At 68.3% G+C, this 56614-nt stretch carries 50 protein-coding genes and 2 tRNA genes (2 of these 52 running past the window's edge); 25 read left to right on the forward strand and 27 right to left on the reverse strand.

All coding sequences use genetic code 11. The features are described from left to right. From E2169_RS00270 to E2169_RS00315, 10 genes are all read left to right on the forward strand, one after another. On the forward strand, positions 1 to 1259 hold the 3' portion of the coding sequence (locus E2169_RS00270) for an ABC1 kinase family protein (RefSeq protein ID WP_132985413.1). 424 nt of this gene lie to the left of the window's left edge; 1259 of the gene's 1683 nt are visible here — the last part of the coding sequence; its start codon lies off the left edge, out of view; it ends in the stop codon at positions 1257 to 1259. 33 nt (positions 1260 to 1292) lie between these two features. Further along, a complete protein-coding gene (gene lexA / locus E2169_RS00275; protein WP_132984629.1) occupies positions 1293 to 1973 on the forward strand; it encodes a transcriptional repressor LexA in 681 nt (226 codons plus the stop codon). Positions 1974 to 2174: 201 nt separating this feature from the next. Beyond that, on the forward strand, positions 2175 to 3254 hold the full coding sequence (gene recA / locus E2169_RS00280; protein ID WP_132984630.1) for a recombinase RecA: 1080 nt from the start codon (positions 2175 to 2177) through the stop codon (positions 3252 to 3254). A gap of 2 nt (positions 3255 to 3256) precedes the next feature. Next, on the forward strand, positions 3257 to 3820 hold the full coding sequence (locus E2169_RS00285) for a regulatory protein RecX (protein ID WP_132984631.1): 564 nt from the start codon (positions 3257 to 3259) through the stop codon (positions 3818 to 3820). A gap of 95 nt (positions 3821 to 3915) precedes the next feature. Beyond that, complete coding sequence (alaS, locus tag E2169_RS00290; protein ID WP_132984632.1) at positions 3916 to 6573, forward strand: alanine--tRNA ligase; 2658 nt, start codon at positions 3916 to 3918, stop codon at positions 6571 to 6573. 150 nt (positions 6574 to 6723) lie between these two features. Then, entirely contained in the window at positions 6724 to 6930 is a 207-nt protein-coding gene (csrA, locus tag E2169_RS00295; RefSeq protein ID WP_132984633.1) for a carbon storage regulator CsrA, read from the forward strand. Positions 6931 to 7014: 84 nt separating this feature from the next. Continuing rightward, positions 7015 to 7107: transfer RNA gene (locus tag E2169_RS00300), tRNA-Ser, on the forward strand. Between the two features lie 64 nt (positions 7108 to 7171). After that, positions 7172 to 7248 (forward strand) — tRNA-Arg (locus E2169_RS00305). A gap of 140 nt (positions 7249 to 7388) precedes the next feature. Beyond that, positions 7389 to 8675, forward strand: coding sequence for an acyltransferase family protein (locus E2169_RS00310; RefSeq protein WP_132984634.1), 1287 nt, complete (start codon positions 7389 to 7391; stop codon positions 8673 to 8675). A 50-nt stretch (positions 8676 to 8725) separates the two neighbouring features. Then, positions 8726 to 10387 carry a right-handed parallel beta-helix repeat-containing protein gene (locus tag E2169_RS00315; protein ID WP_165942273.1) on the forward strand — a complete coding sequence of 554 codons (1662 nt, stop codon included), beginning with the start codon at positions 8726 to 8728 and terminating at the stop codon, positions 10385 to 10387. Positions 10388 to 10434: 47 nt separating this feature from the next. Here the strand turns inward: E2169_RS00315 and E2169_RS00320 are convergent, their stop codons facing one another. Further along, the gene (locus E2169_RS00320; protein WP_132984636.1) at positions 10435 to 11142 is read right to left on the reverse strand and encodes a class I SAM-dependent methyltransferase; all 708 of its coding nucleotides are present in this window, start codon (positions 11140 to 11142) and stop codon (positions 10435 to 10437) included. Positions 11143 to 11459: 317 nt separating this feature from the next. On the opposite strand from E2169_RS00320, the gene E2169_RS00325 reads away from it, so the two are divergent. The 3 genes from E2169_RS00325 to E2169_RS00330 all read left to right on the forward strand — a co-directional run bounded on the left by E2169_RS00325 (position 11460) and on the right by E2169_RS00330 (position 16221). Next, on the forward strand, positions 11460 to 12566 hold the full coding sequence (locus E2169_RS00325) for a glycosyltransferase family 4 protein (RefSeq protein WP_165942274.1): 1107 nt from the start codon (positions 11460 to 11462) through the stop codon (positions 12564 to 12566). A 176-nt stretch (positions 12567 to 12742) separates the two neighbouring features. Then, positions 12743 to 14443, forward strand: a complete 1701-nt coding sequence (locus E2169_RS14145; protein ID WP_165942275.1) for a hypothetical protein — start codon at positions 12743 to 12745, stop codon at positions 14441 to 14443. Beyond that, on the forward strand, positions 14425 to 16221 hold the full coding sequence (locus tag E2169_RS00330; protein WP_165942276.1) for an FG-GAP repeat domain-containing protein: 1797 nt from the start codon (positions 14425 to 14427) through the stop codon (positions 16219 to 16221). The genes E2169_RS14145 and E2169_RS00330 overlap by 19 nt, the downstream gene beginning before the upstream one ends. 25 nt (positions 16222 to 16246) lie before the next feature. On the opposite strand, the gene E2169_RS00335 is transcribed toward E2169_RS00330, so the two are convergent. After that, a complete protein-coding gene (locus tag E2169_RS00335) occupies positions 16247 to 17392 on the reverse strand; it encodes a hypothetical protein (RefSeq protein WP_132984639.1) in 1146 nt (381 codons plus the stop codon). Between the two features lie 165 nt (positions 17393 to 17557). Here E2169_RS00335 and E2169_RS00340 point away from each other — a divergent pair, with 165 nt between their 5' ends. After that, entirely contained in the window at positions 17558 to 18682 is a 1125-nt protein-coding gene (locus E2169_RS00340) for a glycosyltransferase family 2 protein (RefSeq protein WP_132984640.1), read from the forward strand. 34 nt (positions 18683 to 18716) lie between these two features. Here the strand turns inward: E2169_RS00340 and E2169_RS00345 are convergent, their stop codons facing one another. From E2169_RS00345 to E2169_RS00395, 11 genes are read right to left on the reverse strand one after another with little or no spacing between them, the layout of a single operon-like run. Then, on the reverse strand, positions 18717 to 19718 hold the full coding sequence (locus E2169_RS00345; RefSeq protein WP_132984641.1) for a glycosyltransferase family 2 protein: 1002 nt from the start codon (positions 19716 to 19718) through the stop codon (positions 18717 to 18719). Between the two features lie 28 nt (positions 19719 to 19746). After that, positions 19747 to 20526 carry a polysaccharide deacetylase family protein gene (locus tag E2169_RS00350; protein WP_132984642.1) on the reverse strand — a complete coding sequence of 260 codons (780 nt, stop codon included), beginning with the start codon at positions 20524 to 20526 and terminating at the stop codon, positions 19747 to 19749. A gap of 58 nt (positions 20527 to 20584) precedes the next feature. Beyond that, entirely contained in the window at positions 20585 to 21796 is a 1212-nt protein-coding gene (locus tag E2169_RS00355) for a hypothetical protein (RefSeq protein ID WP_207918335.1), read from the reverse strand. Next, positions 21793 to 23007, reverse strand: a complete 1215-nt coding sequence (locus E2169_RS00360; RefSeq protein WP_132984643.1) for a glycosyltransferase family 4 protein — start codon at positions 23005 to 23007, stop codon at positions 21793 to 21795. Before E2169_RS00360 ends, E2169_RS00355 begins: the two co-directional genes overlap by 4 nt. After that, a complete protein-coding gene (locus E2169_RS00365) occupies positions 23004 to 23645 on the reverse strand; it encodes a polysaccharide deacetylase family protein (RefSeq protein ID WP_132984644.1) in 642 nt (213 codons plus the stop codon). Before E2169_RS00365 ends, E2169_RS00360 begins: the two co-directional genes overlap by 4 nt. A gap of 8 nt (positions 23646 to 23653) precedes the next feature. Next, the gene (locus E2169_RS00370) at positions 23654 to 24814 is read right to left on the reverse strand and encodes a glycosyltransferase family 4 protein (RefSeq protein ID WP_132984645.1); all 1161 of its coding nucleotides are present in this window, start codon (positions 24812 to 24814) and stop codon (positions 23654 to 23656) included. Then, the gene (locus E2169_RS00375) at positions 24811 to 25932 is read right to left on the reverse strand and encodes a glycosyltransferase (protein ID WP_132984646.1); all 1122 of its coding nucleotides are present in this window, start codon (positions 25930 to 25932) and stop codon (positions 24811 to 24813) included. The genes E2169_RS00370 and E2169_RS00375 overlap by 4 nt, the downstream gene beginning before the upstream one ends. Then, positions 25929 to 27284 (reverse strand): phenylacetate--CoA ligase family protein, encoded by a 1356-nt coding sequence (locus E2169_RS00380; RefSeq protein WP_132984647.1) that lies wholly within the window; start codon positions 27282 to 27284, stop codon positions 25929 to 25931. The genes E2169_RS00375 and E2169_RS00380 overlap by 4 nt, the downstream gene beginning before the upstream one ends. Beyond that, a complete protein-coding gene (locus E2169_RS00385; RefSeq protein WP_165942277.1) occupies positions 27281 to 28831 on the reverse strand; it encodes an oligosaccharide flippase family protein in 1551 nt (516 codons plus the stop codon). The genes E2169_RS00380 and E2169_RS00385 overlap by 4 nt, the downstream gene beginning before the upstream one ends. Next, complete coding sequence (locus E2169_RS00390) at positions 28828 to 30105, reverse strand: O-antigen ligase family protein (protein WP_132984649.1); 1278 nt, start codon at positions 30103 to 30105, stop codon at positions 28828 to 28830. The genes E2169_RS00385 and E2169_RS00390 overlap by 4 nt, the downstream gene beginning before the upstream one ends. Further along, entirely contained in the window at positions 30102 to 31193 is a 1092-nt protein-coding gene (locus E2169_RS00395; RefSeq protein WP_132984650.1) for a polysaccharide deacetylase family protein, read from the reverse strand. The genes E2169_RS00390 and E2169_RS00395 overlap by 4 nt, the downstream gene beginning before the upstream one ends. A 148-nt stretch (positions 31194 to 31341) precedes the next feature. Between E2169_RS00395 and E2169_RS00400 the strand changes: the two genes are divergently transcribed. Genes E2169_RS00400 through asnB form a run of 3 tightly spaced genes read left to right on the forward strand, consistent with a single transcriptional unit; the run spans position 31342 to position 34653 of the window. Beyond that, the gene (locus tag E2169_RS00400) at positions 31342 to 32052 is read left to right on the forward strand and encodes a J domain-containing protein (RefSeq protein WP_132984651.1); all 711 of its coding nucleotides are present in this window, start codon (positions 31342 to 31344) and stop codon (positions 32050 to 32052) included. Positions 32053 to 32056: 4 nt separating this feature from the next. Next, on the forward strand, positions 32057 to 32668 hold the full coding sequence (locus E2169_RS00405) for a class I SAM-dependent methyltransferase (RefSeq protein ID WP_132984652.1): 612 nt from the start codon (positions 32057 to 32059) through the stop codon (positions 32666 to 32668). 44 nt (positions 32669 to 32712) lie between these two features. Then, entirely contained in the window at positions 32713 to 34653 is a 1941-nt protein-coding gene (gene asnB, locus E2169_RS00410; protein ID WP_132984653.1) for an asparagine synthase (glutamine-hydrolyzing), read from the forward strand. Between the two features lies 1 nt (position 34654). On the opposite strand, the gene E2169_RS00415 is transcribed toward asnB, so the two are convergent. Further along, positions 34655 to 35896, reverse strand: a complete 1242-nt coding sequence (locus E2169_RS00415) for a PQQ-dependent sugar dehydrogenase (protein WP_207918336.1) — start codon at positions 35894 to 35896, stop codon at positions 34655 to 34657. Between the two features lie 33 nt (positions 35897 to 35929). Between E2169_RS00415 and E2169_RS00420 the strand changes: the two genes are divergently transcribed. The 5 genes from E2169_RS00420 to E2169_RS00440 all read left to right on the forward strand — a co-directional run bounded on the left by E2169_RS00420 (position 35930) and on the right by E2169_RS00440 (position 41051). Continuing rightward, positions 35930 to 36178 (forward strand): acyl carrier protein, encoded by a 249-nt coding sequence (locus E2169_RS00420; protein ID WP_132984654.1) that lies wholly within the window; start codon positions 35930 to 35932, stop codon positions 36176 to 36178. Positions 36179 to 36192: 14 nt separating this feature from the next. Continuing rightward, positions 36193 to 37689: a class I adenylate-forming enzyme family protein gene (locus E2169_RS00425; protein WP_132984655.1), complete on the forward strand. Its 1497-nt coding sequence runs from the start codon at positions 36193 to 36195 to the stop codon at positions 37687 to 37689. Continuing rightward, complete coding sequence (gene nadE, locus E2169_RS00430) at positions 37689 to 38675, forward strand: NAD(+) synthase (protein WP_207918337.1); 987 nt, start codon at positions 37689 to 37691, stop codon at positions 38673 to 38675. The genes E2169_RS00425 and nadE overlap by 1 nt, the downstream gene beginning before the upstream one ends. A gap of 3 nt (positions 38676 to 38678) precedes the next feature. Beyond that, entirely contained in the window at positions 38679 to 39710 is a 1032-nt protein-coding gene (locus E2169_RS00435) for a hypothetical protein (RefSeq protein ID WP_132984657.1), read from the forward strand. A 69-nt stretch (positions 39711 to 39779) separates the two neighbouring features. Beyond that, positions 39780 to 41051: a PQQ-dependent sugar dehydrogenase gene (locus tag E2169_RS00440; RefSeq protein WP_165942278.1), complete on the forward strand. Its 1272-nt coding sequence runs from the start codon at positions 39780 to 39782 to the stop codon at positions 41049 to 41051. Between the two features lie 14 nt (positions 41052 to 41065). Here E2169_RS00440 and E2169_RS00445 read toward each other — a convergent pair whose 3' ends face one another. Further along, positions 41066 to 42091, reverse strand: coding sequence for a polysaccharide deacetylase family protein (locus tag E2169_RS00445; protein WP_165942279.1), 1026 nt, complete (start codon positions 42089 to 42091; stop codon positions 41066 to 41068). On the opposite strand from E2169_RS00445, the gene E2169_RS00450 reads away from it, so the two are divergent. Continuing rightward, positions 42090 to 43004, forward strand: coding sequence for a glycosyltransferase (locus E2169_RS00450; protein ID WP_132984660.1), 915 nt, complete (start codon positions 42090 to 42092; stop codon positions 43002 to 43004). The genes E2169_RS00445 and E2169_RS00450 overlap by 2 nt on opposite strands. 25 nt (positions 43005 to 43029) lie before the next feature. Here E2169_RS00450 and E2169_RS00455 read toward each other — a convergent pair whose 3' ends face one another. The 6 genes from E2169_RS00455 to E2169_RS00480 form a co-directional block, all read right to left on the reverse strand. After that, positions 43030 to 44505, reverse strand: a complete 1476-nt coding sequence (locus E2169_RS00455; protein WP_229659145.1) for a TIGR03013 family XrtA/PEP-CTERM system glycosyltransferase — start codon at positions 44503 to 44505, stop codon at positions 43030 to 43032. Between the two features lie 218 nt (positions 44506 to 44723). Next, the gene (locus E2169_RS00460) at positions 44724 to 47012 is read right to left on the reverse strand and encodes an HzsA-related protein (protein ID WP_132984661.1); all 2289 of its coding nucleotides are present in this window, start codon (positions 47010 to 47012) and stop codon (positions 44724 to 44726) included. 281 nt (positions 47013 to 47293) lie between these two features. After that, positions 47294 to 48595 (reverse strand): porin family protein, encoded by a 1302-nt coding sequence (locus E2169_RS00465; protein WP_132984662.1) that lies wholly within the window; start codon positions 48593 to 48595, stop codon positions 47294 to 47296. Between the two features lie 26 nt (positions 48596 to 48621). After that, a complete protein-coding gene (locus E2169_RS00470; protein WP_132984663.1) occupies positions 48622 to 49362 on the reverse strand; it encodes a P-loop NTPase family protein in 741 nt (246 codons plus the stop codon). A gap of 41 nt (positions 49363 to 49403) precedes the next feature. Continuing rightward, positions 49404 to 50993, reverse strand: coding sequence for an XrtA system polysaccharide chain length determinant (locus tag E2169_RS00475; protein WP_132984664.1), 1590 nt, complete (start codon positions 50991 to 50993; stop codon positions 49404 to 49406). Continuing rightward, positions 50993 to 51604, reverse strand: coding sequence for an XrtA/PEP-CTERM system exopolysaccharide export protein (locus tag E2169_RS00480; protein WP_132984665.1), 612 nt, complete (start codon positions 51602 to 51604; stop codon positions 50993 to 50995). The genes E2169_RS00475 and E2169_RS00480 overlap by 1 nt, the downstream gene beginning before the upstream one ends. Before the next feature lie 133 nt (positions 51605 to 51737). Here E2169_RS00480 and galE point away from each other — a divergent pair, with 133 nt between their 5' ends. Next, entirely contained in the window at positions 51738 to 52796 is a 1059-nt protein-coding gene (gene galE / locus E2169_RS00485; RefSeq protein ID WP_132984666.1) for a UDP-glucose 4-epimerase GalE, read from the forward strand. Here the strand turns inward: galE and E2169_RS00490 are convergent. Continuing rightward, complete coding sequence (locus tag E2169_RS00490; protein WP_132984667.1) at positions 52786 to 53655, reverse strand: alpha/beta hydrolase family protein; 870 nt, start codon at positions 53653 to 53655, stop codon at positions 52786 to 52788. The genes galE and E2169_RS00490 overlap by 11 nt on opposite strands. After that, positions 53652 to 54455 (reverse strand): bifunctional hydroxymethylpyrimidine kinase/phosphomethylpyrimidine kinase, encoded by an 804-nt coding sequence (thiD, locus tag E2169_RS00495; RefSeq protein ID WP_132984668.1) that lies wholly within the window; start codon positions 54453 to 54455, stop codon positions 53652 to 53654. The genes E2169_RS00490 and thiD overlap by 4 nt, the downstream gene beginning before the upstream one ends. A gap of 161 nt (positions 54456 to 54616) precedes the next feature. Between thiD and E2169_RS00500 the strand changes: the two genes are divergently transcribed. After that, positions 54617 to 54913, forward strand: coding sequence for a helix-turn-helix domain-containing protein (locus E2169_RS00500; RefSeq protein WP_132984669.1), 297 nt, complete (start codon positions 54617 to 54619; stop codon positions 54911 to 54913). Positions 54914 to 54950: 37 nt separating this feature from the next. Here the strand turns inward: E2169_RS00500 and E2169_RS00505 are convergent, their stop codons facing one another. The 4 genes in view from E2169_RS00505 to E2169_RS00520 are tightly spaced (at most 5 nt apart) and all read right to left on the reverse strand, a layout consistent with a single transcriptional unit that may run on beyond the window. Further along, the gene (locus tag E2169_RS00505) at positions 54951 to 55220 is read right to left on the reverse strand and encodes a hypothetical protein (protein WP_132984670.1); all 270 of its coding nucleotides are present in this window, start codon (positions 55218 to 55220) and stop codon (positions 54951 to 54953) included. Continuing rightward, positions 55220 to 55573, reverse strand: coding sequence for a Mor transcription activator family protein (locus tag E2169_RS00510; protein WP_165942280.1), 354 nt, complete (start codon positions 55571 to 55573; stop codon positions 55220 to 55222). Before E2169_RS00510 ends, E2169_RS00505 begins: the two co-directional genes overlap by 1 nt. A 5-nt stretch (positions 55574 to 55578) precedes the next feature. Beyond that, on the reverse strand, positions 55579 to 56049 hold the full coding sequence (locus E2169_RS00515) for a regulatory protein GemA (protein ID WP_132984672.1): 471 nt from the start codon (positions 56047 to 56049) through the stop codon (positions 55579 to 55581). Between the two features lie 4 nt (positions 56050 to 56053). After that, positions 56054 to 56614, reverse strand: the 3' portion of a protein-coding gene (locus tag E2169_RS00520; protein WP_132984673.1) for a recombination-associated protein RdgC. Its footprint extends 345 nt past the window's final position; the window shows 561 of its 906 coding nt (coding positions 346-906); the start codon falls outside the window, past its right edge — the gene reads right to left on this strand; its stop codon occupies positions 56054 to 56056.

The raw sequence follows: 56614 nt of genomic DNA on the forward strand, positions 1-56614 counted from the left end.
AGGCGCACCGTGCCTGGCTGCACGACGGCACGGCGGTGATCCTGAAGGTGCGCCGCCCGGGCATCGTCGACGTGGTCGAGGCCGACCTGCGGCTGATGGTGCGGCTTGCGGAGGCGGTGGAATCGCAGCTGCCCGACCTGCGCCGCTATCGCCCGGTGGAGGTGGTGCGGCAGTTCCGCGACTCGCTGCGGCGCGAGCTCGACTTCGCGGCGGAGTGCCGCAGCGCCGAGCGGATTGCCGCCAACTTCGCCGATGACCCGGGCGTGGTGGTGCCGCGGGTGCATTGGCAGTGGACATCGGAGCGGCTCAACGTCCAGGACTTCATCGACGGCATTCCCGCCGGCGACCTTGCGGCGGTGGATGCCGCGGGCCTGGACCGCGTGGCGCTTGCGCGCGCCGGCACCGGCATCGTGCTCAAGATGGTGCTCGAGGACGGCCTGTTCCATGCCGATCCGCACCCGGGCAACCTCTTCTTCCTGCGCGACGGTCGCATCGCGGTCATCGACTTCGGCATGGTCGGCCACCTCGGCGAGCGCCGGCGGCTGGAGATGGCACGCCTGCTGCACGGCATGGTGGTGCAGGACGCCGAGGCGGTCGCCGACATCCTGCTGGACTGGAGCATCGGCGGCGAGGTCGACGAGGAGCGCCTGGAGGCGGACACGGCGGTGGTGGTCGACCGCTACCGCGGCGTGCCGCTGAAGGACCTGCGCATGGGCACCATGCTGTCCGACGCCGCCGGCCTGCTGCGCAGCCACGGCCTGGTGCTGCCGCCGGACCTGGCGCTGGTGATCAAGACCTTCCTGACCCTGGAGGGCTTCGGTCGCCAGCTCGATCCCGACTTCGAGATGAGCACCGAGGCGCGGCCCTGGCTGGAGCGGGTGATGCGGCGCCGCTTCGCACCCTCGGCGCTGGCCCGGCGCGGACGGCGCGGCCTGGCGGGAATGCTCGAGCTCGGTACCGAACTGCCTCGCGACCTGCGCCGGTTGATACGCGCCGCGCGCGGCGGCCGGCTGGGCGCGCGCATCGATATCCCCACGCTGGAGACCTTCGGCGACCAGGTCGACCGCGCGGCCAGCCGGCTGACCATGGGCGTGATCACCGCAGCGCTGATCATCGGCTCGTCGATCGTGATGAACAGCGTCGGTGGCGGCACCGGCAACCGCTGGCTCATGGCCCTGGGCGTGGGCGGCTTCGTCGGCGCGGCGGCGGTGGGGGTGTGGATCGTCTATTCGATCTGGAAAGGCGCACACAGGCGTTGATTCCCGCCGGAGTTAGTAGTATTACTACTAACCATGGATCTCACCGATACCCAGCAGGCCGTCCTCGCGCTGATCGCCGAGCGCATCGCGGAGGAGGGCATGCCGCCGTCGCAGGCGGAGATTGCCCGCGCCTTCGGCTTCAGCAGCGTGCGCGCCGCGCAGTACCACCTGGAGGCGCTGGAGGCCGCGGGCGCCATCGAGCGGGTGCCGGGGCGGGCGCGCGGGATCCGGGTGCTGCGTGCACCGGCGGTGCCGCAGGCGGTGCTGGAGTTTCCGCAGGCGCGGGCCGCGGCTGCAGCCGCCATGGCCGGATCTCCCCGGACGCCCGACGTGCTGGAACTCCCGGTGCTCGGGCAGGTCGCCGCCGGCGTGCCGATCGGCGCCGACATCGGCAGCGAGCAGATGGTGCTGATGGACCGCGCGTTCTTTTCCCCGGCGCCGGACTACCTGCTGCGCGTGCGCGGGGATTCGATGCGCGACGAGGGCATCTTCGACGGCGACCTGATCGGCGTGCACCGCACCGCCGACGCGCGCTCGGGGCAGATCGTCATCGCCCGCATCGACGACGAGGTCACCGTCAAGCTGCTGAAGCTGGGCAAGGACCGCATCCGCCTGCTGCCGCGCAATCCGGACTACGCGCCGATCGAGGTCGCGCCCGGGCAGGATTTCGCCATCGAGGGTCTTTACTGCGGACTGGTGAGGCCGAACCGGTGATGGCCGGCTCCTCCGGGTCCGGGGCCGCCCGCAGGCCGAAGCCGGTGCGCGGGATTTCCCCACCGGCGCCCGCGGCCTGGACCGCTGACGCGCGCGTGCCGTCGCCATTAATTTCAAATGCCCGCCGCGAAGTCGCAGCCCCTGCGACCCCCGGCGGACACACTGCACACATTCCCGGATACACGAGCTGAGGACACCACGATGGACGAGAACAAGAAGCGCGCGCTTGCAGCGGCCCTGGGCCAGATCGAGAAGCAGTACGGCAAGGGTTCGGTGATGCGCATGGGCGACCGCGTCGCCGAAGTGGTCCCGGTGATTCCCACCGGTTCGCTGCAGCTCGACATCGCGCTCGGCATCGGCGGCCTTCCGCGCGGCCGCGTGATCGAGATCTACGGCCCGGAATCCTCGGGCAAGACCACGCTCACCCTGCAGACCATCGCCGAATGCCAGAAGCTCGGCGGCGTCGCGGCGTTCATCGACGCCGAGCACGCGCTCGATCCCACCTATGCGCAGAAGCTCGGCGTCAACGTCGACGACCTGCTGGTATCGCAGCCCGACACCGGCGAGCAGGCGCTGGAGATCGCCGACATGCTGGTGCGCTCCAACGCCGTCGACATGGTGGTGATCGACTCGGTCGCCGCGCTTACCCCGCGGGCCGAGATCGAGGGCGAGATGGGCGACCAGCTGCCGGGCCTGCAGGCCCGGCTGATGAGCCAGGCGCTGCGCAAGCTCACCGGCAACATCAAGCGCAGCAACTGCATGGTGTTCTTCATCAACCAGCTGCGCATGAAGATCGGCATCATGATGCCGGGCCAGAGTCCGGAAGTGACCACCGGCGGCAACGCGCTCAAGTTCTATGCCTCGGTGCGCCTGGACATCCGCCGCATCGGCGCGATCAAGAAGGGCGACGAGATCATCGGCAACCAGACCCGCATCAAGGTGGTCAAGAACAAGATGGCGCCGCCGTTCAAGCAGGTCATCACCGAGATCCTCTACGGCGAGGGCATCAGCCGCGAGGGCGAGGTGATCGACATGGCCGTGGAGGCCAAGATCATCGAGAAGGCCGGCGCCTGGTACAGCTACGGCGAGGAGCGCATCGGCCAGGGCAAGGAGAACGCCCGCCAGTACCTCAAGGAGAACGTCGCGGTGGCCCAGCGCATCGAAGCCGAACTGCGCGCGAAGATGGCGCCGGTCGTTGTCGCGCCCGTGGACAAGGCCGGGGACGAGGCTGTCGATGCCCCGGCCAAGGGTGGCAAGGCCGCGAAGGACGCCAAGGCCTGAGCATGGCGCGGCGGCGTACCGGCAGCGCCGGGCCTGGGCAGGGTTCCGGCGAGGGATCCCCGGAGCCCGCAGGGCAGGGCGCTGGAGGCCAGCGCAGGCGGCGGCCGGAGCTGACGCCTGCGCAGCGCGCGATGGGGCTCCTGGTGCGCCGCGAGCACTCGCGGAAGGAGCTCGCGCGCAAGCTCGAGGCGCGCGGCGTGGACGAGGCGGAGGCCGAAGCCACGGTCGCGCGCATGGCCGAGGCCGGTTGGCAGGACGATGACCGCTTCGCCGTCGGCCTGGCGCGGATGCGCTCGCATGCGGGCTATGGTCCGCTGCGCATTCGTGCGGAGCTGTCCACCCACGGGCTTGGCGACGACGCGATCCGGGCCGCGTTCGAGGCCCTTGCCGAGGCGGGCGACGACGACTGGCTGGCCGTGGCGCGCGACCTGGTGCGCCGACGGCATGGTCCGGGCGTGGCTGACGACCTGGCGTTGCGCCGCAAGGCCGCGGACTTCCTGTTCCGGCGCGGCTTCGGCGGGGACACCGTCCGGGCCGCCACGGCCTTCGATATCGACGAAGGCTGACGGGCCGCGGCATAAGTGATTCGGGCCAGTCGCGTCCTGCTAACCTAGTGGAATCCGGGCGTAGCGCCCGGCACCCACTATTCAATCAAGCCCCGATGCCAGCCCCCGAACAGACCCCCACGCGGCCCACCACGGCCGATATCCGCCGCGACTTCCTCGATTTCTTCAGCAGCCGTGGCCACACCATCGTGCCCTCGGCGTCGCTGGTGCCCGGCAACGACCCCACGCTGCTGTTCACCAACTCGGGCATGGTCCAGTTCAAGGACGTGTTCCTTGGCGCCGAGAAGCCCGGCTACGTGCGCGCCGCCGACGTGCAGCGCTGCCTGCGGGCCGGTGGCAAGCACAACGACCTCGACCAGGTCGGCTACACCGCGCGCCATCACACCTTCTTCGAGATGCTGGGCAACTGGTCGTTCGGCGACTACTTCAAGCGCGACGCCATCGCCTGGGCCTGGGAGCTGCTGACCGGCGTGTGGAAGATTCCCGCCGAGCGCCTTGTGGTCACCGTTTACCACACCGACGACGAGGCCCACGGCATCTGGCGCGACGTGATCGGCGTGCCGGAAGACCGCATCATCCGCATCGGCGACAACAAGGGCGCGCCCTTCGCCTCCGACAACTTCTGGCAGATGGCCGACACCGGCCCCTGCGGGCCCTGCACCGAGATCTTCTACGACCACGGCGCGCATATCCCCGGCGGCCCCCCGGGCTCGCCCGAGGAGGACGGCGACCGCTTCATCGAGATCTGGAACCTGGTGTTCATGCAGTTCGACCGCCAGCCCGACGGTCGCCTCGACCCGCTGCCGGCGCCCTGCGTGGACACCGGCATGGGCCTGGAGCGTCTGGCGGCGGTGCTGCAGGGCGTGCACGGCAACTACGAGATCGACCTGTTCCAGGCGCTGATCCGCGAGGCGGCGGTGCTGACTGCGACCGAGGACCTGGGCAACAAGTCGCTGCGCGTGATCGCCGACCATGTCCGCGCCTGCAGCTTCCTCATCGTCGATGGCGTGCTGCCGTCCAACGAGGGCCGTGGCTACGTGCTGCGCCGGATCATCCGCCGCGCCCTGCGCCACGGCTGGATGCTGGGCGTGCGCAAGCCGTTCTTCCACAGCCTGGTCGCGACCCTGGACGCGCTGATGGGCGATGCCTATCCGGAGCTGCGCGCGCAGCGCGCCCTGGTCGAGCGTGCGCTGCTGGCCGAGGAGGAGCGCTTCGCCGAAACGCTCGACAGCGGCATGCGCATGTTCGACGAGGTGGCTTCGCGCAGCGTCGGCACGATCCCCGGTGCCGACGCGTTCCGCCTGTACGACACCTACGGCTTCCCGCTCGACCTGACCGCCGACATGGCGCGCGAGCGCGGCATGGAGGTCGACACGGCCGGCTTCGACGCCGCGATGGAGCAGCAGCGCGAGACCGCGCGCGCGGCCGGCAAGTTCGGCGGCGGCACCACGCTGCCGGCGGAGCTGGTCGCCCGGATGGAGCCGACCGGCTTCCTCGGCTACGACAGCCTGCAGGCCGGTGGACTCGAGGTCGTGGCGCTGCTGCGCGACGGCCGCCCGGTGCAGCGCGTCGAAACGGGCGAAGAGGCGATCGTGTTCCTCGACCGCACGCCGTTCTACGCCGAGTCCGGCGGCCAGGTGGGCGACACCGGCGAGCTCGACGGGAAGGGCGTGTCCTTCGTGGTGGAAGACACGCGCAAGTTCGCCGGCCAGTTCCACGGCCACATCGGCCGCCAGCGCGCCGGCGCCCTGGCGGTGGGCGACCATGTGCTGGCCAGCGTCGACGGCAAGCGTCGCGCCACCACGGTGCTCAACCACAGTGCCACCCACCTGCTGCACGGAGCGCTCCGGGAGCGTCTCGGCACGCACGTGGCCCAGAAGGGCTCGCTGGTCGCGCCCGACCGCCTGCGCTTCGACTTCTCGCACTTCGAACCGATCAGTGCCGAAGCGCTGCGCGGCATCGAACTCCAGGTCAACGATGAAGTCCGCGCCGACCACGGCGTCGAAACCCGCGAGATGGCGATGCAGGAGGCGATCGACGCCGGCGCCATCGCGCTGTTCGGCGAGAAGTACGGCGAGCGCGTGCGGGTGGTGAAGATGGGTGGCTCGGTCGAACTCTGTGGCGGCACCCACGTCGGCCGCACCGGCGAGATCGGCCTGTTCAAGCTGGTGTCCGAAGGCGGCGTGTCCGCCGGGGTGCGTCGCGTCGAAGCGCTGACCGGGCGCGCCGCGCTGGACCATGTCGCGGCGGAAGAAGCGCGCCTGTCCGAAGCGGCACGCCTGCTGGGCGGCACCACGGCCGAGGTCACCGACAAGCTGCGTGCGCTGCTCGACCGCCAGAAGAAGCTCGAGCGCGAACTCGAGGCGATGAAGGCGCGCGCCGCAAGCAGCGCCACCGCGGACCTGTCCGCGGGCGCGGTCGACGTGGACGGGATCAAGGTGCTGGCGGCCCGCATCGAGGGCCTCGACGCCCGGGCGCTGCGCGACGCACTGGACCGCTTCAAGCAGCAGCTCGGCGATGCCGTGGTGCTGCTGGCCGGTGCCAGCGATGGACGGGCGGCCCTGGTCGCTGGCGTCAGCGGCTCGGCGCTGGGCCGGGTCAAGGCCGGCGAACTGCTGTCCCATGTCGCCTCGCAGGTCGGCGGCAAGGGCGGCGGCCGGCCGGACATGGCCCAGGGTGGTGGCGAGGACGGCCCCGCGCTGGAGGCCGCCCTGGCAGCCGTGCCGGCATGGATCGCCGCACGCCTGGCCTGAACCTGGCCGGTGTCCGTTACTTTTTGCATACACACCGCAGCCCGGTGGCTCGCTATCATGGTTCACTTGTGTGAACCATCACGGAAGGCCGCCGGACGGGAGCCTTCCACGCGCGACCGGGCGCAAGACCCGGCCCCAGGAGTTCCTTAAATGTTGATTTTGACCAGGCGGGTTGGCGAGACGCTCATGATCGGAGACTCGGTCACCGTGACCGTGCTCGGCGTCAAGGGCAACCAGGTGCGTGTCGGCATCACCGCGCCCAAGGATGTCTCGGTCCATCGCGAGGAGATTTACCAGCGCATCCAGCGCAACGAGCCGGCGACGCCTGCCAGCGACGGCAACGGCGACGAGGACTAGCGTCAAAGGGTTTGCCGGCTGCAGGTCGAGCCGGTATTCTTACGCACCGCGTCGGCCTTCCAGTCCGCGGGAACCGCATCACCCGGAGAGTTGCCCGAGTGGCTGAAGGGGCTCCCCTGCTAAGGGAGTATAGGGTTTATAGCTCTATCGAGGGTTCGAATCCCTCACTCTCCGCCAGTTTCAAGGCGGAACAGGATTGACGGGGCATGGCAGCCCCTGCATAATTCCGCTTCTGCGCAACGCGCCCGTAGCTCAGCTGGATAGAGCACCAGGCTACGAACTTGGGGGTCGGAGGTTCGAATCCTTCCGGGCGCACCATAAGAAAAGCATAAGGGTCAACGGGTTAGCGCTCGTTGGCCCTTTTGCATTCCAGGGCACGGCCCCGTCGCTGCTCATCGACGTCCCCATCCGCCCGCGAACCCCGTTGTTCATCACGGACAAACCTCGGGAGTCGGCCAGTGGTGGCAGCGACTGCGGCGGACACTGTTCGCGTGGTGCCCGGCACGCCGCATGCACTGCTGCACGCGCCGGAAAGCGGAATCGACTTCCGGGGGAAGATCGTCGAGCTCGAGGGGCTGCGGGGTCTCGCGATCCTGATGGTCACGATCCACCACTTCTGGCCCAGGACCGGCGGCTTCTTTGAAGAATGGTCCCCGGTGGCCCATCTGGGATGGATCGGTGTCGACCTGTTCTTCGTCATCAGCGGCTTCCTGATCGGCGGGATCCTGCTGGACACCAGGAGCGACGGGAAGTACTTCTCCAACTTCTATGCGCGCCGCGTGCTGCGGATCTTTCCGCTCTACTACGCACTGCTGCTGTTGCTCTTCATCGTGGTGCCGGTCGGGCAGATGGTCATCCACGGCCTCGGGTACCTCGAGACAGGGTTCATCCAGGAGTCGGGCAGCCCGCTCTGGTACTTCCTGTTTGCGGGGAACATCCGGGAAGCCATCACCGGAACCGAGCCGGCCTATTTCCTGGCGCCGCTGTGGTCGATTTCCATCGAGGAGCAGTTCTACCTGCTGTGCCCGCTCCTGATCCGCCACCTGGACACCATCCAGCTCAAGCGCGTGCTGATCGGGTTCATGGTGCTTTCGCCGCTGTTCCGGCTGGCGATGCTCCTGGCATTCCCGGACAACGAGCGGATCCAGTACCTGGCGACGATCTCCAGGCTCGACAACCTGAGTGTCGGGGTCTGGCTGGCCCTTCTGTTGCGCTCCGGCGGAAGGCTGCCGGCGCACCTGCTGTCGATCGCCCTGCCGGCACTCACAGCACTGGGGCTGGTCATCTTCGCCAGCGGCGGATTCGACAGGCACACGTTCTTCTGCAGGGTCTTTGGCTACAGCTTCCTGGCGCTGTACTTCCTGGTCGCGGTGTCGGGGGCGCTGCGGTACAGGGGAAGCCGCGCATCCGCATTCCTCAGGATGCGCTGGCTGGTGTATCTCGGAGGCCTCTGCTACGGGCTGTACATCCTGCAGCGGCCCGCGGAGGTCGCGCTGACCAAGGCGCTCACGCTGGTGTCGATCGACCTGGACAGCTACGGCCTGCCGTCGCTGCTTGCGAAAACCCTGTTCGCGGTGCTGGTCAGCCATCTCAGCTTCCGGCTGCTTGAATCGCCGATCAACCGGCTCAAGTCCAGGTTTGCGTCAATGCGCCACCCGCTGGCGGGGGGCGGCCAGCCCGTTCATATTCCTCCGACGTCGCGGACCGCGGCCGTTCCCGCGGATGCCGGGGCCGGGTCGCGCTAGACTGGCCGATGCCCGGAATCCCCCCTTTGTCCGGTACACGAGGCCCTGTCATGCATCCATCCCGCCTGCTGTCCGCATCGCTCCTGTTCCTCTTACCCCTGCCGCTGCTTGCGGCCACCTACACGGTCGGGCCAACCGGCCGGCAGTACACGCAGCTGACCACCCTGGTGGATAGCGTCGACCTCGAGCCAGGCGACGTCGTGCTGGTCGACGGCGGCACGACCTACAGCGGCAACGTCATCGTTCGCAGCAGTGACCGGGGCGCGCCCGGGAATCCGGTGACCTTCCGCTGGAACCGGTCGACGGGTTCTACGCGGCCGGTCCTGCAGGGCGGGTCCCACACCATCAAGTTCCAACAGTCCAACCACGTCGTGTTCGAGGGTTTCGACGTCAGGGGCGGCACCTCGTCCTGCATCTTCAGCGAGGCGCATGACGTCACTGTGCGCGACAGCATCGTGCGCGATTGCCCTTCGCACGGCATCCTCGGCGCCGACAACAACTCGGGCTCGTTCACGCTGGAATACAGCGAGATCTACAACTCCGGCGCCGGCACGCACAGGCACCCGATCTACATGCAGTCGGATCAGGTCGCCTACCCCGACTCGGTGTTCCTGATGCGCTTCAACTACGTGCACAGCGGCAACGGCGGCAGCCTGCTGAAGAACCGGCACGAACGCGCGCTGATCTACTACAACTGGTTCGAGGGCTCCGCCTATCAGGAGCTGGAGCTGATCGGCCCTGACTGCGAAACGCAGCAGTCCGGCTGGTCGCCCGGGCTGCGGCGCGAGGACGTCGACCTGGTCGGCAACGTCATCATCCACACCTCGAGCTGGCGCAATGCGATCCGCACCGGCGGAGACCTCAACGGCCGCAGCCAGGGGAGGCTGAGGATGGTCAACAACACGATCCTGTTCACCCGGTCGGGCATCGCCAACGCGGTACTCGTGCAGCTGGGCCAGGAATCGGTGGAACTGCACAACAACGTGATCTACCAGACCGGTGCCGGTGCGGCGCCCAACATCATGCGCGTGCACGCGGCCTCGGAAGTGGAGACGCCTTACTGTGCACCGACCAGCAAGGAACCCTGGTCCAGCGGCCGCAAGGTCGCCGGTTCGAACAACTGGGTGCAGACCTCGGCGACCCTGGTTCCAGCCGAACTCACCAGCACCTACCGCGGCGCGGATCCGCTGCTGGCGAACATCGCGCAGTTCCAGCTGCGTCCGCTCGCCAACAGCCCCCTGGTGTCGGCGGGCAATCCATCGCCGGCTGCGCCTCCGGGCTTCCCGTTCCCGTCGCCGCTGCTGCTGCCGCAGTTCGATGCGCCCCAGCGGGCCAAGATGGCCATCGGCGCGGAAGTGGTGCGCGCGCCCGGCACGCGGATCGAGATCGGTGCGCTTGAGAGCACCACGGGCGGCGGGGCACCTACCCCCAGGAATGGCGCCGCGCCGCTGATCCCGCCGACCAACCTGGGTTCCGCGGCTCCGGCACAGGCGGCTTCGGACGCAGTGGCCAGCCCCAGCCCGTCGTTGCCGCCGGCCGGTCCGGTGGATGCCGTGAGGATGGACAGTCCAGGGGTCGGCCAGCCTGCGACAAGGAGTCCGGGCCTGCAGAACGGGACCGTGCGGATCACTCCCCCGATCGTGAAGCTCTGGTGGAAGCTGAGTCGCTGGTTCGATGACCTGTCCACGCGGGAGGCTTCAGCGGTTCGCTGAAACCGTGGGATGGACGGCTGCAGAACGGCGCGCAGTGACGCGTGCCGTCAGTCTCTGCGCTGCGCAAGAAACAGGGGGTAGGGGGCGACATCCGCGATGCCCAGCGTCATGCCTCCGACTTCACACATGCTATTGAGCAGGTCGACTATGTTCCTCCGGGCTTCGAACGGCGGATCGTAGAAAGCGCTTCGACGCACGATCTCGAAGCCGTGCCGTTCGAGCAGGGCCGCGGTGTCCGCCGCATCGTGATGGCGGAGCCCCTGGGAAGCAGGGCCGTGGGGCGTGCGCTGTCCGGTCAGACGTCGCCACGCTCGTGGCAGGAACGGCGTCGTCCTGGTGGCGACGATCAGCCTGCCATTCGGGCGGAGCACGCGCCGGACTTCGGCCATGTACGCGTTGTCGTCGGGTACGAACGGCAGCACCACGATCGACAGCACGATGTCGAAGCTGGCGTCGGGAAAGTCGAGCCCGTCGGCGCGGCACAGGTCGAACGGGATCGGCGCGTACTCGCTGCGCGCGAAGTCGACGCGGCGCGGTTCGACATCGACCGCATGGATGTCGGGATGCGTTTTCGATGCCTGGCAGGTGATGTCGCCCCAGCCGAAGCCGTAGTCCAGCACGCGTCCGGGTGGCAGCCCGCGAAGCAGCGCCAGCACGGCGTTGTGGCGCCTGCGCTGATGGGGGTCCAGCGGTGAGTTGCGGCGGAAGTGCGCCGGAACGTCGGCGAATCCGTCGTAGGCCTGGTCAGGCGTCATGCATGCTCCTTGTCCGGTCGGTCGCTTGGCCCGGGCGGCGGCATCTTGCGTCAGGCGACGGTCGCAAGTCCCGACCGGGGGCCATCCATATACACGTGATCGAAAGCGCAATGCGGCCGTCGCACGATGGGTCGGGCCGGTTGCGGCATCGTTTCGCGTTTGAATATGCAGGGGGCATGCCGGAACTTCCTTCGTGAACGAATCGACACAACAAGGCCGTCCTGCCCCTGTATGACATGCGCCTCCTTCCGGTCTCCCCCTGTCCCTGTTCCCACACTGCCGGCCCTGATGGGCAGGCGGTGCAGGCGGTCGACACCATGAAGGTCCTGCACCTGACCCTCTCCTACCACAACGGTGGCAGGCGAGAGGCGATCGCAGCCTTGGCGCACGGGCTGCAGGAGCTGGGCGTCCGCAGTCACCTGGGATGCCTGGACGAATTCGGTTCCGGGCCTGACGAGCGTGCGTTGTTCGACGGCAACCTCTGTTTGGCCCGCAGGAGTCTGTTCGACCTCGTGGCGCGTCGGCGGCTGGCAAGCTACTGCCGCCAGCACGCCATCGACGTGGTGCATACGCACGACGCGGCCAGCGAGGCGATGGCCGCGCTGGCGATGCCATGGGGGCCCCCCGCGATGCTGATGACCTTCCACCGGACGCGCGACATCGAGACCGCGCGCTTCCGCGACCGCATGCGCAATGCCCTGGTGAGCCTGCGCGTGGGCGCGGTGGTGGCCGCGTCGGAGGAACGGCGACAGCATTATATCGACCGCAACTATTTCAGCGCGGGCAAGGTGTCGTGCGTCCCGCTCGGCATCGACCTGGACCGCTTCAGGCCCGATCCTGCCGCGCGCGCGCGTAGCAGGCGGCTCGCGGGCGTGGACGAGGGAACCCTGTTGGTCGGCGTCGTTGGTCATTTCGGGCCAGAGAAGGGCGTCGATCTCGCGATCGGTGCGTTCCAGACATTCCTGAGACGCAACCCGGCGCGGGACGCAAGGCTGCTGGTGCTTGGCCGCGGCAACGCCCGCCAGGAATCGGGCATACGGTCGCTGATCGCTCCGGAGTTTTCCGATCGCATCGGCGTGCTGGGCTTCCAGACCGATCTCGAGCACTGGTTCCCGGCATTCGACGTCCTGCTCCACGGCGCGCGAAACGAGGCGTTCGGACTGGTGTTGGCCGAAGCGCAGGCCTGCGGGGTGCCGGTGGCGGCTGCGCGGGTCGGTGGAATACCCGAAGTGGTGATCGACCAGCGGACCGGGTGCCTGGCGCCGGTAGCATCGGTCGAGGCGCTGACCGAGGTCCTGGAGGACGTGGTGGCCAACGAGGACCGGCGGCTGGAACTCGCCAGCCAGGCGGTCGTGCATGCGCGCCAACAGTTCAGCCAGCGGCGCTACGCCCAGGACTATCTGCAGATATACCTGCGCCTTTAGCCGCCCGCAGCGGCCCGCGCTGGTCTGGTTGCGTCGCTGGCGCCCGGGGGCACCTGTCTGGTTCTTGATCGTCGAATGTGACCAATTTCACAAATTGCCGTGGTTGCAGCGGCTAGTGTCAACTCCACCCTTATAATTGTGCGCCGGGGGGACCGGTTCCTGTAGCTGCACTGCCCGTGGCCGCTTCGGCGCGCGACGGCGGGAGACGCGCGTACCTCATGGGGTCGTTCCACCACTATCCACGCGTCACTGTTGCCGTTCCGCGGGCCCTGTGGCTGTGCGCGCTCGTCGTGCTGCCTGGATTTGCGGGCGGCTGCCAGGCTGCCTTGCCAGTGGTGATTGAAGAGACGTCGGTGACGGCCGGGGCATCGCCCCGGCCGGCTTTACCCCGCACCATTGCGTTGATGCCCAACGCCGAGCTTGGCGTCCGGGAACTGGTCAGCCTGGGAATCCCCTTCGCGCCTGGCGAGCTGACCGATGCCGCATCACTGCGCATCGTCGACGGCGAAGGCGTGGAAGTGCCCGCGTTCGTGAAGCCGACGCTGCGCTGGCACTGGCTGGACGACAGCGTCCGCGCAGTCAAGGTGCAGTTCTTCGCTGATCCGCGACAGGCTTACGGATTCGACACCGGCCAGCCGCGCACGAAGTCGATCGGCGAAGAACCGTATGACCGCGGCACGCGACCCGGCAAGATGGATGCGCCGGTTCCGCGCGTGATCGCCACGCTTGATCCGCAGTGGCTGGTCCATTCGCAGATCGCAGGCCCCCAGTTGGCGTACGACGGCAAGCGGGCCTACGACCGCTATGTCGACCGCCAATGGCAGTGGGCAAGGGATATCGCCTATTCCGGGAGCCACGGCTTCCTGTTCGATCGTCCGTCGGTGATCGGTCTGCAGTACGTGCGCAACGGACGGCCCGAGTTTTTCGCCGAGTTCTACAACTCGGCGACGTTCTACCTGTCGAAGATCAAGACCGGGGGGCGTGGTGGTGGCTGGCCCGACTGCACCGGGGGCTGGGAGTTCGACGGCGTCAACGCCTGCGACACCAAGTACAGCTACCTGACGCCGCACCTGCTGCTGGTAGCGCTGGCGGGTGACGACACCCGGATCGACGGCGCGATCGCGCAGCACATGGTCGACAACCAGGTGAAGGGCGGCTGGTCGGCGCCGCTGGGGCCATACAAGGGCGCGGGCCAGGCGTGGACCGAGAGGCACACCGGCCTGGCGCTGGAGCACCTGGTTTCGGCCTACGAACTCACTGGTTCCCCGGCAACGAAACAGCACATCGACGATCTGCTGGGCTGGCTGTTCGACCACCAGCAGACGCCACCCGACGGCGATCCGGTCACCGGCGCCTGGACCCATTCCTGGCAGGCGCACGAGGGCAGCGACTACGACCCGGCGACGGACGTCCGCGGTGCCTCGCCGTGGATGGGCGCGAACATCGTCGGTGGGCTCTGGCGCGCATGGCTGGTGACCCGGGACGAGCGCATCCCGGTGATGTTGCGCGATTTCGGCCGCTACCTCGACCAGCACGGTTTTGCACCGGACGAACTGGCAGGCAGCTGGCGTTCGCGATGCAACGCCGGCGGCATCGTCGGCTGGTACTTCTCTTCCGGAACCGCGCCGGTCGAGAAGGTCGTCGACATCCAGAACAACGAAGGCTACGGGTCCGATGCACACAATCCCGAGCTGATGATGGCGATCGCCGCGGCGCGTCATTTCGAAACGGATCCGGAGTGGCGTCGAAAGTTGTCGCTGCGTGCGGATCAGTTGTCCAGGTATCTCAACCCCGACTGCGCCGCGGTGTCACATACCGCGCGTGCATTCAATTGGCAAAATCGAAACCCGGAGTTCACATGGTTGCTTGCGCATTGAAACAGCGTCACCTCTTATTGATCGCGGCCCCGCTGCTGCTTGGCGTCATGGGCGCCAGTACGGATGCGAGGGCCGCGGGACCACTGACCTTCACCAACGAAGCGTCCCAGCGGATCGATACGCTGCACGACTCGAACTATCGCTTTGACGCGCTGTTCGTCGACTTCAACAGCGACGGTTGCCCAGATACGTTCATCGTGTCGCATAGCGACTGGGGTGCGACTTCGCAGCTTTGGAACAACAGTTGCGACGGCAGCGGCACGTTCCGTCACGTCCCGAACAGCGAGGCCAGGTACTACCTCGAAGGGCAGCCCTTGATCTCCGGCTGGGTCACGCGGTTGGACTTCAACGGCGACGGCAAGCAGGATTTCTGGGGCCGCCATGGCTCTGCGCTGGGAGCCCGCTACCGGAACGGATCGACCGCCGGTGCCTTCATGCCCCGTTTCGCCGCCAAGGAGAGCGGCTGCGAGGGCTACTGCGCGTTCGCGGACATCACCGGCAGCGGCAACCTCGAGGTCATCACCAACAGCCGGCAGGTATTGAACATCGCGACACTGACGCAACTGCGTCCGGCGTCCGGCAGCCCCGCGCTCCAGGTGGTCGGAGACGTCACCGGCAACGGCTGGCCCGATATCGTGCAGCCGGCAAACGGCGGATACTGGCGCAATGACCGGGGCACGTTGACGTGGGTGGAGGTACCGGCCTTCACTGGCGGCAGCTTCATGCAGATCCTGCTCGCGGACTTCGACAATGACGGCCACCTCGACCTGTTCCACCTCGATGGCCCGCAGTTCGGCAACAGCACCCGGGCGATGCTTTACCGCAACAACGGGTCGGGCGGATTCATCAACGTGTCGTCCGCTTCGGGTCTGTCCGCGATCGCCGCCAGCGACTACGGCAACATCATCGCCGCGGACTTCGACAACGATGGCCTGCAGGACCTGATGGTCGCGGGCGTTGGCGATTCCGTCCGGATCTACCGCAACACCGGCAACATGACGTTCACCGAGTCCACCACTACCAACTTCGGCCAGGCGTCGGGAGACGCGGCGGGCGGATGGCAGTCGGGCAAGCCGCGCGCGGACGTCGCCGACTTCGACAACGACGGCCGGCTCGACATCGTCAAGACCCAGTTCCAGAGCAACATCGGGCTGTGGCGCAACACGACCGACACCGACGGCAATCGCTGGATGAAGGTGCGCGTGCGTGGCGGCGGCGGCAACAGCGACGGCGTCGGCGCCAATGTGCGCTGGTACCGCCCTGGTACGAGCCAGTTGGTGTCGCACATGCATGTGGCGGTCGGTGAACAGCACCCCCAGACCCACCTGCATACCGGGCTTTCCGGCCAGCGGACGGTCGACCTGGAGGTCCGCTTCCCGAACGGTGGGCCTGTCCATCGTTTTTCCAACGTCGCGAGCAACCAGGAAGTCATCGTCTATCGCAACGGCTGCATGTTGACCGGGTGGCGCCCAGGCAAGGGTTGGCCGCTGCAGCCGCCGACGAACTGCGTCTCCGCCCCGTCTCCTGTGCCGGTCAACGGCGCGCAGCCGCTCGTTCCGCCGACCGCGCCGCAGCCAGGTGTCAGCGCGGCTGCCAAGGTCCCGGCCGCCGCGACGGTGACCGGTACTGCCACTGCCACTGCAGGGACACCACCATTGGAACCCGCCCACGGGAGTGGGATCGCAGCCGAGCGCGTGGTGCGCATCACGCCGAAGGCGGTGGTGTGGTGGCGCGATTTCCAGCGCTGGCTGCGAATCGTTCTTCGCGAGCCCGGATAGCCCGGGCCTCGGGGTCGGCGACGCGTCAGCCCGACGCCTTTCGCTTCAGCCTCCTGATGGTGCCGCCGAGCCAGAGTTCGTCGATCTGCTTCAGCAACTGCCGCTCGCGGTATCGCCGCAGCCGTCTGCCCAGTTCCCGGCACGCGGAGGCATTGCCCATCGCCCGCGCCAGCCGCAGGTTGTCTTCCCAGTCCACGTAGTGCGTGGGGCTGTTGATCGGGGCGAGATCGAGCTCCGCGAAGTCGGTCAGTGGCTCGAAGTTGCGGCTGCGCAGTCCGGCCAGCGTGAGCGCCATCCGGAAGCGGAGGCATTTCTCGCATTTGCCGCAGTTGAGTCCCTGGTCCTGCCAGCAGACGCGGATGCGCTGCAGCAGGAAATCATCCCTGGCGACTTCCAGCAGTTTCTCGTGGCGGCGCGACTCGCAGCCGATATGCTCGATACGCACCCGATCCGATGAGCACAGTGGATCCGTGAGCGGGTGGGAGCCCGTGGGACCCAGGTCGTCGTAGGCGGCACTTGAACTGATGTACGTCACAGGCATGCCGAGCACGTTGGCCAGGCTGCCCAGTCCGCAGCCCTGGGCCACGCCCCAGCCGATGTCCGAGCGCGATACCTTGCGGATGAAGAACCGCACGTTGCTTTCGATCGCCACCAGCCTCTTGCCGTAGGCTTCCGCGATCTCGAGGTTGCTCTCCAGGCATTGCCGATAGAGCTCGTCCTCGTCGAGCTGCATGTCGATGCCGCGGACATAGATCAGCGTATCGACCGAGGCGCCGTACTTCTGCAGGCTGTGGCAGGCATCCAGGCCCCCGGAGAAGAGCAGTCCCCGCCCCCGTTCGACTGCGGGAGGTTCGCCGGGCCGGATGTCGACGCGGATGTCCACTTTCTTGAACGCCGGGTACCAGACGGCGTAGATGTCCTGCAGCCGGTCGATGTTGTCCAGGAGCTCCCTGGAGGCGGCGAGGCCGTCGGGGATGACGATGTCCCGTCCCTGCGCCATCGCCGGCACCAGCATCGCGCACAGGAACGGTTCGGCGCCGTCCGCCAGCTCGCGGCTGGCATCCGTCCTGTAGTAAAGCTCGACGCCATCCACATGCCCTGAAAGAACCGTTCCGGAAGCGTCCCGCTTCAGTGTGTGTCCTTCAAGAGTCAGCGGTTCGGTTGGGTGCATGGCGTGGCCTGATCTCGTCCTGAAGCACATGGTGTGATGCCAGGAGAACGGATTCCCCGACCTTGACCGGCCGTTCGTCCGGTGCGGCGGTTGCGGGCGTCGTCGCGGGTCCGCTTTCCGGGGCGGCTCGCGTTTACATCAGCAGCGGGTAGAGCGCGGAGTTCCATGATTGCCATCGTCGTGTTCTGGGTCGTCGCCTTGCTGCTTGGCTACACCTATGTCGGCTATCCCGCGCTGGTCCTTGCGCTGGCGCGTGTGAGGCCAAGGCCCGTCCTGCGCGGCGACACGCAGCCGGCGGTGACCGTGGTGATGACGGTGCACAACGGTGCCGGCGAGCTGGCCGCCAAGCTCGACAACCTGTCGTCGCTCGACTATCCGCGCGGGCGGCTGGACATCGTCGTGGCCTGCGATGGCTGCAGCGATGCATCGGCCGCGATCGCCCGCGCTTACGTCGGGCGAGCGGTGACGGTGCTCGAGTACGCCGAACGCCGCGGCAAGGCGGCCTGCCTCAACGACGCGGTGGCGGCCGCGACCGGCGAACTGCTGCTGATGGTGGACGTCCGCCAGCGCGTGGAAGCCGACGCGCTGCGACGACTGGTGTCCTGCCTCGACGATCCGACCGTCGGCGTCGCGGCCGGGGAACTGCGCTTCGAGAATCCGGAAACGGGCTTCGCGGCCAGCGTCGATGCGTACTGGAAGTACGAGAAGGTGATCCGGCTGGCCGAAAGCGCCAGCGGCTCGGCGATCGGGGTCAGCGGCGCGCTCTACGCGGTGCGTCGCCGGCTGTTCCCGATGGTGCCGGCAGGAACAGTGCTGGACGACGTATTCGTGCCGATGCAGGTGCTGCGCGCGGGACACCGCGTGGTGATGGAGGAGGGAGCTGTGGCCTGGGACCGGCCTTCGCACGACAGTACCCAGGAGCGAGGGCGGAAGTTGCGTACGCTTGCCGGCAACTTCCAGCTGGTTTCGCTGGCGCCGTGGTTGCTGGTGCCCGGCGTCAATCCGGCCTGGCTGCGTTTCGTCAGCCACAAGCTGCTGCGTCTGCTGTCGCCGTGGCTGCTGCTGGCGTTCGCGGTCGCCAGTGCTTCGCTGGCTGGCCGCCATGGGATCTACCAGCTGGCCGCCGCGGGTCTGGCGCTGTTCGCCATGCTGGTGGTGCTGGCGCGCATCGTCCCGCCGATGGCAAGGCTGCTGCCGGTGCGGGTCGCATCTGCGTTCGCGCACATGAACGTATACGCCGCGCAGGCGTTCTTCACTTGGATCGGGAACCGCAGGCTGCATCTGTGGTGAGGCGCGTCGATCCGCGCCGGGCCGGCGCGCCGGCTCAACGCAGGTCGTGGCTGTGCTGGGGCGGGACGCCCGTGGCCAGCAGCGGGCGCGACGCGGCATCGGGATCTGGCAGCGGATCCCAGTCCCTGCAGAACAGCTTCTTCGCGACCTGGGTGGCGCGGTTGGCGATGCCGATCGGGGCACCGAGCCAGCGCGCGACCAGGAACGCCTTGCGCCGCACGACCCAGTTGTACATCGACTGTTCGGAATAGAAGTTGTAACCCCAGCGCCGCTCGAACAGGCGCGACGACGGGGCGGTCAGTTTCCGGCCCCAGCGGTAGAAGAAGAAGCGCATGTCCGACAGCGCCATCCGCGTGCCGAGGTTGTCGAAATGGATCACCGACTTCGGTTCGACCACCATGGTCCTGTCCATCGCTGCGACCTGCAACGAGATGTCGAGGTGTTCGCGGATCACCATCGATGGCAGTTCGATGCGCTTGAACACGTCGCCGTCGAACAGCACGCAGTGCAGCTCGAAGGTGCCGGTCCCGGAACGCTCGTTCGGGAGGTCGGGCACGTCCGTGCGGCGGAAATGCTTGTGCTCGATGAGGTAGGGCGTACCCTCGACGTCGACCACGCGCAGTTCGCCGGTGTAGAGGTGGTTGCGCAGCGGTGCGCCACGGTCGACGCCTTCGCGCTCGAGGATCAGCGGCGTGACCACGGCATGGCCATCGGCCATGGCGTCGAGCAGCGGCGGCAGCCAGCCTTCGGTGACGCGCGAGTCGTTGTCCAGCAGGACCACGGCGGGCGTGTCGATCAGCGGCTGCGCCTCGCGCAGCGCGTCCATCGGCGTGCACAGGCCAAGTTCGAAGAAGCGGACGTCCGGGCGCCCCTGCAGCTGCCTGCGCACGGGGTCGATGATCGAGGCCGGGTAGTCGAGATCCATGATCCACAGCCGGAAGGGCCGCGGCGTATGGCGGTAGACCGCATCGATGCATTCGTCGAGTCCGGAGTAGCGATCCCGGGGCGTGATGATGATGGTGACAGCCTGGTCCATCCGTCTGCTTCCTCTGTCAGTCCGGGCCTTACGTTCCGCCGAAGCTGTGTCGCCTGAGCCATTGGTACGCCGGCCTGGCCCAGCGCTTCGCCGGTTTCTTCAAGGTCCACAACAGCCACTGGCGCTGTCGCGCAGTGCCAGTGCCCTGCGCGAACGCTGCGGCCGCCTCCGGGCCCATGCCTCGCTGCAGCGCATAGCGGCCGATCAGCAGCCCCTGACCCTGGCGGGCCACGGCGGTGATGGGTTCCGACGTGAACAGGTAACGGATTCCGCTGGCGAAGGCGGACGCGGCGACCTCGCGCGTGTAGAAGCCGCCGGGGATCGATGCGACTTCGATGGGGGCGCCGAGCACGTCGGCGAGGCGGTGGACGCTGTCGCGCCATTCCGCCGCCATCGCCGCTGCGGACAGGCGCGAGATGTCGACCGGATGGGTGTGCGAATGACTGCCGATGACATGTCCTGTGGCGGCGAGCGCGCGCAGGTCGGCTTCGCTGACGAAGCCCGGCGTGCCGATCCGGACGCCGGTGATCAGGAAGTGCCCGGTCATGCCGTGGGCATCGAGGACCCTGGCCGCGGCCAGGGAGCTGGCGCCGCCGTCGTCGAAGGTGAGCAGGCAATGCCCGGGAGCGAAGGCGTCGGCGGCGTCAACGCGCGGGAACCGCAGTCCGCTGGCGGCAAGGCGCCCGACGTGGGCCTCGTATTGGGGCCACAGCAGCTTGTACGAGGCCGCGGAAGGTCCCGGGAAGCCGCTCTCGTCGTCCTCGCCCGCGGTGACCACGTCGTGGTACATCAGGCTGGCGATGTTCAAGGCCCGTGTCCTCCGCGGGTTGCGGCGCAGGATGGCGGGATCCTGCCCCGGCGCTGGATCAGGCCGATGCCGCGCATGTCGTCCCCGTTGCGCACCGGTTGGGCGGCGGCGGCAGGATGAAGTCGCGCCAGTCGTGCGGGTCGCCGCCGTGGCCGGCTTCGGCCGCCTTGACGATATTGAACACTTCGCGGGCGTTGACGTAGTGCAGGACGTAGCGCTCGCCGTCGTTGTAGTGCTGTTCGAGGTGGCTGAACATCGCGTCCACCGCCGGGCCGAGCACGACGTCGGCTTCCTTTTCGGGGGCGCCGTGGGTATGGATCTTGATGAAGATCCACTCGGGGCGGCCCTCGACGTGGATGCCTGTTTCGACCCAGCCGTCGACGCGCGCAGGCGTGGGCGGGTAGTTGGCGCGGATATCCGCGTTCTCCACCCGTGGCACGAAGCCGTGCCTGCGGTCGCGCCAGTTCAGCCCGACGGGGCCCTGCACCAGCAGCAGGTCGCCCGTCGGCGTGCCCCCGGCGCGTACCGGGACGCCGCGGTCGTGCGACTTCGGTTGCAACGGATCGTCAGTGGCGTAGTAGATCGAGTTGATCGTGCGGGTCTGGGTGTCGCTGGGCGCCGAGGGCATGGTGAAGTCGGCGTAGCAGCCCAACTCGCGCAGCAGGACCAGTTCGTTGTCGAGTCCGCACCAGCGTCCGTCCGGACGCGAGTTGTCCAGGCACCAGTTGCCGTGGATGAACCCGAACATGATCTCGCCGGTCTCCGGATGCCGGGGCAGGGCGCCGTGGCGGTCATGCAGGAGCTGCTTGAAGCGCGTGATCGATTCGCGGAAGTTGGCTTCGGTGTCGTCGTCGTGGTGCAGGTGCACCTCCAGCTCGCCATAGCCGTCGCGGCACAGCGCCTCCAGCTTGGCCAGGTGCTCCTCGAGGTACTCCTCCTCCGGATAGAAGAAGCCATGCTGCGGGCGGCGGCCGTCGGCATCGCGATGGCGGTCGGCAAGCGCGCGGTAGTCGCGGCACCAGCGGTCGACACGCGCGCGCTGGGTTTCGAGGCCGGGGTGGCCGTGCATCGGTTCGTAATGGTCGACGAAGCAGAACATCACGTGCGTCGGCCCCTGGTGGGACGCGCGCGGCTTGCGGCGCAGGTAGGCAGGCAGCCATATCTGCATGTTGCGCGCGCGGATGAAGCGGGCCACCACCAGCACGATCGCGACGGAGACGGCGACGGCGACGGCGACGACAGCGGTGGCGAGCCACGGGATTGCGGTCATGTCGATGCCTTGCCTGCTCCGGGGAGCAGCGACAGCAGCTGCGTGGCGTTGTTGCGCCAGCGTCGTTCGCGCTCGATATAGCCGCGCGCCGCGGCGCCCACGCGCTGCCGCTCGTCCGTGCGACCGGACAGTTCGATCACCTGGTCGACACAGGCGCGCATGTCCTTGCGCGGGAACAGCCAGCCGGTCGTGCCAGGTTCGATGACTTCGGCGATGGGGTCGTAGTCCGGCGCGACCACCGCGACGCCCATGGCCATCAGTTCGAACAGCTTCATCGGTGAGCCGTACTCGTTGGAGTCGGGCAGGAATGCGTAGTCCATGCAGGCAATCCATTCGGGAATCTGGTGATGCGGCACGCGGCCGGGCAGGCGGATGCGGTCGCCGAGCCCGCGCGCCTCCACTTCGCGGCGCACCGCCGGCAGGTCGGCGCCGTCCCCGACCAGCAGCAGGGTCAACGCAGGTGTGTCCTGCAGCCGGTCGATGATCGCCTCGACGAAACCGGGCACGCCGTGCCAGCGGGCGAACACGCCCATGTGGCCACAGACGACGCGGCCCTCGAGGTCGTGCCGGCGACGCAGTTCGTCACGGTCGTGGCGCCCGGGGTCGAAGCGGGCGTCGACCGCGTTCGGCGACACAACGGATGGCGGCAGCTGCCCGTAATGCGTGGTGAGCAGTTCCTTGAAGTAGGTGGAAATGAACACGATGCCCGTCGCCCGGGTCAGGCACCAGGCCTCGATGCGCCGGGCCAGGGGCTTCAGCCACAGGGGGCGCAGGCGCTGGACGACCGCCGAATCGTTGATCTCGAGGATGACCGGGATGCCGCGGCGGCGCGCGATCCAGATCGTCATGAACAGGAACAGGGAGTAGCGTTCGTAGATGAAGTCGGGCCGGCTGCGCGCGATCTCGACGCGGATGCGCCACCAGGTGAGCAGGTTGTAGCCGATCTCGGCGAACTCGAACAGCACCCCCGGCAGACGGCTGACGAGGCCGGCGAGGCGGCCCTTTTCGTCGCCCGCCGCCGCAGGGCTCGCTGCCAATCCCTTCGCCGGCCCCGGTCCGGAGGGCACGCCGGGCTCGAGCTCGGGATCCGCGCCGGGGAACGACACGACGCGAACCTCGTGTCCGAGCTCGCGCAGCGCGTTGGCCACGCCCCGGATGTGGACGCCTTCGACGCGGCGGCCCTGGGTGCGGTGGTGGTAGAGGACCTTCATCCGCGTCCCGCCGGCATTGCGCGGACTTCGAAACCGTCGGCGCACCACTGCGGCAGAAGTTCGGCCAGCAGCTCCACGGTCTCCGCGGTGTCGTCGTGCATCAGGACGGTATCGCCCGACCGCGGTGGCTTGGCCCGGATCTGCGTCAGCAGGGTCGACGCGGGCAGTTGTTCGTAATCGTGGCTGTCGTACGACCAGAACGCGATCGTGCGGCCGACGCGGGCGAAGTGGAGCAGCAGGTTCGCCGGCAGTGCGCCGCAGGGAGGGCGGAACGGATGCAGTGTGCGGCCATCGAAGGCGGACAGCGCGGCATCGGTCCGCGCGATCTGGTCGATCTGGTCCGGCAGCGGCAGGTCGCCCATGAGCGGGTGGCTCCAGGAATGGTTTCCCAGCGCGTGCCCCTCGTCGACGATCCGGCGCACGACGCCGGGGTGCCGGTCGATGCGGTCGCCGATCAGGAAGAACGTTGCGGTCGCGCCGTGCGTCTTGAGCAGGTCGAGCACGGGTGGGGTGAATTCCGGATGCGGACCGTCGTCGAAGGTCAGGTAGAGCGTCCTGCGGCGGACCCGTGCGCGCGTGGTCACCAGGCGCGCGGGCAGGAGGCCGAGCAGGCGTGTCTTGCGGGATCGGGGCTGCACGGTTCGGCTCATGGGAGGGAAGGGGGACCGGCTGAATCGCGCAAGATGCGATCGAGGCGGCGGACATTGTCGTCCCAGCGGAACTTGCCGGCCTGCTCGAGGATCTCGCCGCGCGACCATTCCCGCCGGAGCGCATCAGCCAGCGCCTTGCCCAGCGCCGCGCGGTCGCGTGCCGGAACCAGCACGCCGGCGTGCGCAGGCAGGACTTCCGGAATGCCGCCGACGCGGGTCGCGACCACAGGGAGTCCGCAGGCCATCGCTTCGAGCACGACGTTGGGCACACCTTCGTTGTGGCTGGGCAGGCTGAGCAGGTCCGCCGCCTGCATCCACACCGGCAACTGGTCGTGCGGGCGCTCGCCGGCAAGGTCCACGCGGTCTGCGATGCCGAGCTGCTGAGCGCGCCGCGCCAGCGCCGTGCCGGCCGCGCCGCCGCCGACGAACGCGAGCCGCGCCCGCGGATGCCGCGCAAGCACGGCGGGGAACGCTTCGATCAGGTCGAGGCAGCCCTTGCTCTCCTTGAGGTTGCCGACGTAGAGGATGAGCGGTGCGTCCAGCGGCAGGCCCAGCGCCCTGCGTGCAGCGGCCTGGTCGCCGGGATGGAAGCGCTCGCTGTCGACGCCGTTGTAGAGCAGGTGGACGCGGTCTTCGTCCACGCCCAGTTCGCGCGCCTTGCCGGCGAGCGCATCGCTGACCGCGATCACCGCCCGCGCGCCGCGCAGCGCGGACGCGATCTGCGGCCGGCGCAGCCGGTGGTTGGCCTGCACGTTGAGGTCGCTGCCGTGGACCTTCACCACGTACGGCAGGTCGAGCGTCCGGGCCAGCCGCGCAGTGCCGACCGCGTCGGGATATCCCCAGCTGGCAAACAGCAGGTCGTAGCGTTCACGCCGCAATCGTGCGCCGCGCTGCGCCAGCAGCGAGGCATACCAGGCCAGCCCGTGCAGGCTGCGACCGATGCGCGGCGGATACCAGAACGTGAAGTCCGAGGTCCGCGCGTACTCGAGCACCGGTGGCGCACCGCGCGGACCCCGCCGGCGCTCGCGGAAGTCGACCGCGACCATGACTTCGAGGTCGTGGAACCGCGCGAGCCTGTCGAACTGCTGCCGGTTGAAGCTGGCGCGCAGGGGATCCCATGCGGTGGGGAACAGGTTGGTCAGGGCAAGGATCTTCATGCGCGCCCATTCGCGTGCCCGTTCGCGTACACGTCGCGGTAGCGCGAAGCCATCACCTCGAACGTCGCGTTCGACAGCAGCCAGGCGCGACCGGCGCGGCCCATCTCCGCTGCACGCCGCGGGTCATCGAGGAGGTTGTCGATCGCGGCGGCCAGCGCCTCGGGATCGCGTGGGGGCACGACCAGGCCATTGACACCGTCGGTGACGATCTCGCTGTTGCCGCCGACCCGCGTCGCCACGATCGGCAGGGCGCAGGCGCAGGCTTCGAGCAGTGCGATCGAATAGCCTTCCGAAATCGACGACATCGCGAACATCGAGAACGCCGGCAGCAGCTCGTGTACGTCGCTGCGGTCGCCCAGCAGGAACACGTGGTCGCCGACGCCGGCCTGCGCGATCGCGGTTTCCAGGGCGCTGCGGTCCCCGCCTTCCCCGACCAGCACCAGCGCGACGTCGTCACGCCGCGCATGGACGTGGGCGAAGGCGGCGATCATGGTTCCCAGGTCCTTGGCCCAGTTCAGGCGGCCGACGAAGCCGACGAGCTGCGTATCGGGCGCGAGTCCAAGACTGGTGGCCAGCTGCGCGCGCGACTGCGGATCGCGCTCGCGGAACGCGTGTGCGCGGATGCCGTTCGGCAACACATGCAGCTTGTGTGGCGGAACCAGGCCGACGTCGGCGAGTCGCCGGCCGGCCGCCTCGGAGACCGCCACCGCCACGTCGGTCCAGCGCATCGATTGCCGGAACAGCCGTTCGCGGCGGCTGGCCGGATTCGAGCCGCCCATGCCGTGGCGGGTGTTCACCACCCGGCGCAGGCCGAGACCGAGCGCGGCGACCATCGCGTAGTAGTGCGGGATGTCGTTGTGGCTGTGCAGGACTTCGGTGCGCTGCGCGGCGAGTGCGCGCCGCAGGCGCCAGATCGCGCGCAGGTCGGCGCCGTCGCGTTTGCCGCAGGCGATCACGGGAATCCCATGGGAGGCGAGTTCCGGCGCCAGCGAGCCCGCTTCGAACAGGCAGATGACCTGGCAGTCGTGGCCCGTCGCCGCCTGGGCCTTGGCAAGGTCGATGACGACGCGCTCAAGGCCGCCGCGGTTCAGGTTCTCCACGACGTGGCTGATCCTCACGGCAGCCTCGACACGGTCACGCGGAACTTGCCGCTGGCGGTGAGCGGGATGTCGTCGACGCGCTGCAGGTCGAGGCTGGCGTCACTGCCGAGCACCTTCGAGATCTCGCGTCGCACGTAGGCTTCCTGCTCGGCGCCGAACCCGTCGCCGGGCACCACCTTGAGCGTGAAGCGTTCGAGGCTGTCCTGCACGACCTGGAAGCGGCGCACGCCGGCGACGTCCTTGAGCATGTGCGGGAAGAATTCGCCCGGCAGCACGCGGCCGTCGGGCGTGCGGATGGCGTCCAGGCGCCGTCCGTCGATCCGGCTCAGGTGCGGCAGCCCGCGCCGCCCTGTGGTGTGCCAGGGGCCTTTCCGGCTGGCGATGTCGCCGTTGACGTAGCGGATGAAGGGCATGCCCAGGTTGTGCAGGTCGGTAATGGCGAGTTCCCCGGTCTCGTTGCCGTCTCTGGCGCGCGACGCGTTCACCAGCTCGACCACCAGGTGGTCGGCGCTGACCAGCAGCCCGTCGCGATCCTCCGCTTCGCAGGCGATGAGCATGAATTCGCGGCATCCATAGGTGTTGTAGGCCTTCGCGCCCGGGAACGCGGCTTCGATGACCGGTCGCTGGAAGTCATGCAGCGCTTCGGCGGCACCCAGCACCGACACCACTCCGGGGATGCTGCGGCCCTGCGCGAGCAGCCACTTGGAAAGACGGAAAATGGGGTCGACGTAGGCCACGATCACTTCGGGCCGGTAGGCCGCGATGGCATCGGCGTAGGCCGCCATGTTGTCGTCGCGCATCAGGAAGCAATTGAGCATGCGGCGATGGAAGGCGGCGTGGAACAGCCGGTCCTTCAGCTGTGCGGTGCGGGTCGGCTCGCCGACCGCGCCCCCCCACAGGAACAGGGTGCGCCGCCCCATCCGTGCGCCGGTCCAGCCGTAGCCGCGCCACATCACGGCGGTGCGGCGGTCGTTGCTCTCGCGGGTGAAGCCGAAGCGCAGAGGCTCGCCGGTGGAGCCACCGGTTGCCTTGTACAGCAGTCCGCCTCGCAGAGAGCGCGCCTTGAGGTCCTCGTGGTGGGCGCGGATGTCGGCCTTGGTCAAGACCGGCAGTCGCGCGTAGTCCTGCATGGACCTGAGGTCGCCGGGCTCGAATCCCACTGCCTGCCAGCGGGCGCGGTAGAACGGCACGTCCTGCCAGCAATGCGCAACCAGGGCCTTGAGCCTGGACCACTGGATTTCCGCGAGCTGCTCCGGAGAGCGCCACTGGTTGGCCTCGTACTCGCCGAGGTAGCGCAGGGTCTTGCGCCCCCGCAACGCTTCGTACGACGGGAACATGGCGCGACGGAAAGCGTGCTCGTACAGGTTCATGCGGCAGTCTCCGCGCGACGCACGGCCCAGCCGAGGAGACGACCGACAATGGCCGGGCGCCCCTTGCCCAGGTGTTCGTGCAGTTGCTGGAAGTGGCGAAGGTCCGCGGCGCTCCAGAAGCCGAGCAGCAGGGTGCCGGCGGCATACAGCGCCGCCAGCAGCGCCCCGCCGATCGCCAGGGTGGGCAGGTCGGCCAGGTGCCCCCGCACCGTCCACGCCGCGGCGGCCGCGATCGCGGCCGCGACCAGTAGCCGCACGATGCGTGCCCACTCCAGCCTTGCGCCGCTGTAGTGCAGCGCAAGGCCGATCACCAGTAAACCCATCAGCGCGCTGGTCGCGGCGAATGCAGCGACCGCCCCGTTCAATCCGTACTGGCGGATCAGGACCACGTCCAGTCCAATCTTGACCAGCGAGCACGCGATCACTGTGATCAGCAGCGCGCGTTGCCGGTCTGAACCCAGCAGATAGCTGGATGCGGCCTGCGAGACCACCGATACCAGCCCCGCAGCGAGGCAACAGGCGAACGCGAACGCCGCCGGCGAGAACGCCGCGCCGTACAGCAGGTGGATGATCTCGCTGGCGAAGACAATGCCGAACGCCACCAGCGGTGCCGCCAGCGCGGCGAGGTAGGTGGTCGACATCGACAGCCGCCGGCTCGCGACCTCGCGACCCTGGGCCAGTGCGTTGGCCATCATCGGCAGCAACAGCGCGCCGAAGACGCCGGGCACCAGCAACAGCGCGCCGGTCGAGAGCTGGAAGGCGACCTTGAACTGGCCGGCCGAGGCCGCCGAATCGAAGAGGGTCAGGATCAGCACTTCGACCTCGCTCGCGGTGATGAAGCTGACCGCCACGATGACCGCGACCAGGGTCGTGTAGCTGCGCAGGCGCTTGCGCGTCGCATCGTCGAGCGGCTCGCACTCGCCTGCGGGGGGAAGCAGCGGCGCGACCTGTCGGCGCGAGACCCACCAGAACGCGAAGCTGGAAGCCGTGAAGGTTCCCAGGAACCACTCCATCGGCCCGTCCAGCCACCAGACCATGAGGATCAGCAGCAGGTTGAGCGGCGCGACGATGACCGCGATGACGGCGGTTGCCCGGAAGTTCTCGAAGCCCTTGGCCGTGCTGACGTTGAGCATGTACAGGGCGCGCAGCACCGTCGTGACCAGCAGGATCGCAAGCAGCACGGCGTGGTCGAATCCGGGCATGAGCTGCTGCCCATGGAGCATGAACAATATCGTGCCGCCCAGCAGCACCACCGCCAGGAAGCCGGCCTGCACGCGCCGGACCCAGGCCAGCAGGGAGCGGATCTGCGCGTCGCGACCGGCGCCACGCAACTCGGCCACGAACTTGATGACCGCGCTGGACAGTCCAGCGTTGGTGATCACCACGCCGATCGCCACCAGCCAGATCACCAGGCTGTAGCTGCCGAAGTCCGCGGGTCCCAGATGCCGCGCGATGATGATCGAGGTCAGCATGCCGAGGACGTACTCGGTGTAGATGCCCACCGAGGAGAACAGGGTGTTGCGGATGACCTGGCCGCGCGTGTTCATGAACCCGCCAGCACGAACAGGACCTTGACGACCAGCCACAGCGCGACCGCGCTGGCCACCGATGCCACGCACCATTTGAACCAGTCGCGCCGCACGCTGAAGGCCGGCAGGTCCTGCCAGCGCTCCTGCGCGCCGCCGTACCAGCCGGTGACCAGGCCCAGCAGGATGTAGAGCAGGATCACGTAGCTGCGGCTGAGGAAGAAGGCGCAGGCGAAGAATCCGGCCATCGAGATCAGCAGGGTCATCGCCATCCGCCGCTCCACGGTCCACAGGTGCTGGCGTTCGGGGTCTTCAATGGCCGCAGGACGCCGCAACACCGTGACCGGCATCAGGAAGCAATAACCCACCATCGCCAGCCAGACCGTGTATCCGATGATTCCGGTTTCGGCGAGGACCAGCACGAAGGAGTTGTGCGCGGTCAGGAGGGTATGCGAGGTGAAGTTGCCGACGCCCACGCCAAACACCGGGTTGGCGATGAACATCTGGATACCGTCGTACCAGGTTTCGATGCGGCCGTAGGCGGATGATTCGCCGGCATCGAGTTCCTGCATGCGGGTCGGCAACATCATCAGGCCGGCCATGCCCGCTGCGCCCAGGGTGCCGGCAACGATCAGGCCGCGACGCAGCCACAGCCAGATGCCTGCCATCGCCATCACGGCGAGGAAGCCGCCGCGCGAATCGGTCAGGTAGACGCCATACAGCAGGGTGAGCGCCACCGCCCACCAGAACAGGCGGCGCAGCCCGAGCAGCCCGCCGCGGCCTGCCATCAGCAGCGCCATCGGTATCGCCATGATGAACAGCATCGCCAGGTCGTTGGGGTCGCTGAAGATGCCGACGTACTGGATGCGCCCGTCCTGGACGAGCGGCATGCCGGTCCAGCCCTGGCCGAGCTTCACCTGCTCGATGCCGTGGATCGCCAGTACGATGGCGCAAAGCGAGATCATCCACATGATCCGGAGGCAGTTTTTCGGTGAGTGGGCGGCCTGTGCGACCAACACCAGGGTGAACAGCGACGGCAGGAATTCGAACAGGCGGATGAGCGCGCCGCCGACCCAGCCATTGATCGCCATCGTGAACATGCCCACGACGATGAACACCGCGAACAGCAGGTAGGTCGGCTGGTTGAGCGGCCGCCGCTCGCGGCTGATCACCCAGGTGCCGAGCGCGCCCAGCATCGCAAGCGGCAGGATCGGGATGCCGACGTCGATCAGGGCGGGATACTCCTGGGGGCGGATCAGCACCAGGCCCAGCCAGATCAGCAGGAACAGCATCATGAGGGATAAATCCTCAGCCTGGACGGGTACGAGAACAGCTCAGGCAGTGCGAGCATGCCCTTGAACCAGGCCGGATCGATGCGGGTCTCCACCGCCATGCGCAGCAGGCGATAGCGGTCATCTGTACGCGGCTTGCTGACGCCGTTGACGTAACTGAAGCCGACCCGGAAGCCATGCCTGCGGATCTCGTCGACGACCCGCGCATCGTAGGCATCGGGGCCGCCGACGGGATACGAGATCGCGATTGCAGGCGCGCCCAGCTCCGCAGTCAGCCTGGCCTGGCATTCGGCCACTTCCGCCTGCAACTGCCCGTCCGGCAGCTTGGCAAGCATCCGGTGGTGCACGCCGTGACCGCCGATCTCCATCCCGCCCGCACGCATTTCGCGCAGCTGGTCCCATGTCATCGGCCGGCAGTCGGCGTGCGCCTGTGTCCGCGGGCGCCGGCGCTCGAGTTCCAGTCCCTTGATCACGGCCTGCTGGCCGGCATCGTCGAGATATTTCAGGCGGTCGAGCAGGGTACCGACGAGCGCGTACCTGGCGTCGAGGTCCGACGGCAGCGGCAGGTCCACATCGAGGTCGGGCAGGCGCAGCCGGCCGGCGTCCATGGTCACGACCAGGTGCGCCAGCCAGTCGTAGGCATAGGGCAGGCCGTTGTCGATGTGGCCGGTGGCGACGAAGAACGTCGCGGGCACGCCGAGTTCGCGCAGGATCGGGAACGCGACGGCATGGTTGTCGTCGTAACCGTCGTCGAACGTCACCAGCACGGCATCGCGCGGCAGCATCGGGCCGCCGTCAAGGGCGGCAACGACTTCGCGGCAGCAGACGGGGTGGAACCGGTCGCGCACGTGCCGCATCTGGTTTCGGAAGTCCGCCGGCGAGGCGCTGACCAGCGCGGGATCGAATGCGAAGTCGCGGTCGAGCTTGCGGACGCGATGGTAGGCGAGGACCCGCAGGTCGCGCCGGAACAGTCCCCGAACCGTCTGCAGCGCCGGCAGCAGGTGCCAGGCATGCGCGCGCGCGGCCAGCCGCTGGCGGTGTCCCGGCGCAGGCTGCGGTTCGAGTGCAGTGGTGGCGGGATCACTCGACATGGATCGACGGGCGGCCCCGACGCGGTCGCTGCGCGGAAGAATAGGCAATCGAGGCGCGCGTGGCCATCGCGTCATATGGCTGCGACTGGCCGGGGGGCGCCTGCTTTCGCGTACGCTGTCTTGAATCATTCGTCCGTCGAACCGTGCGATGACCCACCAGACCGACTTCTTTGTCCTGTACCGGGAGCTTGGCATCGAACCCGAGTGTTCGATGGATGGTCTGCGGCTGGCCTACAGGCGTCGGGTGGCCGACCTGCATCCCGATCGCGGCGGCGACTCGGGCGGGGACACACTCAAGTCCCTGAACCAGCGCTACGCCGCGGCGCTCGACTTCCACCGCCACTACGGCCGCCTGCCCGGCGCGCCGCCAGCGCCTTCCGTGCGGCGCCGCCACGATCCTGCCGAGCCAGCGCGCCGGATGGAGGATGCGGTCGAACCCGAGCTGGAGCAGGAGGCGCGCAGGCCGTCGAAGGTTGTCGTGTACGGCATCGTGCTGGTTGCGGCGTTGCTGGTGTGGTGGCTTTCGCGCACCGAGGCACCTTTGCCGGGTTTCCTCGAGAGTGTTATCGGAAATAAACGGGAAACGGCGCCACCCGCGGCCATTGCCCTGCGGCGGGGAATGCCTGCGCGGGACGTGCTTGCGCTGCTGGGCGACCCGGTCAGTCGTGAGTTCGGCGACACCCATTGGGAGTACGGACCGTCCTGGGTGCGCTTCGAATGCGCGGAGGTCATCGATTGGTACAGCTCACCGCTGCGTCCCCTGAAGGCCTCCCGGTCCCGTCCTTCCGGCACGGCAGCGACATCCGCGGGCGCGCGTCGCTGTCCCCCGGTTGCCGCGGCTTCGACACGGCGATGGTGAACCCATGAGCTGGTTCGACGCGAAGCTGAGAAAGGCCGTCCGCCGCACGTGGATGAAGTACGCGATGCGAGGCGTTGGCGGGGCCGACGACTACGAGCGCCTCGATCTGGCCTACAGGCTGGGTGATCCCTGGAACATGGAGTCCCGGCTGGAGCAGGCGCGTTTCACCGCCACGAACGCCCTGATTGCGCGCACGTTCGGGCGCGTCGGTACGTTGCTCGAGGTGGGATGCGGCGAGGGCCACCAGACGCGGGTCCTGCGCGAGCTTGCCGATGAGGTCTATGGCATCGACGTCAGTCCGACCGCGGTCGAACGGGCGCGCGAACGCGTCCGGGACGCGCACTTCGCGGCGACCGACATCCACGGCCAGCCCTGGGGCGACCGGCAGGCCCGGTTCGATCTCGTCGTGGCGTGCGAGGTGCTGTACTACATCAAGGATATCCCGGCGACGCTGGCGCGCATGAGCCACCTCGGTCGCGTCTGCATGGTCACCTTCTTCGTGCCGGCACTGGTCCGCGTGGGTCCGCACCTGGAAGAGATCCCGGGCCTGCACAAGGACTGGATACAGCACGAGGGCGAAACATGGATGGTGTGCTGGTGGCGCAATCCCGGATGACATGCTCGTCACGCGCTGACGTCGTGCGCAAGGGGGGCTGAGCCATGTGCGGACTGGCGGGCTACCTTGGCCAGCCCGTGCCGGAGGGCGCGGAGCAGGCACTGCTGGAAAGGATGATCCACACCCTCGCGCACCGCGGGCCGGACGGCTACGGCTTCCACGTCGAGCCCGGCGTCGGCCTGGCGCACGCACGGCTGTCGATCATCGACCTGGCCACCGGCGACCAGCCGATCCACAACCCGGCGCGCACGGTGTGGACGGTCTTCAACGGCGAGATCTTCAACTTCGTCGAACTGCGCGCCGACCTCGAGGCGCGCGGACACGTGTTCTACACGCGTTCGGACACCGAGGTGATCGTGCACCTGTACGAACGCTACGGCGACCGCTTCGTCGAACACCTCAACGGCCAGTTCGCGATCGCGCTGTGGGACGATGCGCGCCGGCGGCTGGTGCTGGCGCGCGACCGCGCCGGGATCCGGCCGCTGTACTGGATGAAGGCGCGTGGCGCGCTGTGGTTCGCTTCCGAAACGAAGGCGCTGTTCGCGGCCGTGCCCGAGCGTGCGCGACTCTCCACGCGCGGCCTGCTGCAGGCCTTCAGCTACTGGGCACCGCTGGATCCGGACACCGCGTGGGAGGACGTCCACAGCCTGCCACCAGGCCATCTGCTGGCCATCGAGGCGGACGGCCGCGAAACGCTGAGCCGCTACTGGGACTGGACGTTCCCCGACGCGGCGGACACGCGGCCGGCGCGGTTCGGGGACATCGAGCAGGCGGTCGGCGAGCTGCGCGAGCGGCTGATCGACGCTGTGCGCCTGCAGCTGCGCGCCGACGTTCCGGTCGGCGCATACCTCAGCGGCGGACTGGATTCCTCGGGCATCGTCGCGCTGGTCCGCGGATTCACCACGACCCCGGTACGCACCTTCTCGGTCGCATTCGATCAGCCGGAGTTCGACGAGAGCGAGCATCAGCTGGCCATGGTGCGGCACCTCGGCACCGACCACTCCACGCTGCGCATCTCGCCCGGGGACATCGGCGAGGCCTTCCCGCGCCTGGTCGCGCATGCCGAAACCCCGGTGCTGCGCACCGCCGCGGTGCCGCTGATGCTGTTGGCTGATTCGGTCCGCGCGCATGGCTACACCGTGGTGCTGACCGGCGAGGGCGCCGACGAGGTGTTCGGCGGCTACGACCTGTTCAAGGAGGCCAAGGTACGCCGCTTCTGGGCGCGGCAGCCGGACTCGACGCTGCGGCCGAAGCTGCTGTCGCGGCTGTACGGCTACCTGGAGAACTCTCCAGCGGCCAACCCGGCGTTCGCCGCCTCGTTCTTCGGCCAGGGCAGGGAGCACATCGACCGCGCGATCTTCGCGCACGTGCCGCGTTGGACCACCTCGCAGCGCGCGTTCGCGTTCCTGGCGCCGGAGCTGCGCGCGCAGGCGTCGGAATGGGACGCGCTGGCCTTCGCCGAGTCGCGCCTGCCGCCGAACATCCTCGACTGGGCACCGCTGGCTCGCGACCAGTACGTCGAGGCGAAGACGCTGCTGGCCGGCTACCTGCTTGCGTCACAGGGCGACCGGGCGGCGATGGCGGGGTCGATCGAGGGCCGCTACCCCTATCTCGACCACACCCTGATCGAGTTCGCCAATACCCTGCCGCCGTCGTGGAAGATCCGCGGCCTGACCGAGAAGCACATCCTGCGCCGCGCGCTCGCCGACCTGCTGCCGGACGACATCGCCCGGCGTACCAAGCAGCCCTACCGCGCGCCGGACAGCGCCAGCTTCTTCGTCGACGGCAAGCCGCTGGATTACGTGGCGGACATGTTCTCCGCGGACAACCTGCGTGCCAGCGGCCTGTTCGACGTCGAGGCATCCACGCGGCTGTTCGCCAAGGCGCGTGCCGGCAAGGCGGTTGGCTTCGCCGACAACCAGGCCTTCGTCGGCGTGCTGTCGACGCTGCTGCTGTTGCGCAACCGGCCCGGTGACGCGCGCTGACCTACGGGGATGAAGCCGGCTCCAGCCGCAGCAGCTTGCCGTCGGTGCTGTCGGTGAGCAGGTAGATGAAGCCATCCGGCCCGATCCGCACGTCGCGGATGCGGTCCCGGCCCTGCAGCAGGCGTTCCTCGTGCACGACCCGGTCGCCGTCGAGCTCCAGCCGGATCAGGGCCTGTCCGGCCAGCGCGCCGATGAAGAGATTGCCGCGCCACTGCGGGAAGGCGTCGCCGGTGTAGAACGCCATGCCGCTGACCGCCGGTGACACCGGCCAGTAATGCTGCGGCGGCTCGGTGCCCTCGGCGCTGGCGCCAAGGGATTCGGGCACCGGCTGGCCCGAGTAGTCGACGCCATGGGTGGCCAGCGGCCAGCCGTAGTTGCGGCCCGGCTGCGGCAGGTTGATCTCGTCGCCGCCCATCGGGCCGTGTTCGTGGCTCCACAGGACCCGCGCCTCCGGGTGCAGGGCCATGCCCTGGACGTTGCGGTGGCCATAGCTCCAGATTTCCGGCCGCGCGCCGTCCTGGCCGACAAAGGGATTGTCGTCGGGGACGCTGCCGTCCGGATTCAACCGCACCACCTTGCCCTGCAGGTGGTCGAGCAGCTGCGCGGCGCCGCTGACGCGGTTGTCGCCGGTGCCGATGAACAAGAAGCCCTGGTCGTCGAACACGATCCTGGAACCCAAGTGGCTGCCGCTGGACAGCTTCGGTTCCTGCCGGAACACCACCTCGGCGTCTTCGAGTCCGCGTTCGCCCAGGCGCCCGCGTGCGACCGCGGTGCCGCCCTTGTTGCCGCGCCAGTTCGGCTCGCCATAGGACAGGTAGACGAGGCCGTCGTCGGTGAAGGTGGGGGAGGGCACCACGTCGAGCAGGCCGCTTTGCCCTTGCAGGAACAGATCGGGTACACCGGCCAGCGGTCCCGAGATCGTGCCGTCCGCCGAGATCCGCCGCAGCCGCCCCGGACGTTCGGTCACCAGCATGTCGCCATCGGGCAGGAATGCGAGCGACCACGGACGCACCAGGCCATCGACCAGCACGCGCACGGAATGGCGCCCGAGTTCGCCTTCCATGACCTCGGGTTCCGCGTCGGCGCGGTAGCGCGGCGTGGAGCTGATGTCCGCACCGCTCTCCGGATCACGTTCTAGTCCACAGGCGGCAAGCGCGAGCAGGAAGCACAGGCTTCCGGCGGCGAGGCCGGTGCGCAGGGCGCGCGCGGGTCCACGGTGTATGACGTGCGAGTCGAAAGGCATCATCAATCTGCTCGAACGGGGGAATGAATCCACATGGGCCGGCGACAACAGATCAAACAGTTCATCCTCGGGAATTTCCTGTTCACCGATGACGAATCCGCGTTCGCCGATGATAGCTCCCTGATCCAGCAGGGCATCGTCGACTCCACCGGCATCCTGGAGCTGATCGGCTTCATCGAGGAGACCTGGCCCGTGCGGGTGCCACCGGAGGACATGACGCCGGCCAACTTCGACAGCCTGGGGGCCATCGACCGCTATCTCGACGGCCGGTTGGCCGCCTGAGCCGGGGTCGCACGATGCGGGCGCTGGTCGCGCGTCTTGAGGACACCGCGGTGGCGATGCCGGCGCGCACGGCGATCCAGCAGGGTGACCGTCGGCTCGAGTACCGTGGATTGCGCTCAGCAGCGTTGCAACTCGCCGGTACGTTGCGCGCGCACGGCGTGCAGCCGGGTGATCGCGTCGCGCTGGTCCTGCCCAACGGTGGCGAAGCCGCCATCGCGTGGTACGGCATCTGGCGCGCGGGCGCGGCGGTGGTGCCGCTGAATCCACAGGCACGCGAGCGCGACCTCGTGCCCTGGCTTCGGCACAGCGGCGCACGCATGCTGGTGCATGCCAAGGGGCACGGCGATGCGGAGCAGGCGGCGCGCGTCACCGGTGTGCCGACGCTGGTGCCCGACATGACCGCGGCCCCGGACGAGGTATTCGCGACCGCGGGCACCGCCGCAAGCACCGACCTGCAGATGCCCGGCGCGGACGTGTTGGCGGCGATCCTCTACACCTCGGGCACCACCGGTGCGCCCAAGGGCGTGGCGCTGTCCCATCGCAACATGGCCGCGAACACGGCCGCGATCATCGATTACCTGCAGCTGGGTCCCGGCGACAGCACGGTCAGCGTGCTGCCGTTCCACTACGCCTATGGCGCCTCGGTGTTGCACACGCACCTGGCAGTCGGCGCACGGGTGGTGCTCGCGGACAACCTCGTGTTCCCTCATCTGATCGCCGAGACGCTCGCGCACGAGCGTGCCACCGGCTTTCCAGGCGTGCCGTCGACGTTCGCGCTGCTGCTCGAGCGCGGCCAGCTGGACCGGTACGACCTGTCGTCGCTGCGCTACCTCACCCAGGCCGGCGGCGCGATGGCGCCGGCGCTCACCCGGCGGGTGCGCGACGCCTTTCCGAAGGCGCGATTGTTCGTGATGTATGGCCAGACCGAGGCCAGCGCGCGGCTGACCCGGCTCGCGCCGGAGCGGCTGGACGACAAGCTCGGCTCGGTTGGCACACCGATCGCCGGTGTCGAGATACGGGTGCGGCGCGAGGATGGCAGCGACGCCGCGCAGGGCGAGTCCGGCGAAGTCTGGGCCCGCGGCGACAACGTCATGACCGGTTACTGGAGCGCCCCCGAGGCGACCGCTGCGACCCTGGTCGACGGCTGGCTGCGCACCGGCGATCTCGGCCACCTCGATGCCGACGGCTTCCTCTGGCTCGCCGGCCGCCGCAGCGACATGATCAAGACCGGCGCACACCGCGTGCATCCGCAGGACGTGGAGGAGGTGATCGCCGAACTGCCGGGCGTGCGCGAAGTCGCGGTCACCGGCGTGGACGACGCGCTGCTTGGCCAGGTCGTGGCCGCCTTCCTGGTCAGGGACGGCGATGCGCCGGACGAGATGGCGGTCAAGGCGCACTGCCGGCAGCGGCTGGCAGGCCACAAGATCCCGAAGCGGGTCGCCTTCGTGGCGGAGCTGCCGAGGACCGCGTCCGGCAAGGTCCGGCGCGCCGCACTGACACAGGAAATATGATGACCACGCTCGATCCATCCGTGCTGGACCTCGACTACGCAGCCGAGGCTGATCGCATCGCGCAGCGCCTGCGCCACATCGTCGCGCGCGACCTGCACCGGCGCGGGCTGGTGGTGGCCATCTCCGGCGGCATCGACAGCACCGCCTGCGCCGCGCTGGCGGTGCGTGCGCTGGGCCCCGAGCGCGTGTTTTGCCTGATCCTGCCCGAGCGCGATTCAAGCGATGACAGTGCGGTGCGCGCGAACCTGCTGGCACGACACCTCGGCGTGCGGGTGCACACCCAGGACATCGCGCCTGCCCTGGCGTCGATCGGCTGTTACGAAGCACGCGACGCCGCCGTGCGCATGGTGCTGCCGGGCTACGGCGAGGGCTGGAAGTTCAAGATCGTGATCGCCGGCGGCACCCAGGGGTTGATCAACCGCTTCCGCATCGTCGCCGAGGAGCCGTCCGGCGTGCGCCACGAGCAGGACCTTCCGCTCGATGCCTACCTGACCATCGTTGCCGCCACCAACTTCAAGCAGCGCATCCGGAAGACGCTAGAGTACTTCCACGCCGACCGCCTCAACTACGCGGTGACCGGCACGCCGAACCGGCTGGAGTACGACCAGGGCTTCTTCGTCAAGAACGGTGACGGAGCGGCCGACGTCAAGCCGATCGCGCACCTGTACAAGAGCCAGGTGTACGGCATGGCGCGCTTCCTCGGCCTGCCCGGGCGCGTGACCTCGGCGACACCGACCACCGACACCTACTCCCTGGCGCAGGGGCAGGACGAGTTCTATTTTGCGCTGCCGTACGCGCAAATGGACCTGGCGCTCTGGGCGCTGAACCACGACCGGCCCGCCGGAGAGCTCGCCGCCGCACTGGGCGTGACCGAGGCGCAGGCGCAGGCGGTCTACGACGACATCCGCGCAAAGCGCCGTACCACCGCCTACCTGCATCGGCCGCCGGTGCTGGTCGAGCCGGTGCTGGAACCGCACCGATACTGACGCATGGATACGAACCCGGCCTACACCGTCCACGAAGCCGACATCGAGCGCGACCGCGACCTCATCCTCGGCCTGTGGCGCGGCAACCTCGGCGAAGACGCGCGGATGGCGCGCAAGTACGACTGGTTCTACCGCCAGTGCCCGCTCGGTGCGCCGTTGACCCTGCTGCTGCGGCACGAGGAGAGCGGTGAGTGGGTGGGCGTCGGCAGCGCCGGGCCAAGACAGATGCTGATGGGAGGGAGCCGCGTGCTCGCGGGTGTTCTGGTGGACCTCGCCGTGCTGCCCGTGCACCGCTCGCTGGGGCCGGCGCTGATCCTGCAGACGGCACTGATGAAGGCGGGCGCGAAGCGCTTCGAGCTGCTGTACGGCTTTCCCAATCCGAAGGCCGCGGCGGTGTTCAAGCGCGTGGGATACGCACCGCTCGGCGAACTCACGCGGTACGTCCGCGTGCTGCGCCATGGCGACTACGCGCGTCGCCGGGTGCCGGCGCTGCTGGCTGGTCCCGCGGGCTGGGCGCTGGATGCCCTCGACCGCCTGCGCCTGCGGGCGCGCAGCGTCCGTCTGCAGGGGCAATGGCAGGCACGCGCGGACGCGACCCTGGGCGCGCTGTGGTCGCTTGCCGGCGCAGGCGACGGTCCGGTCGCGGTACGCGACCTGGCCTTCCTGCGCTGGCGCTTCGACCAGTCGCCACTGGTAGAGGTGCGTTACCTGGTCGTGCGCGACGCCGACGGGGGGGCGCTTGCCTGGTTCGCCGGCGAGGCGCGCGTGCACGGTCTGCACGTGCACGACTTCTGGTCACGGCGCGGCGCCGTCGGGCCGACCCGGGCGGAACTGGCGACGTTGCTGCGCAGCGCGCGCGGGGCCGGCCACGCTTCGGTTTCGGTCGAGCTCGGCGCGGCCGCCGCCACCAGCGCCTGGGGTGCGGCGGGGTTCGCCGCGCGCGAGGCGCGTCCGGTGTTCGGCCGCTCGTCCGGAGCATCGCAGGAGGCGTTTGCGGCGCGGCTGTGGCTGACTTCGGCCGACGAGGACGAATAGCCGGCCGGGCGCGACGCGCACGACATGATGATGGAGCGGCCATCCGCAGCGCCGCTCGGAGGAGGAACCATGGACGCGAAGCTTGCCGCCGTACTCCTGTTCGCAGCGCTGTCGCCTGGCTGTGCCGAATCGGCCGTGCCGACTGCGATCGAGGCGGCATCGACCCGCGCCGCCACTGCCGCGCAGGCCGCGCCGGGCACCGCCGGGGGTGGCATCCGGGTTGAGCAGGTGCTCAGGGAAGGCCTGCAGTTCCCGACCGCAGTGGCCAGTCCCCGCGACGGCAGCGGCCGCATGTTCGTGCTCGAACGTGAAGGCCGCATCCGCGTGCTCGATCGCGACGGCAAGCTGCTGCAGGAGCCGTACTACGAGCGCGACGTGACCACCAATGACATTGAGCAGGGCCTGCTTGGCCTCGCGTTCGATCCCGGCTTCCGCAGCAACGGCCGGCTCTACATTGCCTACAGCGGTGCCAGCGAGGGGGAGCGCTACGGCCTGGTGCTGCGCCGCCTGCAGGCCGCGGACCCGGCTGCGAACCGCTTCGACGGCAAGGACGATCTGCTGATGCGGGTGGAAGGGCTGGTCGCCAACCATAATGGTGGTGACATCCACTTCGGCCCCGACGGCATGCTGTACTGGGCGATCGGCGCCGGCACCGGCGAACCGGCGGATCATGTCCACGCATCGAAGACCGACAACCTGCTCGGCAAGATCCTGCGGATCGACGTGAGTGATGGCGCTACCGGTGCAAGGAACGCCTGCGGCGGTAAAGGACGCGCTGCCTACTCGGTTCCGGCCGACAACCCGTTCGCGGGAAAGCGGGGTGAATGCGGCGAGATCTGGGTCCATGGCCTGCGCAATCCGTGGCGCTTCGGTATCGACGCATCGAACGGCGATCTCTGGATTGGCGATGTCGGCAAGGATCGCGAGGAGATCAGCCTGTTCCGCGCCGGTGACAGCGGCAACCTCGGCTATCCCGGTTGCCAGGGCAGTCATGCCTACCCCTCGACCGGCGCTTCCGACTGCCCGGAGAAGACGGGTACGACCGGCCCGGTGTTCGACCATGATCGCGGCGTCAACGGCCGCTGTGCGGTCACGGGCGGTCTCGTGTACCGCGGTGCGTTCCCTGCGCTGAAGGGCGCCTATGTTTTTTCCGACTCGTGCTCCAGCGAACTGCTCGTCGGCAGGCTGTCGGCGACCGGCAGGCTGGAGGTGGAGTCCATCGACAGCGGCATCGCGCCCGGTTACGGCACCGTGGCGTCCTTCGGCGAGGACGAGGACAACGAGCTGTGGTTCGTGAACCACCAGAACGGCGGGCTGTACCGCATCCGCGACGCCGACTGAAGGCGTCCCGGGAGTCAGGCGGAGGCGGCAAGCCGCCGCTGCGGCGCACGGAACAGGTGGAGCGCCAGCCAGTCGGGCCGGAAGCGGCCCCGGCTGTCGACGACGCCGGACTGCTCGAAGCCGAGGCGGCCGAGCAGCCATGACGGCCTGTCGTCGATGGCGTTCATCACCGGGTTGCTGGTGAAGGCGAGTTCATAGCCGGCGGCCCGTGTGCGCGCCAGTACGGTGGCGTCATAGCGGCCGTGCGGGTAGGACATCGTCGTCGGTGCCCCGGTGCCGAGGTGGTCGCCGACGGTGTGGCGGGCGGTCGCAAGTTCGGCATCGAGGTCCTCGGCGCGCGGCATCGGCGTGTGCGTCTTGCCGTGCACGCCGATGGCGACGCCACCGGCTGCCAGTTCGCGCAGCTCGGCGCGGGTCACCATCTGGCGAACGCCGTCGTCCATGGCGTCGGAGAACGGTGCAAGGACCCGTGCGCGTTGCGATGGCGACAGTACTTCCAGCGCGGCGATGACCTTGCGCAGGCCATCGATGGTGGCGGGTGGAACTGGTGACAGTTCATGTCCGGCGTCGGCCATTGCCGAGAGCAGTGCAGGCGTGCGGATGCGCCCGAGGCGGAAGGCGGCGATCAGCCGCTCCTGGAAAAACGGTTCGTTGCGGTCGATGACGTCGGCGACCGCGAACAGCAGCGCCGGCATGCCGGCCGCGCGCAGGCGGGGCAGGGCGTGGGCGTGGTTGTCGGCCCAGCCGTCGTCGAAGGTGATCAGCAGGGCGCGATCGGGCAGGGGCGTCCCATCGCGGCGCGCAGCCAGCACGTCGTCGCTGGAGACCACGTTGTAGTGCCGGCGGAAGAAGGCGAGGCAGCGTTCGAGCAGGCCGGCCTCCAGGGTGTAGTCGGGGTCGCAGGAAGCCCAGCGCGGGTCTTGTTCAGTCAGCACGCGGTGGAACATGATGACCGTCAGCGCGCGGCGGTTGCGCAGGCGGTGGTACAGCCCGAGCAGGCCGCTTCGATAAAGTGCACGCTTGAGCAGATCCGCCGCCATGGCCGACATCCCCGAAACTTCCGTCATCATACCGACCTGGAACCGCCGCGGCCTGATCGCGCGGGCGGTCGATTCAGTGCTCGCGCAGACGCGACCGGTCGAGGAGATCATCGTCGTTGACGATGGCTCCAGCGACGGTACCGGCGAATATCTTGCCGAGCGCTACGGGGAACGCATCATCTGCGTGCGGCAGGACAACGCCGGCGTCTCGGCGGCCCGCAACCGTGGCCTGGCGCTGGCACGAGGGCGCTACCTGGCACTGCTCGACAGCGACGACGAATGGCTGCCGGAGAAGACCGCGCGCCAGGTCGAGTTCCTGGAGGCCCGTCCGGACATAGGCATGGTGCTGTGCAACGTCTTCCGCGTGAATCCGGACGGCTCGCTGATCGACGTGTTCGACCGGCGACGGCAGGTTCCGGTCGATGGGCCGGCGCTGCGCTGGGTGCTGTGCGATCCCGCACTGGCGCCACTGTCGGTGCTGATGCAGCGCCAGGTGTACGAAACCGTCGGTGGTTTCGACGAGAGCCTGCGAACGGCCGAGGACCTGGACTTCCACCTGCGCGTTGCCGCGCGCTGGCCGATCGGCGTCGTCGCCGAGCCGTTGGCGCGCGCATTGCGCGGGCACGATGGCCTGTCGGCGCTGGCATCGACCGAGGACGACTACATCCGGGTGATGGAACGCGCGACCGAGGCCGCAACCGGCCAGGTGCCGGACGATGTGCGCAGGCAGGCGCTGGCGACGGCCTACGTCAAGAACGCGGAGAGCTGCATCTGGAGCGGGCGCTACCGCGACAGCTGGTCGCTGGCGCGCAAGGCGTGGGCGTTGAAGCCGGGTGGTGCGCTTCGAGGGCGGTTGCTCCGCTTGTTGCCAAGCGCCGGTAGGCGGGCGCTCCGTTCGCTGCTGCCGCGCTGACGACGTCGACGGGTTCCTCCGCGCGTCAGCGCACTCCTCGCCCGAAGATCACCACCTCCAGGGTCTGGACCAGGATCAGGAGATCGAACAGCAGGTTGTGGTTCTTGACGTAGAACAGATCGTACTTGAGCTTCTCTTCCGCATCCTCCTTCGATGCCCCGTAGGCATAGCGAAGCTGGGCCCAGCCCGCCAGGCCGGGACGCACGCAGTGGCGCAGGCTGTAGTAGCGCAGGCAGCCGTCCAGGTCGGCAACGAATTCGGGTCGTTCGGGGCGCGGGCCGACAATGCTCATGTCGCCCCTGAGGATGTTCCAGAGCTGCGGCAGCTCGTCCAGGCGCGTGCGTCGGATGATGCGCCCCACGCGGGTGACGCGGCAATCGTTCGCGCCCGCCCAGCGGGCGACACCGTCCTTCTCCGCATCCGTGCGCATGCTGCGGAACTTGACCAGGTGGAAGGTCTTCCCGAGCAGTCCGACACGTTGCTGACGATACAGGATCGGCTGTCCCTGGCCGGATTCGATCCAGATTGCGGCTGCTACGAGAATGAGGAGCGGCCAGGTCAGCGCAAGCACCGCGACGGACATGAAGATGTCGAACCCACGCTTGCTCAGCACGCGGACGGGCGAGCTGTCGAAGCCGCCGGAGAACACCAGCCAGGATGGATCCACGAGCGCAAGCTTGATCTTGCCCGCTTCGCGTTCAAAGAACGACACCAGGTCGATGATCTTGATTCCGACCTGCCTGCACTGCAGCAGATCCTCCATGGGCACGTCGCCGCGCCGGTCATCCGGGCCGAACACGATCTCGTCGATCTGGTGCGCTACCGCCCATTGGTGGAGGGGGACGCCAAGCGTGAGCAGCTTGTCCGCATCCACGGCAGGGGCTTCGGAACCGTAGGATACGTAGCCGATGAGGCAGAAGCCGCGCCGGTCTGCACGGCGGCGCAGGCGCTGCTCGATCAGGGCGGCCCGTTCGCCCGCGCCGATCACCAGCACCCGCTGCTTCAGCGCGTCGACGTCCACAAGGCGTGCGGAGAGGAGACGGAACACCGCGATCATCAAGAACCCGATCGTCAGTGCCAGTGCCAGTACGCCGCGGCCGATCTCCACCGGCGGAACGATGTAATAGAGCACCAGCAGACCGAACGTGCCGAGCAGGAATGCGACTGCCTGGCGCGCAACTGCACCGAACCAGGTGTCGCGCAGATGGGTCTGGTACATGCCCATGGCGGTCATGCCGAGCATCATCATGACGGCGAAGAGGGTTGCGCGGACGAACTGCACGGAGATCGCGGCATAGGTCTGCAGGGGATCGGCGTGGGTAATGAAGCGCAGGTAGACGGCCAGGAACACCGCACTGACGAGCAGCAACGCTTCGGTCAGCAGGATCAGGCTGCGCCATCGCGAGGCCGTGCTCCGGATCAAGCGCGGCACATGGCCGCTGTGGGTGACCGATGCCAGGGGCATGGTGTGCTGCAGATTGTTCGATTCGCCCCTGGCCATTTACCTGCCTCTGCCTCGATCGGAACTGAGCAGCGGGTGCACCCGGCCTGGAGGCCGTGCATCCCGTCTCGTTCAAAGGAACGCGAGTTCCCGGTCAATCCGGACCACGGCTTGAGAAGATTGCTGAAGAGGCCGCGCCGATTCGATCGACACTGCTCCGGTTTTACCGCGCGCAGGATGAGCCCCGGGCCTGATGGCCCGGGACGTGAGCTGCCGGATCAGGGCCTCGGGGGGAGCAGCGGCTTGGATCCGTTCCGCACCGAAGGGGCATCGGCCTGGATCTGCTTCCAATGGCGCATCAGCTCTCGCAGCGCCTGCGGCTGGTTGGTCGGCGTCGGTTCGCCGGCCTGATTGCGGGTATTTTCGCCGTGGCAACCGGCACAGGTCCGGATCTCGCCGGGCTGCAGGGTGAGCCACACGCGCTCGCGCACGACCGGCTCGCCGCCGGGATCGACCGTCTGCCAGCTCAGTGCACGCCTTGCGGGCACGAAGGCGGCCGTGGAGCCATCGGCGGCGATCCTGACGCTGCCGGCCGGGCCTGCGGGGTTCGTGGGGTTGCTGGGTACTGCCATCGGCTGTGCGACCGGACGTCGACCGTCGATGCCGCTGCCGTACGCGCGCACCAGGTTTGCCTGCACGATCTGGTAGTGCGCGATGTCGTAGATCTGGCCACTGCCGCGGGTCGTGCGCTCGCCGCCGGGGACCTGCAGGTTGTACGGCTGCTGGGTGTCGCCGCGGTCGCGGCTGGTCTGGTTGCGGGTCACGATCAGGGCCAGGTCGTTGCTCCGCAGCCAGTCGCGCAGCACGCCTTCGTCGATGCCCTCGGCGGTGAGGACCGCGCGCTCGGCCGCCGGAACCTCCGGATGCCCGGTTGCAGGAGGAGTTGTCCGCACCACCACCTCGACGGCCTCGATCTCCCAGAGCTCACCGCTGTACTGATGCGGCGACGCGCTGTCCGTCCACCACGAAACCGTCTTGTTGATGCCGGGCGTCAGCGCCGCGCCGGCGACGAACATGTTGGAGCCATTCACGTCGAGCTGCCGCAACCGCAGGGACGATGATCCGCCGAAGGTGGCGTCCGGCGTGTAGCTGGCCACCATGCCGCCCGACATCAGCGGCAAGGGATTGCGGAAGCGTCCGCCAGGCAGACCGCCGCCGCCGGCCGCGGGGCTGGCGTCGCTGATCACCATCTGCTCGGCGTTGAGCGTCGGTGCGCCGTTGAAGCGCACGATCTGGTTGGTGGTGCCTTCCCCGAACTCGCGGGCGTAGATGCCGTAATAGACGCCCGGCGACACCGGGTTCTCGCGGATGTGGAAGATGCCACCGTCCATGCGGATGTGCTTGCGGTTGGCGAAGTTCGACAGGTTGACGTTGTCCGACAGCGCATTGTCGTCCATGAACGCGCGCGGCAGGTAGCTGTATGAGCCGACCATCTCATGGCGACCGATGTGGTTGAGCGTCAGCTCTTCGGTGCCGTCCTGGCGCATCTGCCAAGGCGCGAACAGGTTGTAGGTGTGTGCCTTGACCCGTCCGTAGGGCGTATTGGTCTGTGCTCTGCGCTCGGGGAAGGTGTCGCGGAACCGTCCCACCCGGGTCGCGTTCGACGCTTCGCTCGAATAATTGAACGGGTCGTAGGTGTAGCCGAGGTCGATCGAGCCGTCCTGCTGCTGGTCGTGCTGCAGGTGGTCCCAGCGGGTGAAGATGATCCGGCCATAACTGTCGATGGTCGGACTGTACGCACCGCTGGGGGCGTGATTGAGGATCGTCAGGTCGCCGCTGGACGGATCGAGCCGGTAGATGCCGGTGATGGTCGGCGTGCTTTCGTACTCGTCCAGGTTTGGATACAGATGGGCTTCACCGAGGCGTGGGCGGTCCGAAGTGAACAGGATATCGCCGTCGCTGGTGTAGAGAGGGGAGACGTTGTTGTAGTCCACGGGCTGTCTGGCGACCTTGGTGATGGTCGCCGCCTGGTTCCGCCCGAGCCCGGTGATCTCGTAGAGCTGCCACTTCCCGTTGGTCGAGCCGTAGCGCTGCAGGGGGGCGCCGATCACCATGCTGAAGATGGCCCGGGTGCCGCTCCAGTGCACGGTCGGTTCGCGTACCGCGATGGCCTGCGCGCCCTGCAGGCCGTCCATGCCGTGGCCGGCCTCCCGGGTCAGGTTGCGCAGCGCGCCGTCGGCGTAGCGGATCATCAGGTCGCCGCCACGCAGCGTCGAAGTCATGCTCGCGCGATGGTTGGCGAACGTCGACAGGCGGCTGGCGAAGGGGTCACCGCCCTGCGTGGGGACCTGGGTGACGAACAGGATGGCGTTCGAGGGGGCGTTGGCGATGCTTGGGGCCTGCGCGGTTGGAGGCGCGGCTTGGGTCGAAATTGCGACGCCCGTCAGATTGTTGCGTGAGGTCTTGCCAATGGCCGCGGCGCCCGGCAGTTCGGCCGAACAGGCGGCGATGGATAAGAGGAAGCCGGCGAGCGCCGGGAGGGATAACGCGCGGAAAAGAGGTGTCATGGGAATTCCTGCCGGAACGGATATGGCCGCGTGCGCGGAGCGTCTGTCGGCGGCGTCCCTGTCCAGCCGAACTGGGAGCATCCGGCCAGGGCCGCGGTCGCGGCCAGAGCCAAAGCCCTCAAGTTGGCTGTCTTTCCCCTGAGAAGACGGCGTGGATCATAGGTGAACGGTCGGTCGCCAAGTCAACTACACGCTGAACGCGCAAGGGGGTCAAGCATCGCCGGCGGTCCCGCCCGACCCGGTGCGTTGCAGCCTGGATGACCGCGGCCACCGAGCGCTCCTCAGCGGTTGCGATAGGTCACGCTCAGGTACCAGATGTTCTGGCGGCTGTCGCCGAACGGTCCATTTGCCTCGCGCCGGTAGTGGGCGTAGTCCAGGGCACTGCTCCAGTGGCGCGACCACGTCTTGTGCAGGCCGAATCCAAAGCGCGTGTCTTCCGTGCGCAGGTCGAGGTCGCGGAAGTCCGAGCGCGCGACGTCGGCGTAGGTGCGCAGGTCCCAGGTCGGTGCCAGCCGGTAGGACAACTGCATCAGCACGCCGCGCCGGGTCTCGTCGAAGGCGGTGGCATCGAGGAAGTCGATGCGCTCGTAGTAGGGTCCGAACGTGAACCCAAGACGGTCGTGGAGGTAGGTCCAGTTGAGCTCGATCCGGTCTTCCTCGTAGATCGACGAGTTGAGGGAGACGGACGCCGTGGACAGCCTGTCCGGCACGCTGGTGGCAGCAGTGATGCCTGCGATCGCCGAATCCGAGGAGTCCGTCAGCTGGTGTGCAACGCCGAGCGAGAGGGAGTTGCGCGCGCTGACGGCCCATTCGGCCCGCGCGCGGATCAGCGGGTGGGATATGGAGCTGCCATCGGCATAGTCCGCCCATGTGTAACCGGCGACAAGCCCGAAGCCGAGACGGGCGAGCTGCCTGTCGTAACTCAGGTAACCGTCGTAGCGGCGATGGTCTCGGGCGGTGAGATCGTGCTTGTAGTCGACATCCTGGCCGCGCAGGCTCAGCGACAGGCTGCTCGTCGAATCGAGGATCCGGATGGCGTGCAGTGCAGCGCTGAGCCGTTGCGATTCGAGGTCGTCAGCTTCCTCGGCCCGGCTGTCGATCCAGCGGAGCTCGAATCGACCGTCGACCGACCGGCTCCAGTTGAACTGGACGTTCGGCCCCAGCGCCAGCACGTTCACCCGCTGGCGGTTGTCGACCGTGTCGGGTGCAAACCGGTCGATCGGCCGCATCTCCAGGCTGTCCTCGATCGTGAAACTGAGCTTCTCCGGGATGAAGAACCAGTTCAATCGGCCGGCCAGACTGGTATCGAAGGCGTTGGACTGGGGGCCATCCACGTAGTTCCAGTATTCGAAGCGGCCGCCGAAATTGGCCTGGACCGTCGAGGTCTCCTCCGACACCACGAATCCGAACCCGGCCCGCAGCGCGTTCGAGTCGGCGGGATCGATCGCCGACATCAGCACGTTGTCGTCGTGCTCGATGCCAAGGTCGACCACATAGTCGATGCGGAACGCATCCGCGTGGAAGGGCGCTGCGGCAAGCAACGCCGCGCAGAGGGCGGAAGGGTGGATCCCTCGGGTTCTCATGGTGGCATCCCGTCCTGCGTGGCCGGTCAGTAGATGTTGTTGAACACGATGCCGGCGAGCTTGTCGGGATCGAAGTTCGAGGCGGCATCGTTGATGCTGTCGACCGTGACCTGCCCGTAGCCTGCGACCACGACGATCAGGTCGGCCAGGTCGGACAGGATCCTCGCGTCGGGTGAGTCGAGCGTCGGCGGGCCGTCCAGGATCAGATGGCGGTTGGACTGCGTCCCGCGTAATGAATCGATCATCATGCGCATGCGGCTGGAGCTGAAGTATTCCCCGGCGGTCTCGCGTGGCGTGCCGCTTGGAACCAGGTGCAGCCGCGGCAGTCCGGTCTGGTACTGGATGGCGGCCAGGTCGGTGATGCTGCCATCGAGGTAGTCCATCATTCCGCCGCTGGCGACATCAACGCCGAGGGCCTTGTGCTGTGTCGGATGCAATGCATCGCAGTCGACCAGCAGAGCGGTCCTGCTGTTGTCGAATGCAAACGCGGCCGCCAGGTTGCGGGCAACGAAGCTGCCGCCGCAGCCCGCCTGCACCGGGGCGACCAGGGTGATGAAATCCCTGTCCCGACCCAGCGCCAGCAGCTTGGTGCGCAGCCCACGGAACGCATCCGCCTGGCTGCGCACGGAGTCATTGCGATGGATCAGCTTGCGCTCCTCGAGCGCACGCGGCGACAGTGGCTGCAGGCCCGGGTCGGTGCGGGTAATGGAACGGGAGCCGGCTTCACCCCCGGCCTGGGGGGTCAGCGTATTACGGCGTGCATTCACGATCTGCTCCATGGCAATGGTCTGGTGGCTCCGGTGTCGGCTCAGCCTTGGGACATCTTGTGGATGTAGGTCAGCAGGTACAGCAGCAGCACACCCGTCACCAGCACGGAGCCGATGCCGATGTCGAAGTACTGCCTGCGGCGCTCTCGCGGCGACGGGTAGGCGGGGATCGTCGCCAGCAGCGGGTAGCGGCTCTTCGATTCGATCAACTGCGGGCTGCGCACCCGCGGATCGAAGCGCACCAGCAGCCACAGCAGGCCGAGTGGCATTGCGACTGCGAGCAGCATGCCTGCGGCTGCGATATGCATGAAGCGCAGGCCAGTGGGGCGCAGCGGTATCGTCGGCGGATCCTGCACGCGCAGGGTCAGGCCGCGGTTCTCCTGGTCGAGTCCCATCGAGACGCGGGCGTTTTCGCGGCGGCGCAGCATGTCCTGGTAGATCTCCTGGTTGACGTCGTATTCCCGGTTCAACCCCGCGAGTGCGCCTTCCTGGGCGGCGATGCGGCGGCTGCGGGCCAGTTCGTCGCTGAGCAGGCTCTCGGCGGCGACCATCCGCGAGCGCGTGGCCGCGACATCGCGCTGTGCCTGTGAGAGCTGGCTGCGCAACTCCTGGTACAGCGGATTGAGTTGTGAGTCATCGCTGCGGGTGGACGACGAGCGGGACGCAACGCGACTCTGTTCCTGGTCCAACTGTCGCTGGGCGTCCTCCATCTGGTGCCGGGTGCGCACGACGTCCGGGTGGCGGTCGGTGAAGGTCAGCAGCAGCCGGTCGAGTTCGGCCTGCAGCTCGATCAGACGGGTCCGGTGCAGCATTTCCCGCGTCTGCACCGTGGTGACTGCGGATTCCCCGGAGAGCTGCGCGGTGATCGAGGCTTCGCGTGACTCCTGTTCGAGAACGGCCATACGGGTCTGTTCCACCTGCGTGCGCAGGGCCGAGATCCGCGAGTTGGCGTCAACTGCGCTGCCCGGCTGCGCGTCCTCGTTGCGGACGCGGTACTCATGCAGGTTGTTCTCGGCCTCGACGAGCTTGCGCTGGTACATCTGCACCTGCGCGTCGATGAACTCATACGCCTGGCGGCTCTCGCGCTCCTTGGTGGCGAGCGTTTCCTCGATGAACAGCGAACCCATGGCATCGGTCACTTCATAGGCGCGTTGAGGATCGGTGTCGCGATAGCTGATCTGGACGATGTCGGGGCGCGGACTGGCGACGAGGGTGCGGCCCTGGATCTCCTCCATCAGGCGGTCCTCCTGCAGCGGGCTGAGGTTGCCGCCGCCGTCCCAGCCACCGACGCCGATGATCTCCGACAGGACCTTGCGGCTATACACGATCTGGCGGGCCATGCCGGCGCGATCGGTCACGCCGGTGGGGACGGCGCGGCCCTCGAGCAGCGGCGTGATGATGTCGCTGTCCTGCGCGAGGATCGTTACTGAAACCTCGTAGCTCCTGGCGACCACGAATACACCCGTCAAGAACGTCAACGCGGCGATCGCGGTGAAGATGAGCGACAGCATCACGATGCGGCGGCGACCCTCCTTGAAAAGGAGCCTGGCATACTCGATAGGAAGGATCTGCGTGGTCGCGGGCCCAAGACTGGTGGGCCGCTGGGGAACGGGCAGGGTGCTCGGCTGCATCAGAACGCGCGCTCCGGCACGGTGATGATGTCGCCCGGCGCGACCGTGAAGTTGGTCGACAGGTCACCGCGGTTGATGATCTTGTCCAGGCGGATGGCGTAGCTGGTGGTTCCGCTGCCACTCTTGCGGTACAGGCTGGAGCGGTCCGGTGCCGCGAACTCGTTGACGCCGCCCGCGGCCAATACCGCGTCGAGCACGGTCATGCCCTGGCGATGCGGGATTGAAACGGGAGAGCGCACGGCGCCGGTCACCCGGACCCGCGAGAGGTATTCGTGGCTGCGCAGGTCGGTGAGAATGACCGCGACCTGCGGATCGCGGACGTAGGCGCCCAGCTTCTCCTGGATGTCGGCCGCGACCTGCGCCGGGGTGAGTCCGGCGGCCATCACGTCGCCGATCAGCGGCACGGAGATCCTGCCGTCCGGCCGCACCGGCACGGTGATCCCGAGCTCGGGGTTACGCCAAACGGTGACCTGCACGATGTCGTCGATGCCGATGGCGTAGTCCTCGACCGGGGCCCGCTGCTGCTCCGGCGGCGCCTCGACGAGCCCGCCCCCGGTGCTGCAGGCGGCCAGCGCGACCAACAGCAACATGACGATTACTTGCCTGAACATGCGCATCTGGGGATCCCGTTCTTCGACTGGCGATGCATTGGACAACGTGGATCGGCCGTCGCACCGGTCACCGTGGCCGGCGGTGACCGCCCGGTCGTGGATAATGGAACCCTCCTCCGGAAACGGGCACGGCATGCGCATCCTGGTCTACGGCGGCACCGGCTACATCGGCAGCCATACCTGCGTGGTGCTGGCCGGCCGGGGGCACCAGCTGGTGATCGCTGACAACTTCAGCAACAGTTCGCCGAGCGTGATCGGGCGGCTGCAGCAGATCACCGGTGCGCCGGTGGCGTTCCATCAGGTCGACCTGCGCGACCGCGAAGGCGTCCACGGCCTGCTGGCCCAGGGCCGCTTCGATGCAGTGGTCCACTTCGCCGCGCTGAAGGCCGTCGGCGAATCCTGCGAGCGGCCGCTGGACTACTTCGACAACAACATCGGCGGCACCATCCACCTGCTGCAGGCGATGCACGCGCACGGCGTCCGCCGGCTGGTGTTCAGTTCTTCGGCCACCGTCTACGGTGACCCGGACTCGGTCCCGGTGCGCGAGGACGCCCCGCTGCGGACCACCAATCCCTACGGCCGCACCAAGCTGGTGATGGAGCAGCTGATCGGCGACCTGTGCGCCAGCGATCCGGGCTTTCACGCCGTCAACCTGCGCTACTTCAATCCGGTGGGTGCGCACCCTTCGGGGCTGATCGGCGAAGCGCCGGGCGGGGTGCCGAACAACCTGATGCCCTACATCTGCCAGGTCGCGATGGGGCAGCGCGAGCGGCTCGCGGTCTTCGGCGGCGACTGGCCGACGGTGGACGGCACCGGCGTGCGCGACTACATCCACGTCGTGGACCTGGCGCGTGCGCATGCGGACGCGCTCGATGTCCTCGTCCGCGAAGGCCGGAGCGCCAATATCAACCTGGGCACGGGGCGCGGCACCAGCGTGCTGGAGCTGGTGCGGGCGTTCGAGCGCGCTTCGGGCCGCGAGGTGCCGTACGACATCGTCGCGCGTCGCCCGGGCGACGTCGCCGAGGTCTATGCCGACCCTTCGCTCGCACAGGTGCTGCTGGGATGGCGCGCGGAGTACGGTATCGACGCGATGTGCCGCGACGCCTGGCTCTGGCAGTCGCGGAATCCGCGTGGCTACGAGGATGCCGGTGGGGATGGCGACGGTGCGGACGGGGTGGACGTCAGCGGCTGAACCAGTCCGCGACCGCCTCCGGCGACTTCATCCACTGGAAATGGTCTGCCGGAGCGCCAAGCGTCCCGGCGTCCAGGGTCGTGACCTCCGCCCGTGCCTTCGGCAGCTTCGACAGCAGGTAACGCAGCGAGGACGCCGGTGCCAGCCAGTCGCGCTCGAGAAGCACGGCGCGCACCTGCACCGGGGCAGCGGCCATGGCCGCTTCCAGGTCGCCAAGACCCACTGCGGCGTAGCGACCGCTGGTGGCGGTGCCGGCCCAGTCGCGCATCACGCCGCGGGCCTCGTTGCCGCCGAAGCCCAGGCGCCGGCCGGGGAGGCTGCCGGCGCGGTCGGCCAGCCACGGCAGGGCGCGGTAGGCCAGCGGCAACCAGAGCCTCTGGCGCCGCGGGAAGGCTCGCCAGTACGGCGCGCCGCAACCTGCGAGCCACAGCGTGTCGAAGGCATCGGGATCCAGGCCCAGGCGACAGCACGCGAGCTGCCCGCCCAGGCTGTGGCCGCCGGCGACGCGTGGCAGTCCAGGCGCCGCCGCGGCGACCGCGGCCTCGCTGGCGGGGACGTCGCGCGTGAGCAGTTCGCGATAGCCCCAGTCGCAGTGGCGGCCGGCGCGCAGGCTGCTGCTGCCGTGGCCGCGCCATTCGTGCAGGAAGACGGCGACGCCGCGCTGCGCCAGGGCCTGCGCGAAGGGCAGGTAGTGGCGCGCGGCGACGCCCAGCGCGGGCAGCCAGAGCAGGCTGCGCTGCGGGGCGTCGGGAATGCAGGCCAGCAGCTCGAAGCGGTGGCCGTCCGTGGTTTCCAGCGCGATCGTGGTCCCGAGCGGATCGACCGCGTCCCCGGCGCGTGCCGGGCCTTGGGCCGTCATGCCGGCCGGCGCGCGGCGAAGTGCCCGAGCACGAGCACGTCGCTGCGCCCAGGACGCAGGCCTTCGCGCAGCGCGTCGCGGATGTACTCCACCCCTTGGCCGCAGGCATCGCGCATGCCGCGGCCGCGACAGAGGTTGGCGGCGATCGCCGAGGCCAGGGTGCAGCCGGTGCCGTGGCCGTCCACCTGCATGCGCGGGCCCCGGAAGGCGGTGCGCGCCGTGGCATCGGCATAGCGATCGACGACCTCGTCGCCCTCGTCAAGGTGGCCGCCCTTGAGCAGCACTGCGCGGGCGCCGAGCGCGAGCAGCGCGTCCAGCGCCGCATCCGCGTCGGCGGCGTCGGTGATGCGCGTGCCGAGCAGCAGTTCGGCCTCGGGAATATTGGGAGTGAGGATGCCCGCCATCGGCAGCAGGCGCGTGCGCAGCGCCTCGAGCGCGTCTTCTTCGAGGAGGCGCGCGCCGGAGGTCGCCACCATCACCGGGTCGACCACCAGCTGTGCGGGCCGGTGTGCCTCGAGCGCGTCGGCAACGGCGTGGATCACCTCCGCCGAGGCCAGCATGCCGAGCTTGACCGCCCCGATGTCGAAGTCGTCGAAGCAGGCGTCGATCTGCGCGCGCAGGAACGCCACCGGTGGCACGTGGACGGCGATCACGCCGCGCGTGTGCTGGGCGGTGAGCGCAGTGATCGCCGACAGGCCGTGCACGCCGTGGGCGGCAAAGGTCTTGAGGTCGGCCTGGATGCCGGCGCCTCCGCCGGAGTCGGAACCGGCGATGGTCAGTGCGGAAATGGGCGGGGTCATGTTGGTGGTGAGAGCGGTGTCCCGGAACGTTGTGCACAAGGATACGGGGGCGCACGCGGCGGCGGGACAGAGGCCAGGGCCAAGCGCGGCCAGTCGCAGTACAATCCGTCTCAACTGATGCTCTAGACATCTATAAGCATGTTCAGCACTGGAGTCTGTCAATGATCAGCTCAGCCCAGATGCGGGCCGCGCGGGCCCTGCTCGGCATCGACCAGCGCACGCTGGCCGGTCTGGCCGGCGTGTCGGTGCCCACGATCCAGCGCATGGAGGCCAGCAGCGGCGACGTGCGCGGCGTCATCGGCTCGCTGACCAAAGTGGTGGGGGCGCTGGAGGCTGCCGGCGTCGAGCTGATCGGTGACAACAGCCCGAGCCCCACGGGTGGGCGCGGGGTGCGCCTGAAAGCGGAGCGCGACGTGTTCAGGGGTGAGATATTCAGAGGGGAGCGGTGGGATAAGTGAGTCCGGAAGAGCCCGGACTTGACCGGAAGTCTACGGTCTAATGCAACGCCATTGCATTGGGTGCAACCGCTGAAGAACCCTCGATTGCGAGCGCAAGCCACATCCCGTAGGGCTGGCCAACGTACTGGCGCTCCAGGTTCTGGACAAGCTCGAAGGCAGCCCGGTAGGCGTCACGGGCGGCTTCTACGTTGATCACGAGCAGGGAGAGGATCGGCTGGTCAGCGTCGGCGGCCTGCCACGGATGGGAGTCCACCAGGGGCACCACCGTCAAGGCGCCGATCACGCGCGACTCGCCCCAGGAGGCCATCAGCGACCGCTCCCGATGGCGAAGAGCTGTGCCTGCCGCAGGTCCGGATCGCGCAGCTCGGCGCGGCGCAGGAGCCTGCGGACGCCGCGGTCCGACATGCCGTATTCCTTGGCCAACTTTGCGAAGGACGCCCCATTCCGGTGTGCCAGCAGGATCTGGCGATCGCGCTGGGCGAGCTGGTAGGCGTGGTCCTTGGGGATGCTCAGGACCTGGCCGCCCCAGTCCTCGGCGACCATGTCAGCGATGGCGGCGCCGATCTGTTCGGCCTGGTCGGCGGGCATGCCGAACTCCCGCGCACGGTCGGCCGCTGCCGCGGCGACGTCGGTCAGGAATTCAGCGCGACGCTCGACCATCGAGTTCATTCGCCGGCGGCCCTCCGCGCGCGACGCTTGGCGTCGTATTCCAGGGCGGCGATTAGCTTCTGCAGCTCGAACCTGTTGCACCACTCGATGCGGTTGACCTTGCAGATGCGCTTCGCCAGGGCGTGGCCGTAGGCCCACTCCCGGCCCGCGTCAGCGAGCAGGGCCTCGATCTTGGCCACCTGCGGCGACAGGTCGCCTTTCGGCTTGGCGGCCCACACGCGGGCAGCCACGGCCTGCTCGGCAGGCTTGCCCTGCAGCTTCTGGAACTCGCGCAGGATCGCAGCCAGCTGGGCCGGGTCACAGTCGCCGGCGCTACGCCAGCCGTCGAACCCGGCACCGCGCGTGACGCGCTGCACGAGGTCGCGATAGACGTCGTCGTCCAGGCCCATCTGGCGGCGGATCGCGTGCACCGCCTTGAGGCGGCGCAGGCGGGTTGCAGCTGGGTCCTTGGCGGCCCGGCGCTTCATCAATTCAGCCCTCCACCCGAGAGAGTTTCAGCGCCGGTTCGAGGATCTCGAACAGCCTGCGCACTTCGGCCGACATCAGCGCGAAGCGAGCGTCGAGCTCGGCGTGCATGTCGTCGCGTTCGATGCCTTCCAGCTGGTCCACCGCGCCGTCGAGGAACTTCAGCTTGCGCACCACCAGATCCTCGCCGAGCACGAATGAGACGTGGTCGTCGAGCACCAGGGCCAGACGCGTGACCTGACGGCCGGCTTCGAGGTGCTCGGCGATCTCGTCGCCTCGCATCTCCACGCCGCGGCAACGCACGACGGCGCCACCATCGGCGGCGTCCTTGAGCTCGCACTCCTCGCCCAGCGACAGGCCCTCGGGCAGCGGTTCGCCCGCGATCCAGCCGGTCAGCACGCTGCGCGGCGCGACTTCGGCGTTCAGCGGCAGCGCCGGGAAGCTGCCGAGCGCGTGACGCAGATCCGAGACCACCGCCTCGGCGCTCTTGCGCGAGGAGGTGTCGACGATGCACAGGCCGTGCTTGAGGTCGAGCATGGCAGCGGTGCGCGAGGGTCGGACGAAGGC

It is taken from the genome of Luteimonas terricola (assembly GCF_004352845.1).
Taxonomy (GTDB): domain Bacteria; phylum Pseudomonadota; class Gammaproteobacteria; order Xanthomonadales; family Xanthomonadaceae; genus Luteimonas; species Luteimonas terricola.

What these genes read in the sequence shown, in the direction of transcription:
- E2169_RS00445 (WP_165942279.1), bottom strand. Translation starts at nt 42,091, where the DNA reads ATGGCGGCGGATCTGCTCAAGCGTGCACTTTATCGAAGCGGCCTGCTC.
- E2169_RS00355 (WP_207918335.1), bottom strand. Translation starts at nt 21,796, where the DNA reads ATGACCGCAATCCCGTGGCTCGCCACCGCTGTCGTCGCCGTCGCCGTC.
- E2169_RS00370 (WP_132984645.1), bottom strand. Translation starts at nt 24,814, where the DNA reads ATGAAGATCCTTGCCCTGACCAACCTGTTCCCCACCGCATGGGATCCC.
- E2169_RS00385 (WP_165942277.1), bottom strand. Translation starts at nt 28,831, where the DNA reads ATGAACACGCGCGGCCAGGTCATCCGCAACACCCTGTTCTCCTCGGTG.
- E2169_RS00475 (WP_132984664.1), bottom strand. Translation starts at nt 50,993, where the DNA reads ATGCAGCCGAGCACCCTGCCCGTTCCCCAGCGGCCCACCAGTCTTGGG.
- E2169_RS00330 (WP_165942276.1), top strand. Translation starts at nt 14,425, where the DNA reads ATGGTTGCTTGCGCATTGAAACAGCGTCACCTCTTATTGATCGCGGCC.
- E2169_RS00505 (WP_132984670.1), bottom strand. Translation starts at nt 55,220, where the DNA reads ATGGCCTCCTGGGGCGAGTCGCGCGTGATCGGCGCCTTGACGGTGGTG.
- E2169_RS00415 (WP_207918336.1), bottom strand. Translation starts at nt 35,896, where the DNA reads ATGCCTTTCGACTCGCACGTCATACACCGTGGACCCGCGCGCGCCCTG.
- galE (WP_132984666.1), top strand. Translation starts at nt 51,738, where the DNA reads ATGCGCATCCTGGTCTACGGCGGCACCGGCTACATCGGCAGCCATACC.
- E2169_RS00420 (WP_132984654.1), top strand. Translation starts at nt 35,930, where the DNA reads ATGGGCCGGCGACAACAGATCAAACAGTTCATCCTCGGGAATTTCCTG.
- lexA (WP_132984629.1), top strand. Translation starts at nt 1,293, where the DNA reads ATGGATCTCACCGATACCCAGCAGGCCGTCCTCGCGCTGATCGCCGAG.
- E2169_RS00400 (WP_132984651.1), top strand. Translation starts at nt 31,342, where the DNA reads ATGACCCACCAGACCGACTTCTTTGTCCTGTACCGGGAGCTTGGCATC.
- E2169_RS00440 (WP_165942278.1), top strand. Translation starts at nt 39,780, where the DNA reads ATGGACGCGAAGCTTGCCGCCGTACTCCTGTTCGCAGCGCTGTCGCCT.
- E2169_RS00360 (WP_132984643.1), bottom strand. Translation starts at nt 23,007, where the DNA reads ATGAAGGTCCTCTACCACCACCGCACCCAGGGCCGCCGCGTCGAAGGC.
- E2169_RS00325 (WP_165942274.1), top strand. Translation starts at nt 11,460, where the DNA reads ATGAAGGTCCTGCACCTGACCCTCTCCTACCACAACGGTGGCAGGCGA.
- E2169_RS00500 (WP_132984669.1), top strand. Translation starts at nt 54,617, where the DNA reads ATGATCAGCTCAGCCCAGATGCGGGCCGCGCGGGCCCTGCTCGGCATC.
- E2169_RS00510 (WP_165942280.1), bottom strand. Translation starts at nt 55,573, where the DNA reads ATGGTCGAGCGTCGCGCTGAATTCCTGACCGACGTCGCCGCGGCAGCG.
- E2169_RS00515 (WP_132984672.1), bottom strand. Translation starts at nt 56,049, where the DNA reads ATGAAGCGCCGGGCCGCCAAGGACCCAGCTGCAACCCGCCTGCGCCGC.
- E2169_RS00490 (WP_132984667.1), bottom strand. Translation starts at nt 53,655, where the DNA reads ATGACGGCCCAAGGCCCGGCACGCGCCGGGGACGCGGTCGATCCGCTC.
- E2169_RS00345 (WP_132984641.1), bottom strand. Translation starts at nt 19,718, where the DNA reads ATGGACCAGGCTGTCACCATCATCATCACGCCCCGGGATCGCTACTCC.
- E2169_RS00340 (WP_132984640.1), top strand. Translation starts at nt 17,558, where the DNA reads ATGATTGCCATCGTCGTGTTCTGGGTCGTCGCCTTGCTGCTTGGCTAC.
- E2169_RS00335 (WP_132984639.1), bottom strand. Translation starts at nt 17,392, where the DNA reads ATGCACCCAACCGAACCGCTGACTCTTGAAGGACACACACTGAAGCGG.
- thiD (WP_132984668.1), bottom strand. Translation starts at nt 54,455, where the DNA reads ATGACCCCGCCCATTTCCGCACTGACCATCGCCGGTTCCGACTCCGGC.
- E2169_RS00285 (WP_132984631.1), top strand. Translation starts at nt 3,257, where the DNA reads ATGGCGCGGCGGCGTACCGGCAGCGCCGGGCCTGGGCAGGGTTCCGGC.
- E2169_RS00425 (WP_132984655.1), top strand. Translation starts at nt 36,193, where the DNA reads ATGCGGGCGCTGGTCGCGCGTCTTGAGGACACCGCGGTGGCGATGCCG.
- nadE (WP_207918337.1), top strand. Translation starts at nt 37,689, where the DNA reads ATGACCACGCTCGATCCATCCGTGCTGGACCTCGACTACGCAGCCGAG.
- E2169_RS00405 (WP_132984652.1), top strand. Translation starts at nt 32,057, where the DNA reads ATGAGCTGGTTCGACGCGAAGCTGAGAAAGGCCGTCCGCCGCACGTGG.
- E2169_RS00450 (WP_132984660.1), top strand. Translation starts at nt 42,090, where the DNA reads ATGGCCGACATCCCCGAAACTTCCGTCATCATACCGACCTGGAACCGC.
- E2169_RS00390 (WP_132984649.1), bottom strand. Translation starts at nt 30,105, where the DNA reads ATGATGCTGTTCCTGCTGATCTGGCTGGGCCTGGTGCTGATCCGCCCC.
- E2169_RS00395 (WP_132984650.1), bottom strand. Translation starts at nt 31,193, where the DNA reads ATGTCGAGTGATCCCGCCACCACTGCACTCGAACCGCAGCCTGCGCCG.
- asnB (WP_132984653.1), top strand. Translation starts at nt 32,713, where the DNA reads ATGTGCGGACTGGCGGGCTACCTTGGCCAGCCCGTGCCGGAGGGCGCG.
- E2169_RS00480 (WP_132984665.1), bottom strand. Translation starts at nt 51,604, where the DNA reads ATGTTCAGGCAAGTAATCGTCATGTTGCTGTTGGTCGCGCTGGCCGCC.
- E2169_RS00435 (WP_132984657.1), top strand. Translation starts at nt 38,679, where the DNA reads ATGGATACGAACCCGGCCTACACCGTCCACGAAGCCGACATCGAGCGC.
- E2169_RS00465 (WP_132984662.1), bottom strand. Translation starts at nt 48,595, where the DNA reads ATGAGAACCCGAGGGATCCACCCTTCCGCCCTCTGCGCGGCGTTGCTT.
- recA (WP_132984630.1), top strand. Translation starts at nt 2,175, where the DNA reads ATGGACGAGAACAAGAAGCGCGCGCTTGCAGCGGCCCTGGGCCAGATC.
- csrA (WP_132984633.1), top strand. Translation starts at nt 6,724, where the DNA reads ATGTTGATTTTGACCAGGCGGGTTGGCGAGACGCTCATGATCGGAGAC.
- E2169_RS00315 (WP_165942273.1), top strand. Translation starts at nt 8,726, where the DNA reads ATGCATCCATCCCGCCTGCTGTCCGCATCGCTCCTGTTCCTCTTACCC.
- E2169_RS00320 (WP_132984636.1), bottom strand. Translation starts at nt 11,142, where the DNA reads ATGACGCCTGACCAGGCCTACGACGGATTCGCCGACGTTCCGGCGCAC.
- E2169_RS00380 (WP_132984647.1), bottom strand. Translation starts at nt 27,284, where the DNA reads ATGAACCTGTACGAGCACGCTTTCCGTCGCGCCATGTTCCCGTCGTAC.
- E2169_RS00455 (WP_229659145.1), bottom strand. Translation starts at nt 44,505, where the DNA reads ATGGCCAGGGGCGAATCGAACAATCTGCAGCACACCATGCCCCTGGCA.
- alaS (WP_132984632.1), top strand. Translation starts at nt 3,916, where the DNA reads ATGCCAGCCCCCGAACAGACCCCCACGCGGCCCACCACGGCCGATATC.
- E2169_RS00460 (WP_132984661.1), bottom strand. Translation starts at nt 47,012, where the DNA reads ATGACACCTCTTTTCCGCGCGTTATCCCTCCCGGCGCTCGCCGGCTTC.